The following is a 57,671-nucleotide window of genomic DNA, read 5'->3' as shown; positions in this document are numbered from 1 at the left end:
CGCACAATGTGCGCTGACCAGACATCGGTTTGCCGTAGGGGCGGGTTCGGTAGGGGCGGGTTTAGAACCCGCCCCTACTTCCTTGTTCGCCATATCCCGCGTGATGACCACCGCCAGGTGTGAATGACGCCACCGCTGACGGCATCGCCACATTCATCCGCTCACCCTGCGGCCATTCCGAGTCGTGGCGGTAATCCCCACAGACTGTCACCATGGGGACAGATAATCACCGATCACAGCATATTTGCTGTCAGGCAGTGATGTACACGCCTCACGCACAATGTGCGCTGACCGGACATCAGTTTGCCGTAGGGGCGGGTTTGGTAGGGCGGGTTTGGTAGAGGCGGGTTTGGTAGGGGCGGGTTTGGAACCCGCCCCTACCCCCTCGTGCGCCACATCCCGCGTGATGGACACCGCCAGGTGTGAATGACGCCACCGCTGAGGGCATCGTCACATTCATCCGCTCACCTTGCGGCCATCCGAGTCGTGGCGGTAATCCCCACCGACTGTCACTACAGCAACAGATAATCACCGATCACAGCATATTCGCTGTCAGGCAGTGATGTACACGCCTCACGCACAATGTGCGCTGACCGGACATCAGTTTGCCGTAGGGGCGGGTTTAGTAGGGGCGGGTTTGGTAGAGGCGGGTTTGGTAGGGGCGGGTTTAGAACCCGCCCCTACCCCCTCGTGCGCCATATCCCGCGTGATGACCACCGCCAGGTGCATATGGCGCCACCGCTGACGGCATCGCTACGTTCGGTCGGATCGTATCGCTGATCCCCATGGATTGTCGCGTTTAAGGGTGGACAGAAAATACAAACTAACATAGCGTCTACGTCATCAGGAAGACCTGAATCAAACCTCAGTCCTCCCCTCTCCCGCGATACGCTATGCATTACCCACAACTGGTGTCAACCATGGGTGTATCAGCGGTATGATCGCCATGTATGCTGTTTTGGTCGACTGACCAGGTGACAGGGCACCGCTCCAGCCGTGCCGGCACGTGCTGGATGGATTGCCGTACCCGCTCGTTATGCGCGTGTCGCGCAGTTTGGAGTGCGGCAGCCATGCTGCCGCGCCAGCCGTACTCATGATCCGACGCGAATTGCAGCGGACTCCCGTGCCGGTACGTGACTCTGATAATGGGGATGGCTGAACGCAGGCCGGCAGCCTGCCCCTCAGCGTGCTGGTGCCGGTGGTGCATAGGGGCGGGTTCGGTAGGGGCGGGTTGATAACCCGCCCCTACGGACGGTACCTGTACCGTTCACCTGACTATCCAAGGGATAAGGACAATCACCGATCACCGCATAGCCGATGGCAGGCAGTAATGCACAATCACGCAAGATTTGATACAACGCCCTTGTCGTCTTACCCACACTGTTGAGAACGTGATCAAGCCTGAGAACAGCCACACGGAAACCTCAATACCTTGAGGTGAAGGATTTTACAACCACCGACACACCAGCCCGCCCGGCCAAACGAGTGAAAGACCGCAACACACAGGAAGGGGAGAACTCCACCACTGCACCCTGCCATAACATCAGTTGCCCATCCCGCGTAGCTATGGTATACTCGCGTCGGCCTCGTAGAACTGCAAGTGAACCGGCCATCAATGGGGCAGGCAAGTTGCGAAATTTTGCGAGGTGCGTTATACTGATTGTGAAAGATCGAACAAGGAAGTTGTTGTTCGTCCATCGGGCAGCAGCGCACAGAGAGCAATACCCGGGCGCTGCATAGTTCCGACGTTGTCGAGCAGGAGGTAGGCGTTGTCAACGCGGACTCGAAACATTCTCATTATTGTAGGAGCGCTCATCATTTCGATTGCCAGTCGCTTCTTCCTCTACACCGGCCCACCGCACGTAGAAGTCGCCGCTGAGGTCATTTTCGACGGTATTCCCGGCTTTCCAATCACCAATTCATTCGTTGTTGCGATTATTATTGACATCTTCGTGATCGCTCTGGCTGTGGCTGCTACCCGCAACTTGCAAATGGTGCCACGCGGGTTGCAGAACGTCATGGAGTTCATCCTCGAGTCACTCTACAATCTCTTCCGCAACATTAACGCCAAATATGTTGCCACTGCTTTTCCGCTGGTAGCAACGATCTTCCTCTTCGTGCTCTTCGGCAACTGGTTTGGTTTGCTGCCCGGAGTAGGCTCAATTGGCGTTTGCCACGAGAAGAAAGAAGAGCACGCGGTTGTCGATGAGCGTCTGGCGCTGGCAGCACCGGCTGCTCCGCTGAGCAGTGTTGCAGCCGCCGAGGGTGAGGAGATTCACGATACCTGTGCTGCTCAGGGCAAGAAGCTGGTTCCGCTCTTCCGGGCACCGGCAGCCGATCTCAATTTTACCTTCGCAATTGCTGTTATCTCGTTCGTCTTCATCGAGTACTGGGGCTTCCGGGCGCTTGGCCCAGGGTATTTGAAGAAGTTCTTCAACACAAATGGCATCATGTCGTTTGTCGGGATCATTGAGTTTATCTCAGAGCTAGTCAAGCCCTTCGCGTTGGCCTTCCGTCTTTTCGGCAATATCTTTGCCGGTGAAGTGTTGCTGGTCGTGATGGCATTCCTGGTGCCACTCCTGTTACCACTGCCCTTCTACGGCTTTGAAGTGTTCGTTGGCTTCATCCAGGCGCTGATCTTTGCGCTGTTAACCTATGCGTTCCTGAATATTGCCGTCACCGGCCACGATGAGGAGCACGCACATTGATGAGTTCGGGCGGAATTATCCGCTAGAATGTTTGATATTGGGTTCGTCGCAGAGTCTGCTTTTAAGGAGGCATCTCAATCATGGAGGGTTTGAATCTCGTCGCTACCGCGCTCGCTGTGGGTTTGGGCGCAATTGGGCCAGGTGTCGGCATCGGTATCATTGTATCGGGTGCGGTGCAGGCGATTGGCCGCAATCCTGAGATCGAAAACCGTGTCGTGACGTACATGTTCATCGGTATCGCCTTTACTGAAGCACTGGCAATCTTCGGTTTGGTGATTGCATTCTTGATCGGTTTCGGCGTGTTGCAGTAAGCGATTGCGCGTTACAGGAGGTTTGAAGGGTGGAAGCATTAGGTATTAATCCGACCCTGTTTATTGCGCAACTGATCAACTTCCTGTTGCTCATCTTCATTCTGCGCGCGCTGCTATACCGGCCGGTGATGAACCTGCTGAATGAGCGCACCCGGCGGATTGAAGAGAGTGTACGGGATGCCGAGAAGGTGCGCGAACAATTGGCAAATGCCAGGCGTGACTACGAGGCAGAAATTGCCCGGGCACGCCAGGAGGCCGCTAAAATCGTGGCCCAGGCGCAGGAGCGAGCCAAGCAGCAGGAGGCTGAGATCATTGCCCAGGCGCGTCGTGAGGCTGAGCGTCTGAAGGAAGAGGCTCGCGCCCAGGCCGAGCAAGAGCGCATTCGGATGTTGAGCGAGGCCAAGAGCCAGATTGCCGATCTGGTTACCTTGACCGCCAGCCGTGTGCTCGGTGCAGAGCTGCAAGCGCGTGGTCACGATGCTCTGATTGCTGAGTCGCTGGCAGCACTGGATCGCCGCAACTAACGTCGCAGACTGGCAGGTGCCTGGTTTGCGTGAGGAAACGAGAGTATGGCAACGACCATTGACGCACGAGCGCTGGCTGCGCCGCTGGTAGAGGCGCTCTTAACAACGGCCGCTGAACAGATACGCGCTGCTGCTCCACGCATTGCCGGTCTTTCAGCCAGCGAGGCAGCCGCCGTCTTGCCGGCCGACCTGCTGCCACAGGTGCGCAATTTCTTGCTCACCATGGCTAAAGAGGGGCTGACCGGTGAACTTAATGCGGTGGCCGCTGCTCTGCCGGGGTATCTTGAAACCGGTAGCCGCGCAGTTGATGCCAGTGTCACCAGCGCGATTGAGCTGAGCGCCGAGCAGAAAGAGCGGATTACCCGCGAATTGCAGCAGCGCTACGGCGATGTCCATGTCACATATCATGTCGATCCAACGTTGATTGGTGGTTTGATTATTCGGGTTGGCGATCAGGTGCTTGATAATAGCCTGCGTGCCCGCCTGAGCGCCATTCAGCGTGTGTTACAGGCAAGTTAGAGTCCAGCTCGCTGGCCCGGTATCGCCGGCTACCAGCGCGACGGAGTAGAGCATGACGACGATTACTGAGGAATTGATCGCCCGGCTGAAGCAGGGGATCACGAGCGGCGTCGACCTTCAGCCGCGCCAGGTCAATGTCGGTACGGTGATTGCCGTCGGAGACGGCGTCGCGCGGCTGTCCGGCCTTGATCAGGTCGTCGCCTCTGAGATTGTTGAATTTCCCCCGAAAGCCGGTCGCAATGAGTCGATTTACGGTATTGCCCTGAACCTCGAACAGGATAGCGTCGCCGCCATTATCCTTGGTGACGATGAGACGATTGAGGAAGGGGATATGGTTACCTCAACCGGCCGGGTGATTTCGGTGCCGGTTGGGCAGGGGTTGTTGGGACGAGTGGTGAATCCACTTGGGCAACCAATCGATGGTAAGGGGCCAATCGTCTACGAGAAGACCCGCCCCATCGAGCGCATTGCCCCTGGTGTGATTACCCGTAAGTCGGTTGATACACCGGTGCAAACCGGTATCATTGCCATTGACGCGCTGATTCCGATTGGACGCGGTCAGCGTGAGCTGATTATCGGTGACCGCCAGACCGGTAAGACGGCGGTGGCCATTGATACCATCCTCAACCAGAAGGGCCAGGGGATGGTATGTATCTACGTTGCCATTGGTCAGCGCCGGGCACAGGTTGCCCAGGTGGTCGGAACGCTCGAACGATTTGGCGCGATGGAGTACACCATCGTCGTGTCGGCAACCGCCTCCGAGAGCGCTGCGTTGCAGTACATCGCCCCCTACGCCGGTTGTGCGATGGGCGAAGAGATTATGGAAAACGGCGTTATGCTCAATGGGCAACTGGTCAAGGATGCCCTGATCGTCTACGACGACCTGAGCAAGCACGCTGTTGCCTATCGCCAGGTATCTCTCTTGCTCCGCCGCCCACCCGGCCGCGAAGCCTATCCCGGTGATGTCTTCTACCTGCACTCGCGTCTGCTTGAACGCGCCGCTCGTCTGAATGAAGAGTACGGTGGTGGTTCGCTGACCGCGTTGCCGGTCATCGAGACGCAGGCAAACGACGTGTCGGCCTACATTCCGACGAACGTCATCTCGATCACCGACGGCCAGATTTATCTGGAGTCCGACCTGTTCAATGCCGGTCAACGTCCGGCGCTCAACGTCGGTATCTCGGTGTCGCGTGTCGGTGGTGCTGCACAGACCCGGGCAATGCGGGCAGTTGCCGGTAAGCTGAAAGGTGAGCTGGCACAGTTCCGTGACCTGGCTGCATTCGCCCAGTTTGCCAGCGATCTCGATGCGACGACCAAAGCGCAAATCGAGCGCGGTCAGCGTCTGCAAGAATTGCTGAAGCAACCACAGTATCAGCCGCTTCCGGTCGAAGACCAGGTAGCCGTGCTGTACGCAGCAACCAACAACTATCTCGATGATGTACCGGTGCCGTTGATCACCAAGTGGCGCGATGACTTTCTGGCCTTCCTGCGCACCGCTCACCCCGAGGTGCGGAAGCTGATCTACGACAATCGCCTTGATCGCAAGTTCCCGACGCCTGAAGTGAAAGAGGCGCTGGAAGCGGCGATTAAGGAATTTAAGGCAACCAGCAACTATAGCTAGCAGAAGGCTACCGGCGAGCGTCCCTCTGAAGCGCTCGCCGGAATCCAGACTGCAAAGGGTTCGATATGCCGAGTAGTCGCGAGATTAAGCGCCGCATCCGCTCTGTGAAGAATGTTGCTCAGATTACGCGAGCGATGGAGATGGTGTCAGCATCGAAGATGCGGCGCGCCCAACGGAATGTGTTAGCTACCCGGCCATATGCCGACCGGATGCGGGAGGTTATGGCCAATCTTACTGCTCGAGTCGTGGGAGCGGCACGTCGCGGTACGTTGCTTGAAAAGCGCGAGACGGTGAAAAGTGTTGCACTGCTAGTTGTAACGCCTGATCGAGGGCTTTGCGGGAGCCTGGTGGCGAATGTGCTACGTCGCGCCGGTCGCTTTATCACCGAGCAACGCGCTATGGGACGCACCGTTGATGTGTATACGTTCGGTCGTAAGGGGCGCGATTTCTTCTTACGAACCGGTTTTGCCCCGGCAGGTGAAGCAACCCGTCTCGGCGATGCACCAAAGCTCGAAGCAATCCTGGGTGTCGCAATTAGCGCCATTAATGGGTTTCAGTCGGGCAAGTATGATGAACTCTACATTATTTATAGTGAGTTCATCAATACGTTGGTGCAACGTCCGGCTATCAAGCAATTGTTACCGGTAGAGAGTCCTGACATCTCGACCACGACGAATGTTGATTATACCTACGAGCCGGGAGAAGAAGAAGTTCTCAATAGCATTCTGCCGCGTTATGTCGAAACCCAGATTTATCAGGCAGTTCTTGAAAGCATCGCCAGTGAACACAGTGCACGAATGGTTGCGATGCGTAATGCAACGAACAACGCCAAAGATCTGGTCCGCGATTTGACCCTGTCGTTTAACAAAGCGCGGCAGGCCGCCATTACTAAAGAGGTCAGCGAAATCGCTTCGGGCGCCGCTGCTCTCACCAGTTAATGACAAGAGGAGGAGCCGATGCCGGCCAAGGGGGTTATTCAAGAGATTATCGGTGTGGTCATCCGGGCCAAATTCCCGGAAGACGAGGTACCGGAAATCTATAATGCAATCGAAATTCCATTAGGGAATGGCGACCGTCTCGTCTGCGAGGTGCAACAGCAGCTCGGCAATGGCGTGGTAAAGGCGGTTGCAATGGGTTCGACCGATGGTCTGCGCCGTGGTCTTGAGGTCATTGATACCGGTCGGCCTATCGCGGTGCCGGTCGGCCCGGCTACACTTGGGCGCGTGTTCAATGTGTTGGGAGACCCAATCGATGGTATGGGACCTATCGGTCCAGAGGTTGAGCGCCGCCCAATTCACCGTGATCCGCCCAGCTTTGAAGAGCAGAATACCCAGGCTCAGATTTTTGAAACCGGGATTAAGGTGATCGACCTGATTGCGCCGTTTACCCGTGGTGGCAAGACCGCCATCTTCGGTGGTGCTGGTGTGGGTAAGACGGTGGTGATCCAGGAGTTGATTGCCAATATCGCTAAAGAGCAGTCGGGGTTCTCAGTCTTCGCCGGCGTAGGTGAGCGATCCCGCGAGGGAAATGACCTCATCCACGAAATGAAGGAAGCCCGGATCGACGAAAACACCACCGTGTTCGACAAGACGGTGATGGTGTTCGGTCAGATGAATGAACCACCAGGTGCTCGCTTGCGGGTCGGTCTGACTGCCCTGACCATGGCCGAGTACTTCCGCGATGAGGGTCGCGATATTCTGCTCTTTATTGACAATATCTTCCGCTTCGTACAGGCCGGTTCAGAGGTTTCATCACTCCTCGGTCGTATGCCGTCCCAGGTAGGTTATCAGCCAACGCTGGGCACCGAAATGGGTGAATTGCAAGAGCGGATTACGTCAACCAAGCGTGGTTCGATCACCTCGATGCAAGCGGTATACGTGCCGGCTGACGACTACACAGACCCGGCACCAGCAACGGTGTTTAGCCACCTTGACGCAACGATCTCGCTCGAACGCAGCATTGCCGAGCGAGCAATCTTCCCGGCGGTCGATCCGTTGGCTTCAACGTCACGGATTCTCGATCCCAACATCGTCGGCGAGGAGCACTACCGGGTGGCCCAAGAGGTGAAGCGTGTTTTGCAGCGCTACAAAGACCTCAAGGATATCATTGCCATTCTCGGTATGGAAGAGCTGAGTGACGAAGACAAGCTGACGGTGCAGCGCGCCCGCAAGATCGAGCTGTTCTTCTCGCAACCGTTTACGGTGGCCCAGCAGTTTACCGGTCGCCCCGGTAAGTATGTGCCGGTGAAGAAGACGGTCGAGAGTTTTGCCCGTCTCCTGAATGGTGAAGGCGATCACATTCCTGAGTCGTTCTTCTACATGCAGGGCGATTTCGATGACGTACTGGCCGCTTACGAGGCCAGCCAGAAGTAGGGTTAAACCGGCGACGGCCAGTCTGTGTTGTCGCCGGTTCACATCTACGGCAGGCAGAAGGAGCAGTCCATGCCCATCCATCTGGAGATTGTCACCGCCGAGCGCGTTATCCTCTCGGATGACGTTGATATGATTAGTGCACCAACGAAAGATGGCCGCGTTGGTATTCTGCCGCGCCACGCTCCGCTCATGACGATTCTCGAACCAGGCGAGCTAGACATTATTAAGAATGGCGAGCGCACACCGTTTGCTGTATCCGGCGGCTTTATGGAGGTACTTCCCCATCGGGTTACCATCCTGGCCGATACGGTCGAGCGGGCCGACGAGATTGATGAAGCACGAGCTGAACAGGCGCGGGCAGAAGCTGAAGCCCGCCGGCGCGAAGCTCAGAGCGAACGCGATATGGCGCTGGCCGAAGCCAAGTTGCGCAAAGAGATGGTGCGCCTGCGGGTTGCGCAGCTCCATAAAATCAAGCGGCGACAGTCGTAGCAGGTATCTACCACGCTTTTCCAGTCTGGTGACCCCTTCCCGATCTTCGGGGAAGGGGTTTTGTTGTGTAAGTGGAGCAGGAGTAACTCGCAGACATCACACGCCGGAGTGAATACCATTCACGTCAGAGCTGCCCGTGTCGCAGATTTGGTGTGCGGAAGCCAGGTTTATATCAAACTGGTGTCGTAGCATGACTGCCGGTCACCGTCAGGCATATCCTGGGAGCGCTGGGAGCGCGCGCCGCTGACCCGCGTCCCTGGGACACTGAGCGCGCCCAACTGGGAGCGCGCGCCTCCGGCGCGCTGCTCGCTCACCACCTGCAACATACCGGTGCCTTCGTCCAACGAGGTATCGCAGGCTGGAACCAGCTTGCGGCAGCGGGAGTCATCCGGTACCGCTAGTTCCCGCCCCCGCTGGGGGCGGGTGAGGGTGGGGGCGTGTCGCAACGCACTGCTGGCATCAGCCCCAATATCAATGCTTGCTATCCATACGGACGGTCACCGTCTGGCATCGCCTGGGAGCGCTGGGAGCGCGCGCCTCCGGCGCGCTGCTCGTTCACCACCTGCAACATATCGGTGACTTCGTCCAACGAGGTATCGCAAGCTGGAACCAGCTTGCGGCAGCGGGAGTCATCCGGTACCGCTAGTTCCCGCCCCCAGCGGGGGCGGGTGAGGGTGGGGGCGTGTCGCAACGCACTGCTGGCATCAGCCCCAATATCAATGCTTGCTATCCATACGGACGGTCACCGTCAGGCATCGCCTGGGAGTACCGGGAGCGCGCGCCGCTGACCCGCGTCCCTGGGACACTGAGCGCGCCCAACTGAGCGCACGCCTCCGGCGCGCTGCTCGCTCACCACCTGCAACATATCGGTGACTTCGTCCAACGAGGTATTGCAAGCTGGAACCAGCTTGCGGCAGCGGGAGTCATCCGGTACCGGTAGTCCCCGCCCCCAGCGAGCTTTTCATCACCCATATGCTCAACACAAACTGACGTAAATTTGCTATAATACGGCGCGATTATATACGCTGCCTTATTCTGTCGAGGTGTAGCGTCCGTAACCAAACACATCACAGCAGGAATATTACGTATGGCCCGCAAAATCGGGATTGATCTTGGCACTGCCAATGTCTTAGTCTATGTCAAAGGTAAAGGGATCGTTCTCTCGGAACCATCGGTGGTCGCACTGAGCACCCGCGATGGCCGGGTTCGCGCCGTTGGCGCAGAGGCGATGGCGATGTTGGGCCGTGAGCCGGAGAGTATCGAAGTAGTGCGTCCGATGCGCAACGGCGTGATCGCCGATTACGTTGTTACCGAAGAGATGTTACGTCACTTCATTGGCCGCGCCGCAGGGCGCTTCCGCTTTTCACGGCCTGAAGTGATGATCTGTATTCCCGCCGGCGTGACCAGTGTTGAGATGCGAGCAGTACGCTATGCCGCACTCGAAGCAGGTGCCGGCAAGGCCTATCTCATCCGCGAACCACTGGCCGCCGCCATTGGGGCGAACATTCCCATCGCCCAGCCGTCAGGCAACCTGGTGATTGACATCGGCGGTGGCACCACTGAAGTAGCGGTGATTTCATTGAACGATATTGTAGTCAGCACCTCGGTGCGTGTCGGTGGCAACCGGTTCGATGAAGCGATTGCTGCGTATATCAAGCGCAAATACAATCTTTTGATCGGTGAGCGGACTGCCGAAGCGGTTAAAATTGAGATTGGCTCGGCGCTGCCACTTGATAAGCCGCTGGTGACGCAGGTACGTGGCCGTGATCAGGTCACCGGTCTGCCGCGCACAATCCAGGTTGATAGCAACGAGATTACTGAGGCGATTCAGGAACCGTTGGAAGCTATTATCAATGCTGTGCGAGCAGTACTGGTCGAAACCCCACCTGAATTAAGCTCGGACATTATCGATAAGGGCATGGTGATGACCGGCGGTGGATCGATGCTGCGGCGCATTAACGATCTCCTGACCGATGTCACCGGTGTGCCCTGCTATGTCGCCGATCAGCCGGCTTCGTGCGTTGCCATCGGTACCGGGCTGGCGCTGGAAAATCTTGATGTGCTCTACGATAGTCTGAGTGGGTTAGATTTAACGTAAGCGCAACTGAAACACTCTCATGCATGACGGGGCGACTGGAAGGTCGCCCCGTTACTATTTCTGACAATTGCCGGTGCCGGCTATGGATGCAGCACTTCCTGCGCAATCTCGATCATCTGATTGCCGCCATGCAACAAATTGTGCCGCATTTGCGCCAGTTCAATCAGATGCCCCTGTTCGTGTGTGACCACCCAGTTTCCTTGATGCAGCAGGGGGACCGGGCCGAATATCGCGTGGTAGCCGATGCGCTGCCAGGCAGCCTGGGTCAAACCGCGAAGCAGGTTGAGTGTCTGTTGTCGGCTTGAGGTGTACTGTTCGAGGAGATCAGCAATTGGTACCGTGCGATACTTCACGGCGTGCTGCAAGGTTGGCGGATGGGCTGAGGGCAGCCTGGGCTGGTTCGTCTCAAGAATCATCCATGCCCGCTCGCGAAAGACGATGTCCATGTCGGTCAGATGGCCGATCAGGTCTTTACAGGCAGGAAAGCCATTCACCGGGGTTGAAAGCTGCTCTTCAGTCAGATCGACAACCAGATCCTGCACAGTGCGGAGGCCCTGTTCGAGGCGACGTACAATTGTAGAGGGGCCTAATGTCCCCATACAATCGACAATCCGAAAATCCAGAAACCCCTCACGCACCGTGCCACAGATGGAGCAGAATGGAAGTGGATCACCTTCCATCAACTGACCACACATACTGCATACAAAGAGATCACCTAACTCGGTGTAGATCAGATCGCGTCCCGCGGCCAGTGCTCGTGCTGCACGCTCCAGTAACTCGCGTTGAAATGCGCTGGTACCGGTGACAGGGCCGGTGACAACGGCTTCTGGTTCGAGACCGGCAAGTGCCCGCTCAATGTTGGTCGTCGTCTTCGCGACTTCACCCAGACGCCGCAACGACTGCTCGGCACGAACCCGTTTAACCGCTGCCGACGCATCAAGCAAACGGGCGATGTTAAACAGTCGTTCACGGCGAGCCTGCCGTGCCCAGGCAGTGTACGCCGTATACCCGATACTCGTGCTTACCAGCAAGCGACGATGTTCTTCGTCATTCCATGTCATACATGCTGCTCCAAATCTGTTTTCTTGACTTACCTGTGATGTGGGGAACGATGTTGCACTAGCTCAACCAATACACCCTGTCCGCCGGCTTTCGGATGGACAAACGCAACCAGTGTGTCGTGGATACCAGGGCGAGGTTCACGGTCAATCAATGGTAAACCACGCGCCTGCAATGTAGCTAACGCCGCATAAATATCATCAACCCGATAGGCAATATGATGCATACCCGGCCCTTTTTCGCGCAGGAAGCGGGCAAAGCTGGCCTGATCGCTGGTTGGGGCAATTAATTCGATCAAGACATCACCAAAACGAGCAACACCGATCAGCGCATGGCGTTCAGGGAGTTCAATCCGCTCCCATTCGGTCACATCGTATGCAGTGCGATAAAAATCGATGGCAGCGTCGAGATCGGCTACCACCAACCCGATATGATCGATTGCCGTAAACATAGTTTGCTCCTTGTGTTCCACCGTAATACCGATGGATGTAGCATATCATAGCACAGAGTTATTACGAGATAATTGACAGCTACTCACGGTTAGCTACAATACACGACAATGACACACGAACCAGAAGACATCACAACCGGCTACTTGAGTGTACTGAGTGCGGCTTCCCGTTTATTGCAGGAGGAATTGCCGCTGGTACAACGTATCCATCGGCTCTTCGGGCTTTTGCGTCTCGCAATCCGCTACCGGGATGCACGCCTGACCTGCTGGTTACAATCCGCACGACCCGGTGCGCATCGCCAGCAGATTTTTTCGCCGGAGTCGTGGGCTTATCCGTGGGACGATACCCTGACTCGTTCGGTAGCACTTGGCGGGAAGACGGTTATCAAGACGATTGCGCTCGGTAGTGCCGGTCAGCCAGATAAAAACTTGCCCGTGATCCCTGCCGGTTATCTGGGAGCACCGATCTTTTGGGGCGGCAGATTGTGGGGGGTTCTCGAACTACGCAACGACGATCTACGACGATTTACCGGCAGAATCAGCGAGCTTATCGAGGCACTGAAGCCGCTGCTGGCGGCTGCTATTGCCCAAGAGGGTGCCCGGCTCCCCCAGTTACCGACACCACGCTTTGCCGGTGAAACACCGATTGGCCTGACGCTCACCCCTTCACTACGCCAAAAGATGATCGCTCTTAATGAACAGCTCGACCGTACTATTGACCTGCACGAGCTGACCGGAGTCATCTTGCGTCGGGCATTAGAGGGGAGCGGTGCTGAAGCAGGAGCAGTTGCACTGGTCGATTATGACAAACGTGAACTGGTGCTGCACCTGTACGAAGGGTACGAAGCCGAGCGTTCCAGACGCGCACTGCCCGCTCTACCGCGGCAGCGTTGGAGTTGGGAGATAGGCCTGGCCGGTCAGGCAGTTCAGATGCGACGACCTTTGCTGGTTCGTGATGCAGGACGCGAGCCGGGATTGCCGAACGCGATGCCATTTCTGGCCGAGCTGGCAGCCCCGATTATCGTCGATGATCGGGTATTGGCAGTGCTCATCCTGCATAGTCGTCGGTCGACAACCTTTACCGAAGAGGTGCTGGCGTTCATTACCACCCTCTGCGAGCGCGCTGCCCACCCGCTGGCCCGTGCGATGTCTTATCAGGCCGCTTACGAAACATCGTACCATCTCGGTCAGGTCTTCAGCAGTCTACCGATAGGGCTGGCGCTCCTCGATTTGAATGGACGAGTTATTCGGGCCAATCCGGCCTGGAATCAGGTCTGGCGCTTAGATGCGCAGCCACAACGGCCGTCGTTCTACGTCGGGATTGATCTGGTTGAGCATTTGCTGGCGCGGCTCAACGATCCATTCCGGCTCAGCGAATTTTGTGATCTCGGTCAGCGCACCCCTGATCAGACGTTTGAAACGAGCCTCCAGCTCCGCAACCCATACCAGGAATTACACGTGCTCTCAGTACCAACCCGCGATAGTCAGCAACAGCTTACCGGACGATTGTGGGTGGTCAGTGATCGTACACGCGAGCGCGAGTCTGACCGGCTCAAAGATGAGTTTATCGGCATTGTGTCGCACGAACTGCGCACACCACTGACCTCAATTCTCGGTTATACCGAGATTCTGCTGAACCGGCAAGACCTCGACTACGAGAGCCAGCGCGAGTTTTTGCAGACGGTCTCTAATGAGGCAGAGCGATTGTTTAAGATGGTCAAAGATTTGCTGGATGTGTCACGGCTGGAGGCCGGTGTCGTAAAGCTGAACCGCTGGGCAGTTGGTCTGTGGCAGGTGATTGAAGAGCTGACCCTCCAGTTGCATACTCAATTGATCCATCACAAACTCTTGATCGATGCCCGAACGCCGTTACCACCGGTCTTTGCCGACCGTGACAAGGTCAAACAGATTATCTTCAATCTGCTGAGCAACGCCATCAAGTATAGCCCGGAAGGAAGTGAAATTCAGCTCACCGTGCGCAGAGCCAACGCAGACGACTTGCCGGCGACGCATCCGCCCGGTCAGTGGATGTTAATTGTGGTGCGCGATGAAGGAATCGGTATCAAACCTGAAGATCAGGCCCGGTTGTTTGAGCGGTTTCAGCGCGTTGATAACAGCAATACCCGCCAGAAGAGTGGGGTTGGTTTGGGATTGTATATCTCTCGTTTGCTGGTCGAACTCCACGGTGGTCGAATCTGGGTGAAGAGTGTTGAGGGGAGTGGCAGCAGCTTCTCGTTCACGCTGCCAATCTGGACAGCACCAGCCAATGAACAGGGTCAGGAACCATGAGGGAGGGGCACCACGTGGGCTGCCCCTCCCGGGTTGGCTCAAGCGTGAATGGCAGAACGTCGATATTTAGAACCTGTTTCAAAAACATTTACGAGAAGTTATCTCATTCATTCTTGACCGTCTCTATGATTGTAACGAGCACATCCAGCATCTCCGTGACCAGTAGGGTCAACGACGTGCCACGCGCCGGATCATGAGCACGGCTGTTGCGGCAGCATGGCTGCCGCACTCCAAACGCTACGACACAGGCATAACGAGCGGGTAAGGCAACCAATTCAGCACGTGATGATACGACCGGAGCTGCGCTCTGCCAACAGGCCAGGAGCCGGGTAGACTGTTGTTGACGATTGGCAAGCATTCAGACGCCTGGGCAACTGTCTGGACGCACGACAGCACAGCTTTTTTGAAATGAGTTCTACACATGCGCCGGTGCCTGATTACCGGCTTCGGCAGCCGCCCGCCGTACATTCACGAACAAGAGCAGGATAAACCCACTGATGAAAAAGATAATCAGTGAGACAATGGCGATCCGGTAGCTACCGGTCATCTGGTAGGCAACCCCGAACAAGAGTGGCGCCAGCCAGCTCGTGCCGCGCTCACCCACTTCGTACAGGCTAAAGTACTCTGCCTCCTGACCATCAGGGATCATGAGCGAAAACAGCGACCTACTGATTGCCTGACTCCCCCCCAACACCAGGGCAATTGCCGCACCGAGTGCAAAGAATTGCACATCGTTGTTGGCCGGCATAATGTAGGCATAACTGACGACCAGTGTCCAAATGACCAGACTACCCAGCAACACTCGTTTTGAACCCAACCGTGTTGCCAGAGCACCGAAGATCAGGGCGCCGAAGAAAGCGACGAACTGTACCATCAAGATAGTGGCAATCCGGGTTGACTCGCCGATGCCAAGCTCTTCGGCCCCGAATTGCGCAGCCAGCGCAATGACCGCCTGAATACCGTCGTTGTAGAGTAGATACGCCGCCAGGAAGAGCAGGGTTTGTGGATAACCGCGCATCTGCCGAAATGTGTGGGCTAACTGACGGAAGCCGACCGTCAAATAGTTCTCGCCAGGCGGTAAGCGCCGAACTGCACCACGGTTCCGTAGCGTCCACATTGGAATGAGCGTAAAAATGGCCCACCACATGCCGGCGGACACCAGGCTGATTCGCACCGCCATCCCACTCTCAACCCCGAACGAGCCGGCATTTAAAAAGAAGACCAGGTTGGCCGCCAGTAATAAGCCGCCGCCCAGATATCCAAGCGCCCATCCCTGTGAAGAAACGGCGTCTCGCCGATCAGGACTGGCAATATCCGGCAAGAAAGCGTTGTAAAAGACTATCGAGGCGCCAAAGGTGAGGTTGGCGATCAGGAACAGGATTCCACCCAGCAGATAGTTGGTGCCTTCAAGAAAGTAGAGGCCCATAGTGGCAAATGCCCCTACATACGCAAAGATCGCCAGCATTTGCTTGCGAGCGTTGGAGTAATCGGCAATGGCACCAAGGATGGGTAAAAAGAAGACCTGTAACAAGACCGAGAGCGAAACCATGTAAGGAAAAAAAGAACCGGCTGCCACCGGTATCCCAAACGGATAGACAAATCCATTCGCATCAGCCGCATTACGGGTAATTGAGGTGAGGTATGGCCCTAAGAAAACGGTCACTACTGTGGTCGAAAATGCCGAATTGGCCCAGTCGTAAAAATACCAGCCAACCTGTTCGCGACGATTATCGGTCGAGGCAGCAAGCGTGGTCATGCAAACTCCTTCGTAGTCAGCACTCACGTACCGATGGACAAAGCCAGTACCGGGAGAAGGGATTTAGATATAAACCTGCACGGCGTGGCTATTGTACCACGTCTGTATTCACCACAGAGACATGGATGTATTCACCACAGAGACACAGAGGAGACAAAGGATTTTATGTCAACTTTTACCCGACATAATTGTAGTTTGGATATGTTCCCCACCGCAACACGGATGTATTCACCACAGAGACACGGAGAGCACAGAGGTTTTAGGAGGTATTTATGTCAACTTTGCTCGACAAAATTGTGGTTTGGGTATGTTCACCACCGAGACACAGAAGACACAGAGGGATTGATTCAATCATCCTCTCTGTGCCTCTGTGGTGATAATAAACCAGCTCTCTTTTGCCGGTGATTATCGTTCCCGAACCACCCGTAAACCTGCCGCCAGCGCCACAATCATGGCCACCAGTACTGCCAGATGCGGAGCAATATCGTTCAGGGTGGCACCGCGCTGGACAATCGCAATCACCGGATCGACCATGTAGTACGTCGGGAAGATTTGGGCGATCCACTGCGGAATTACCGGAAAGAGTGCGATCAACGCCGGAGCGTAGAGCAGTAGACCCAGCGCTTTCACGGTGGCAAAGAGCGAGTTGATATCTTTCACCAACACGCCTAACAGCACCCCAAACTCTGCCGATAAGATTGCCCCCAGCAAGAGCACCAGTAACACCAGGCCAATCTGATCACTCCAGGCACCATTCAGCGCCAGTACTAGCAACGCTATCACCGTACTCAGGGCAACTCCCAGCATACCCTTGGCAACATAGATTTCAGCGCGGGTCACCGGTGTTACCAGCAAGGCAGTCAGTGTGCGACGTTGTTTTTCGCTCACCAATGAGGAGGCCGGCAACATTAACGCGCCAAACACGACTGTCATCAGCACGAGTAGCGGTAGCAAACGCTGCTGCCAGGTCAGATCACTGTTAGCGCCCAGGACGGAGGTGGTGATGACCACCGGCGACTCGTGACCGGCCAGCGCACGTAGCCAGTCGGCAAGTGCGGTACCGATCAAGACTCGGTCGCGTAACAAACTCTCGCCCCACACGTAGACGGTCAGGCTGCCCCGTTGGCCGCTAAGGAGACGTTGATCAAATCCGTCCTGCAACACAATACCAACATCCACCGCACCTCTGGCAGTCGCTGTCCGCAGTTCAGCCTCGCTCGTATAGCGCTGAACAATCAATCCGGGCATGGCCTCGGCAAATTGCGTGATCTGCGACGAGCCGTTGTCGAAGATGCCCAGCCGCGGTTTGCCGCTGAAGAAGGTGCCAAAGATCAGGCCGAGGGCGAGACTTAAGCCCAACGGAACCACAATCGTGAAAATGAAGATAAAGTTCTTTGGCCCCTGGACCGCTTCGCGGTAGAGGAGAGCCAGAATGCGGCGCAGACTCATACGAACCTCCGTTGCAAAATGGCCATGCCCAGAGCCAGGAACAAGAGGGCGGAAGCCGTTAGTGGCAGCAGGTTTCCGCCGACCTCACTCCAGCCGGCACCGAAGTTGAGTGAGCGGTAGATGGTGTCTACCAGATAGTGGGTGGGAATGAATTGCACCCAGTCCGCCGCTAAGCCGGGCAGGAGAACGGTAAAGGTCGGCAACGCCATGATCAGCAGGGCCAGCATGCCCCAGCCCATCACCGACATCAGGTCACGGCCAAGCGAGGCGATGAGAAAGGCAGTGCCGGTCATCAGCACCGATCCGATGAACAGTGCGGTCAGGTTGAGCAGCGGTTCGCGCACCAGGCCACCGGTAACCGCCAGTAGCAGGACTGCCTGGACAAAGGCAAAGAGTGAGCCGAAGAGTGTTTTGGCGACGAAGAGGCCGCGCAATGAGAGAGGGGTCACCAGCAGGGCGCGGATCGTGCCCTGTTCGACCTCGGCGGCGATCAGGCTGGCCAGGCCAAGGCATTCGACCATCAACACCAGCACTGCGAAGAGTGGCAACATCCGCTGCCGGGGGGCAATCTGCGCACCGGCCATATCGGGGCCGAGAATCTCTTCGCTGATGACGACCGGCAATTCTTGCCCGACCAGGTTGAAACTCAATTCGCGGGCCGCAGCCTCGTAGACGGACACAAAATCCGGCGGTACTTCAGGTGCCAGGAACAGTTCAACTGTTGGGCGTGATCCCTGGCGAAGCTGATCGAAGAGATCGGCGGGAAAGGCAATGCCAACGGTCACTTCACCGCTGGCTACAGCAGCACGTAAGGCCGTCGCATCGGTGAAGCGCTCGATCTGGACGGCATCGTCGGTCAGGGCTTCAGCCAGGGCTGGTGGCAATTCGGGAATCACCATACCCAGCCGCAGTGTCTCATCAACCGTTGCCGGCAACAGAAAATAGATCGCGATGTACGCCACCAGGCCCAGCACCGTCACCAGGGCGAAGAGCCGATTCGCGAAGTAGAGGCGGGCGTCTTTCGTTATCAATGCCCAGAGCGCAGCGATATTCATAGCGGGTATTCCTTCACTCGAAGCGGACAATAATCAAGCCAGCCCGCGTCCGGTAAGCTGAATGAAAATATCTTCCAGCGTAGCCTCTTCGCTGTGCAACGTAATCACCTTTTCGTGCTGAAGCAGGTTCGCCATCTCGGCGGCAGTCTCCGGTTGGTCAAGAATAATCTCGCGGGTCAGCAGCGAACCATCGGGGCCAACCACTTCGGCCCGCACCATCCGCTTACCGTACTGCTGCTTGAGGTTGTGAGGCGTATCGAGGGCCACAATCCGTCCACTGTTGATAAAGGCAACCCGATGACAGAGCCGATCCGCTTCGTACATGTCGTGGGTGGTGAGGAAGATGGTCGCGCCGCGCTCCTGTTCTTCGCGAATCACACGGCGGATCGCCTCGGCAGATGTTGGATCGAGACCTTCGGTAGGTTCATCCAGAAAGAGAATATCAGGCCGATTGACCAGCGCGCGGGCGATCATCAAGCGCTGTTTCATGCCTTTGGAATAGTGACTGACCAGATCATTCCCACGTCCATCGAGACCGACGCGCCGCAGCAAGGCCGTCAGATCAAGATCGCGGACATTGAAGAGACGGGCAAAGAGGCGCAGATTATCGGCGGCGCTCAACTCCTCGTAGAGATTTGGTTGCTCGAAGCAGACGCCAATCCGGGCCTGGACCTGCTTGGGATGGCGGGACACGTCAATTCCCAACAAGAGGGCCCGCCCGCTCAACGGGCGGAGCTGGCCGGTCAGCATCTTCACCGTGGTTGATTTACCGGCTCCGTTTGGTCCCAGAAACCCAAGGATTTCGCCTCGTTCTACCGTGAAGCTGATGTGATCGACAGCGAGCAGATCACCGTAACGGTAGGTCAATGAATCGGCAACAATGGCAGGTTCAGACATCGCATCCTCACGCAAGACAAAAACCGCCGACACGATGCCGGCGATTAGTGGTGACGCGAGTCATTATAATACCGTCTTTGCTGACTGCAAGATGGTGTAAGGATATTTCTGCGAGAAATTATCTTAATCCATCGGTAGCAAAGCGTATAACACTGCATGCATCTCATTGACAGAGATGCCTCTACCACGGCGTTGACAGGCTAGGCGACAGTGACCAGCGTTTTGGCGCAGTGCCGCACGGTCGGCGCAGAGTACGGCAGGTGCGGAAGCATGGCTGCCTTACTCCAAACCATGCGTTACGGACAACCCAACCGGGAAACCGTCTCCACATCGGTGGGTGATACCACGTCGTTCTCCTACCCGCACTCAGGTCACCGCCGTGATAATGCGATCACAAGCGATGACTGACACCAGATTTGAATAGAACACCAAACACTTCGCAATCTTGTCAGAGATGCTGCGACCACGATGTTGACAGGCCAGGCGACAGTGACCAGCGTTTTGGCGCAGTGCCGCACGGTCGGCGCAGAGTACGGCAGGTGCGGAAGCCAAGCTGCCGCACTCCGCAGATGCGATCTGTGAGATTATTCGAGCAAACGCTCACGAATTGATGAAACCGGCTTATCATCCCCCTCCCGACCACGTTCAAGGTCAAGCATCAGCAAAACTGCCGTTATCAGATACGGTGGCATACTGGCGTTAAAGTACGAACCGGCACTGATATTCACCAGCAAAAACAGGGCCAGTGCTGCACTCTGCCGCACCCCAATCCCGGTCAGCATACTGAAAGCCACAATGATTTGACCGATGGTCAGCACCCATGCAATCGGTCGGTAGAACGGAATGGCAAAAAAGCGCAGATAAGCGGCACTGAAACTGTGTGGGTCAATCTCGGACAGCCGTTGTTCAAAATGTTCGCGCAGAACTGTAGAGGTCATCCATCGGCGGGTAAGTTTGTGGTACGCCCCATACGCAAAGGTTGCCCCGAATACATAACGTAATATCAGTAATGTGATGCGGCCTATCCGTTGCCACGGGATTGAGCGTCTCATTGTTCACCTCCGTGCGAAGCGCGTTGCCCAGAAAGTATAACACTTTTTGACACAAATTGTGTTTATATGTCACAACATAAAAATTAAGTATTTGATGAGAAACCTGCCATTGCCATCACTGATCCGGTATGATAATTGGTGGAACGCTACACAGATACTGAGCTAACAAGAGGTGTTATCGTTATGTCTATTCGGCGCATTGCATTAATTGTCGGAGCTATCATTGTACTGATTGCCGGCGGCTTGATCGCGTATGTCTTTCGACCGCCAGAGGCGGCAAGCGGGCCACTGGAAGCGGTACCGCTGGCTCTGCCAACCACAGCTCCTACGTTAGCTGCTCCTACCGCCGTTCCCACCGCTGCGCAGGATGTACCTACCGTCGCTCCGGCGGCTACAGAAACTGCGGCACCGGAGGCCACTGCAACGACACCTGCTGCAAGCAGCGGACCGGTCCTCCAGCTCTTTGCGATTGATCAGAACCGCTCTGAAGCACGTTTTCTGATCGATGAAGTTCTGCGCGGTAGTCCGATCACTGTGGTCGGCGTAACCGATCAGGTTGCCGGCCAGATTGCGCTCGATCCCAATTATCCGCAAGCGGCTCAGGTTGGTGTGATCCAGATTAATGCCCGAACCCTGACCACCGATAACGAACTTCGTAACCGGGCCATCAAGAATGCCATTTTGCGTACCAATCAGTTTGAGCTGATCACATTTACGCCACGAGTGATTACCGGTTTGCCCGACACGGTAACAATTGGCGTACCGTTCGAGTTTACCATTGAGGGTGATCTTACGATTACCGATGTAACCCGTCCGGTAACGTTTACCGTCACCGTGACTCCGGTGAGTCAGAGCGAGATCAGTGGCCTGGCCACAACCACCATTCTTTATCGCGACTTCAACCTGACCATTCCCGATTCACCGTCGGTGGATACCGTAGCCGATGAGGTACGGCTGGAGTTAGAATTTGTAGCAACCCTGATCGGGTAATTGACGAGTGATCAGGCAGTCGCTATAATAACGCGAGTTTTATAAGGCATCAGATCAGGAGCCGATTATGAGCGTGCAGAGCACCCGCGGTCGTCGTGTGAAGACGGCAAAGCAGAACAACCTTCTCTACTTGTATATTGCAGTTGGCGTCGTTGCAGTGATTGCCATTACGGGTCTGGTCGTCCTGCTGACTCGCAACAACACCGAGGTGAAGGCGCCGACAGCGCCGGTTGGACGGACGGAAGAGGGATTTTACTATAAAGGTGATCCAAACGCAGCGGTCAAGGTAATCGCTTTCGAGGATTACCAGTGTCCGGGATGTGCCTACTTCAGCCGTAATCTGGCCCCTATCCTTGAGCGCGACTACATCAATACCGGTCGGGTACAGTTTATCTATCACGAACTTCCGCTCACCAATATTCACCCCAACGCCGTTGCCGCCGCCGAAGCCGCCCGCTGTGCCGGCGATCAGGGTAAGTATTGGGAAATGCACGATCAGCTTTTTGCCAACCAGAGCCTGTGGGCCCAGCTAAGCTCGCCGCTGAATGTGTTTAGTGGCTACGCAGGACGTATCGGTATCGACCGGGCGGCATTTGACGCCTGTATGCAGGCCGGCACGCACCGCGAAGCAATTCTGGCCGCCGCCCAAGAGGCCGCAGCCCTCGGTGTGCAGGCGACGCCGTCATTCAGCGTCAATGGTCAGATTGTCGACTCGGGTCGCCTGTTTACCGCTATCGACGCAGCGTTACGAGCGGCGGGACGATAAACAACACGCCACTTCCTGACAGAGGTGAAGAGTCTGTGAGATCCCGCTGTCAGGAATGTGGCGACGATCTTCAGGCAGAGCAGAGAGAAGTTATCTCATACCTGTGCGAGTGCTGTACAGAGATAACTTTGTCATTCTTTGCCGGGATTATCTTGACGCGCTGTCGCTGTCGGCCTATAATGGGCCGGCTTTTTCGATACGAGTGAGGAGCACGCAACCGTGCAGAACCGTAACATTCTAGCGCTTATCATCACGATCATTGCGACTGGTCTGGCACTGGCGATTAATTTCGCACCCAACAACACCTTCCTGGGCCGCGATGTCAGTGTGCGGCTTGGGCTTGACTTACAGGGTGGGATTCAGGTGCTGTTGCGCTCAGCCGATCCCGATGCCACTGCCGACGAGATTGCCACGGCGGCGCGTGTTATCGAGCAGCGGGTTAATGGTCTCGGTGTTGGCGAAACGGTTGTTCAGCAAGCGGGAAATAACCGCATTATTGTTGAGCTGCCAGGGGTAGCCAATCCCGAACAGGCTATCGAGACCCTGCGCGGCACCGGCCGGCTCGAGTTCATCGACTCGCAAGGGGAATTCCTGGCCGACGGCGCCATTGTGCGGACATCGAGTAGCCCCATTCCGCCACCTCAGTTGCTCGAAAGCAGAAACATTACCGATCCTACCACCCTCGGCCCTATCTACCAGAGCATTACTGATGGTGCCGATCTGGACACCAGTGCCGTACAACCGACCTTCTCGCAGGGTGGCACCCTCGGCAGTCGTCCGGCCGTCTCGTTTGCCTTCCGGGGTGAGTCAGCACAGCGGCTGGCATCCTTTACCGCAGCGAATGTTGGCCGGCCAATGTGTATTGTGCTCGACAACACAGTTGTGAGTTGCCCGGTGATTAATGCTGCGCTGACGGACGGTTCTGGAATCATTGAAGTGAGCAACGAGGACGAGCGAACCCGTATCTTCAATCAGTTGAAATACGGTGCCCTGCCGGTACCCCTGGTAGTCGAGACAAGTCGTACTGTGACGGCAACCCTCGGTCAGGAGAGTGTACAGGCCAGTATCACTGCAGGAATTATTGGGCTGGCAGTAGTCGCTATCTTCATGATCTTGTTCTACCGCGGCCCAGGATTGATTGCAACGGTGGCGCTGCTGATTTACACGATTATCAGCTTCGCGATTTACCGTCTGATCCCAGTCACCCTGACTCTGCCGGGCATTGCCGGTTTCATCCTTTCGATTGGATTGGCGGTTGATGCCAACGTCTTGATCTTCGCCCGTCTACGCGAAGAGTACCGTCGCGGTCGTGACATTCGCAGTGCGCTCGAACTAGGGTTTGTCGAGTCGTGGCCAGCCATCCGGGACTCGAGTGTTTCAACGCTGATTACCAGCATTGTCCTGTTTATGTTTGGCAACAGCTTCGGCGTCAGCCTGATTAAGGGCTTTGCCCTGACCCTGGGACTTGGCATCGTCGTTAGTCTGTTTACGGCGCTTGTTGTGTCGCGAACCTTCCTGCGGCTGGTACTGCCTCTGTTCAGCGATGAACGAGCCTGGTGGTTTGGTGTAGATCGCCGCGAGCCATCACCAACGGTACAGACCGCCGCGTAACAGGAAACGAATTCGGTCGATCACACGGACACCGCGCAATACTGGAGTAACGCCTGTATGGAACATCTCGTCCGCCGTCGTTATTGGTGGTTTGCCTTTTCACTGCTGATTATCTTGCCCGGCCTGTATATGCTCTTCCTGCACCCGTTGCTGACGACGGGACGACCGGGAATTGGCTTACGACCGAGCATTGACTTCGCCGGTGGCGCATTGTGGGAATTGCGCTTTCCCGATGTTACGCCTGAGACATTAAGCACCGACCGGATCGCGCAGGCTTTTGCGGAGGCCGGCTTCGAGAGCGCACAGGTTCAGCTCAGCCCAACGGTGATTGACGGCCAACCGGTAGCTGCCGCGCTGGTGCGAACACGACCATTGAGCGAGTCTGACCCAAATGCCGAAATCGATGCCGTTACGAAAGCCCTGACCGACGCTTTTGGCACAGTCAGTCGTGAGCGGCTAGAGAGCGTTGGGCCAACAGTCAGTGCCGAGTCAACGCGCAGCGCTATCATTGCCGTGCTCGGGGCTTCGTTGATCATTCTGCTCTACCTGACATGGGCGTTTCGCAAGGCGCCACATCCTTTTCGTTACGGTGTCTGTGCCCTGATTGCGATGCTGCACGATGTGTTAGTCGTGCTAGGCATTGCTGCTATCCTGGGAGCTACCATCGGGTTAGAGGTTGATGCTCTCTTCCTGACGGCCTTGCTCACCACACTGAGCTTCTCGGTACACGATACGATTGTGGTGTTTGATCGCATCCGTGAAAATCTAATCAATCGTCATCCCGCCGAGACGTTCGATGACATCGTGAACCACAGTCTGGTGCAAACCCTGCCACGGTCGATCAATGCGCAGTTGACGACCTTCTTCACCCTGACAGCGCTGCTGCTGTTTGGCGGCGATACCATCCGCAATTTTGTCTTAATCCTGCTTATCGGGTTGGTCAGCGGAACGTACTCGTCGATCTTCAACGCGGCGCAATTGCTGGTGGTGTGGGAGCATCGCGAGTGGCGCAACTGGTTTAAGCGTGGCCGCCAGGATGAAGTAGAGGTTCGCTCAGGAGCATAGAACAGAGTATAAAAGTTACCTTCAGTACGGGGCAGGTTCGCGACCTGCCCCTTTTCTGTCACCGGCAACAACGACGTGAGTGAAAACCTGGCTTCTGTACGCCAAAATACCCCGACACACTGATCGTATCGGAGGAATGGCCCAGCCGCGTGCAGTATAGATTGAGGTGTGAGGCGATACTACTTGCTGCAAACCCGCAATCATGCTATAATCGCAGACAACGTTCGCGTGCGGCGCCATGGTGCGTCGGCGAACTTCAGATGCTCATCGAGATGGGCTGAGGGACTGGCCCGATGACGCCCGGCAACCCCCGCCAGGGAAGGTGCCAAATCCAGCGGCAATGGATATCATTGGCCGAAAGATGAGAGGAACGAAGTCTATCGGAGCCTCTCGCCGTGCGAGTGGCTCCATCTTATTGCGACGCCTATGGAACTCCGCACAGTCTGGTGGGAAAATGACGCAGTCTGCCTGATCGATCAGCGCAAGTTACCACACACGATGGAGGTTGTGCGCTGCACCGATCTGGCAGCAGTTGCATACGCGATTCGGAGTATGCAAGTACGTGGTGCACCAGCCATTGGCTGCACTGCCGCATACGGTATGGCCCTCGTCGCGCAGCAAAGTGTTGCGCTTACCCCTTCAGCACTCCTGACCGAACTCGTCCAGGCCAAAGCAACGCTCGATTCGCAACGCCCAACCGCCGTCAATCTGGCGTGGGCCACCAGCCGCATGCTCCGCCGGGCGGAGGCGGTGGCAAGCGAAGGAGTGGAAGCGATCAAACACGCGCTGCACGCTGAGGCAGAAGCGATCTTTGCTGAAGACCTGGCAATGTGTCACGCCATTGGTGAGCATGGGGCGTCATTGATCCCGCCACGAGGTCACGTCCTCACCCACTGTAACGCTGGTGGGCTGGCAACAGCCGGTTATGGTACTGCCCTGGCCCCGATCCGCACCGCCTTTGCCCAGGGGCGGCCTGTCCATGTCTTTGTTGATGAGACGCGGCCATTCCTGCAAGGTGCCCGATTGACGGCGTGGGAACTCTTGCAAGCCGGCATTCCGCAGACGTTGATCACCGATAATATGGCTGCCTTTATGATGCAGCGTGGGCAGATAGATTGCGTGATTGTCGGTGCGGATCGCATTGCAGCTAATGGGGATGTCGCAAACAAAATTGGTACATATGGCCTGGCAGTACTCGCACGCTACCACAATATTCCCTTCTACGTCGCTGCACCCTCTTCAACCATCGATCTCGCGACAGCAAGCGGCGCCGATATTCCGATTGAAGAGCGTGATCCTGCCGAAGTCACCCACATTGCCGGCGTAGCAATTGCGCCCCAGGGTGTGCGAGCTGCGCATCCGGCTTTTGATGTGACACCAAACGAATTGGTGACAGCGATTATTACGGAACGGGGCATCGTGCGACCGCCATATCTGGCCGCATTGCGTCAGCTTGAGAGTGGGCGATGAGCAGGTTCGGAGCACTGTTACCGGCCTGTCAGCCACTCTTGCGCGGTGGTCTCCCTCACCAGAGCCTGGCGCAGGCTGCACAATTGATCTGTCGCTATCAACCGCAAACGCCGGCATGGCCACTCCCGCCTCCCCGGACACTGGCCGATACCCCATTCGCTCTGGCAGCGCAGGGCTTGCCGGGCATTCAGATTGATATTGAGCGTGACCGTTTGATGGTCGATCAGGCTATCCTGGAGCAGGAAGCAACAAAGGTGAGTCTGGCATACCTGCGCGGCGATACACAGCCGGCTGCCCTGACCGGTTCGGCCTACACCGCGTTGGAAGAGATCTTGCGTCGATTGAACGCAGAAGACCGCCAACCCCTACTGTTGAAATATGAGACCATTGGCCCGGTGAGCCTGAGTCTGGCTTTAACCGATGATCACGAGCGACCACTGGCTTACGATCCGGGATGGCGCGAGATCATTCTCCAATTCTGTAGCCTGCGCGTCATCTGGCAACACGAACAAGTCCAGGGCTATGCAGATCATCGTCTGGCAATGATTGAGGAGCCATTCCTTGATGCGCTCTCCACACCGTTATGTCCATTGACCTGGGAGGATGGCCTCGACATGCTTAACCGCTTTCTGGCCGACTTACCTTCCTGGCGTGGCATCTTTCTGAGCGGTCACGTGCGTTGGTCAGAGATACTGCATTTGCCGGTTGATGTCATCGGTCTGCATGTAACAGAGCAGCTCGACTCATTATTGAAAGCTACGTCGGCGCTCACCGAATTCCTGACCGATGGTGGCTGTCTGGCCTGGGGCATTATTCCAACTGAACATCGGCAGATCGACACCGCAACGGCAACCGATTTGCGCGATCAGGTGTTAAAGGGAATGCAGCAGGTGGCAGAGACAACCGGTGTCGCCTTGCACATTGTGCAGCAACAATCATTTCTCTCATTTACCGGTAGCTTGAGCTATATGAGTCCAGCCTATGCTGAGCAGGCGTTGCAGCTTTGTAGCGAAACAGCGCACTTGATGCAGCAGGCAATAAGTGTTAGCAATCAATAAAATATCGAAATTCCGCCTGGTGCGGGCTGAGCATGAGGAGCAGACGCTGTGAAAATTGTAGTCACCGGTTCCCTGGCCTTTGATTACATTATGGACTTTCCCGGTTATTTTAAAGATTTTATGCTAACCGATAAGGCACATATCATTTCGGTTAGTTTTCTTGTAGATTCGATGCGCAAGTTGCGCGGTGGAGTAGCCGGAAATATTGCATATAATTTAGCGCTTCTCGGTGAACGCCCACTCATCGTTGGTACCGCCGGCCATGATTTTGGTGCTTACCGCGAACTCTTAGAAGAACACGGGGTTGACACCAGCGGAATTACAATTATTGAACATGAGTTTACCTCCTCGTGTTTTATTAATACCGATCAGGCAAATAATCAGATTGTGGCATTTTATGCCGGCGCCATGGGGCACGATCACCATAACACCCTGATCAATCGTGGTCTGACTGCTGATGATCTGGTGCTCATCTCGCCGACCAATCCAGACGCTATGCGTCGCTTTGCGCTTGAATGCCAGCAGATGGGGGTACCGTACATCTTCGATCCGGGCAAGCAAACACCCCGCCTCGATGCTGATTTGCTGACGGTGGGCCTGAAAGGGGCGCGCGTCCTGATCAGCAACGACTATGAGTTTGGGATGATGGCAAAATGTCTCGGCATCAGTGAAGCGGAGTTGATCGCCCAGGCCCCAATCACTGTGGTCACTCGTGGTGTCGAAGGATCGCACATCTACGTGGATGGACAACTGGCTGCCACTATTCCGGTTGCACCGGTCGCTGAAGTGCGCGATCCAACCGGTGCCGGTGATGCCTATCTGGCCGGGATTGCCTTTGGTCTGGCCCGACAATTGCCACTTGACGTCACCGGACGGATTGCGGCCCTCTGTGCAGCGTATGCGATTGAAGAGCGTGGCTGCCAGGAACATCGCTTTACCCCCACCCAATTCGCGCAGCGTTATCGAGAGGCATTTGGTCACGATCTGCCGCACGACCTCTTTTCACTACGGGAGGCAGCATGAAGTGGGGGATATTGAGTGCAGGTCGGATTGCCCGTCGCTTTGCTTCCGCTGTGGCAGTATCAGCGACCGAGCAGGTTGTTGCCGTTGCAGCCCGTGATGCCGAACGTGCGACCGCCTTCGCCGGCGAATTTGGGATCGCTCGCGCCTATAGCGACTATGAAGCCTTGCTGAACGATCCCGACGTTGAGGCGGTGTACAATGCGCTGCCCAACAGCCTGCATGCACGCTGGTCGATTGCGGCGTTGCAGGCCGGCAAACACGTGCTGTGTGAAAAGCCGCTGGCGACGACCCTGGCCGATGGCCTGGCGATGGCTGCCGCAGCGCAGGCGCACCGACGTTTGTTGATGGAAGCCTTTATGTACCGCTTCCATCCGCAAACCATCACCGTTCAACGCTTACTGGCTGATGGCGTTATCGGTGATGTGAAACAGGTGAGAGGCAATTTTGCCTTTTTGCTCGATGATACGACAAACATCCGGCTCAACCCTGAATTGGGCGGCGGTGCGCTGTACGACATCGGATGCTACCCGCTGAGCTATGCCCGTATGGCTTTTGGCAGTGCGCCCCAAAAAGCCAGTGCCTTTGTTACCGGCGAACCGGTTGATCTGAGTCTGAGCGGCCTGCTCTGGTTTGCTGAAGATCGGGTGGCCACCATTACTTGCAGCTTTCAGAGTGCATGGAATCAGCGCATCGAAATCATCGGCAGCGCAGGATGGATTCATCTTGAACGACCGTTCAATCCGACACCTGATCTGGCAACCACAATCGCGATTGCCCGCGGTGGTCGTCACGTGACGGTAGAGACAGTGACGATCCCGGCTGCCGATCACTTTCGGCTCGAAGCCGAGGGCTTTGCTGCGCTGGCAAGCGGTGGCGCTCCGGTACCGGCAATCGGGGCAATGCCGTTGACCGAGTCGCTCGACAACCTGGCTGCAATGGAGGCACTCTTTCGTAGTGCTGCTACTGCCACACATACTGTTGTCCACCAGCCGACACTCACACCGGAATGGCCGGTCGGCACGTCGCCTGGTTATTAGTAAAGGAGAGTCTACCAGCTATGACCGTAAGCTACGACATCAAAGATATCAATCTGGCCGAGCAAGGCCGCAAGCGCATTGAGTGGGCCGAAAAAGAGATGCCCGTGCTGCGCCTGATCCGCGAGCGCTTTGCCCGCGAGCGCCCACTGGCCGGTCTGCGCATCAGCGCCTGTCTGCACGTTACCACCGAGACTGCCAACCTCATGCGGACTTTGGCTGCTGGCGGTGCCGACGTGGTGCTGGTTGCATCCAACCCTCTGAGCACGCAGGATGACGTTGCTGCTGCTCTGGTGGCCTATGAAGAGATTCCGGTTTTCGCAATCAAAGGCGAAAGCAACGAGGTGTATTACAGCCACATCCGGGCTGCGCTCGATCACAATCCGCAGTTAACCATGGACGACGGCGCCGATCTGGTGACCGGTGTGCTGAGGGATCGCCCCGATCTGATCCCACACATGGTCGGTAGCACCGAAGAGACTACAACCGGCGTCATTCGCCTGAAGGCGATGGCCAAAGAGGGTGTCCTGCCGTTCCCGGTCATCGCTGTGAACGACAGTGACACCAAGCACATGTTCGATAACCGGTACGGCACCGGTCAAAGCACGCTCGACGGGATTATTCGCGCTACCAATATTCTGCTGGCCGGCAAGACCTTTGTGGTTGCCGGTTATGGCTGGTGCTCACGCGGGATTGCCGAGCGCGCACGCGGCCTGGGGGCGAATGTGATTGTGACCGAAGTTGATCCCATCAAGGCGCTTGAAGCAGTGATGGACGGCTTCCGGGTGATGCCAATGGAAGAGGCTGCATCTCAGGCCGATTTCATCGTCACTGCAACCGGCAACAAGCACGTGATCGACAGCAATGCCTTTGCCGTTATGAAAGACGGTTGTGTGATCGCGAATAGTGGTCACTTCAACGTCGAGATCAATATTCCTGCGCTCGAGGCACTGAGTGTTGAAAAGCGGCAGCCGCGTGCGTTTGTTGACCAGTACATTCTGCGCGATGGCCGGGCGATCAACCTGCTCGGTGAAGGACGGCTGATTAATCTGGCCAGTGCAGAAGGCCATCCGAGCGCGGTGATGGATATGAGCTTCGCCAATCAGGCGCTGGCCAGCGAGTTTTTGTTGCGCAACCAGGGCAAACTACCGGTTGGTGTGCATGCCCTGCCCAAAGAGCTGGATCGCGAGATTGCAGCGCTGAAGTTGGCGGCGATGGGCATCAAGATCGACACCCTCACCGCCGAACAAGAGGCGTATCTCAATTCCTGGCAAGAGGGCACGTAATTCGTTGTTCTTCTACAGCGGCGTGACGGTGTGATCGGTGCATCACATCGCCACGCCGCAAGCAACCATCATTGCCTCGTTGCAGCCTTCCATTAACAAGTGACGTACAGCGCAGTAGGGCGCTGAAGAAATAAGCTCCAGAACGACAACAGAGGTTACCTATGGCAAACACATTTATGAACTCGCCTCGCTTCTACTTCACCAGTGAGAGTGTCAGCGAGGGCCATCCCGACAAAATGTGTGATCAGATCAGCGACGCAATTCTCGATGCGTTCCTGAGTCACGACCCGAAGGCACGGGTGGCAGTGGAAACGGCGACAACCACCGGTCTGATCGTGGTGCTGGGTGAAGTAACTTACGAACGCGGCTACATTCCGATTGAAGAGATCGTCCGCCGCACGGTGAAAGAGATTGGCTATACCAGCGCCGAATATGGCTTCGACGCCGACACCTGTGGCGTGATGGTCGCCATTCACGGTCAATCGCCCGATATTGCGATGGGTGTTGATAAAGCGCTTGAAGCCAAGATCGGCGCTATGGCCGATGACGTGGAAGCGGTTGGGGCCGGCGATCAAGGGATGATGTTCGGCTTCGCCTGTGATGAGACGCCGGAACTGATGCCGGCCAGCATCGCCCTGGCCCATCGCCTGATCCGTCGGCTGGAGCGGGTACGCAAAGATGGCACACTACCCTATCTGCGTCCCGACGCCAAATCGCAAGTGACGGTTGAGTACAGCTTTGGCAAACCGGTGCGGGTTGATACTGTGCTGATCAGCAGCCAGCATGCACCGGACATCACTCAGGATCAAATCCGCGCCGATTTGATCGAGCACGTCATCAAGACAGAAATTCCCGAAGCATGGCTGGATAGCCAGACCAAAATTTTCATCAATCCAACCGGTCGCTTCGTGATCGGTGGGCCAATGGGTGACAGCGGCCTCACCGGGCGCAAGATCATTGTGGACACTTACGGTGGCGTTGCCCGCCATGGTGGTGGTGCCTTCAGCGGCAAAGACCCCTCAAAAGTTGATCGCAGTGCTGCCTACGCCTGCCGCTGGGTTGCGAAGAACATTGTCGCCGCTGGACTGGCCCGTCGGGTCGAACTGCAAGTGAGCTACGCTATCGGCGTCGCCCGCCCGCTCTCGCTCAGCGTCGAAACCTTCGGTACCGCTGCCGTTCCCGATGAAGTCATCCTCAAAGCGGTGAATGAGGTCTTTGATCTGCGGCCAGGTGCGATTATCCGCGATCTTGATCTGCGGCGTCCGATCTACCGCAAGACGGCGGCTGGTGGACATTTCGGGCGGACTGACATCGATCTGCCATGGGAGCGCACGAATCGGGTGGAAGAGCTGCGCCGCGCTGCCGGCTTGTAGGCTTCTACCCCACCCGGCAGGATGTTTCGGGTAGTTCCTGAAGAGGATGATGTAAACCGGAACGTACCGGCACGCCGAAAGGTGTGATGTATCTGTCAATCAGAGATGCATCACACCTTTTTCCTGTGTTATACAGAATAGTCCTGTAGTATCCATTTGCCAGGTAACCATTCCATCTGGAGCCAGATTATGACAACATCGCCACGCTGGCGACATATCGCCCGTACCCTCACCGACTATGCCCTGCTCACGGTTGGTGCCTTGCTAAGTGCCACGGCAGTACGCTTTTTTCTGGTTCCTAATCAGGTAGTCACCGGTGGTCTGACCGGTGTCGCGCAACTACTGAACACCTTTATTGGAACCCCGGTTGGCGTGGTCGTTTTGATATTGAACATTCCGCTGCTGATTGCCGGCTGGCGCTATCTGGGTGGAGCAGTGTTTGGCGTCCGTACCTTCTACACCGTAGTTGTCATGTCGCTGGCAATCGATGGTCTGGCGCCATTTGCGCGTCCGATCACGAATGATCCCCTGCTCTACAGTCTTTACGGCGGCGTGATTGACGGCATTGGTATTGGCCTGGTCTTGCGGGCGCGAGGCACCACCGGCGGCAGCGACATTCTGGCCCGGCTCATTGAGCGGCGCTTTGGCGTGCAACCGGGGCGTAGCCTGCTCGGCTTCGACACCATGGTGTTCACGGCTGCACTGTTCAGTTACGGGCCGGAGAAGATTCTGTACGCCCTGCTGGTCGCGTTCACGGCCAGTCGTGCCATCGACACCGTCCTGGCAGCAGGCAAAGGTGCTCGCCAGGCGCTCATCATCACCTCGTCGCCTGAACCGATTCGCCAGGCGGTATTGCACCGCATCGGACGCGGAGTCACGCAGCTTGAAGCAATTGGTGGTTATACCGGCGCAACCAGAGCGGTGTTGCTATGCGTGGTAGCACGCACAGAAATCGGTGCTTTGAAAAACATTGTGAGCAATATAGACCCCGCCGCATTCGTCATTATCGGCGAAGTCGAAGAGGTGTTGGGAGAGGGATTTACACCGGCGAGGTGATGCGCACCGATCCGCGTGTCCTGTTTATAGAACACGGATACACGCGGGTTGACGCGGATACTCACGGATCATCCGCGTCTATCCGCCAAATCCGCGCCGATCCGCGTTCCCTATTCAGATGCCCCCGCACGCTCGATCATCGCTGCCATTGCCGCAGCCAGGGCGTCGGGTGAGCCGCCACCGCCCTGAGCAAGGCGGGCATTGCCACCGCCACGCCCACCGAGGACGGCCATCCCGGCGGCCAGGATTTGCCGGGCGTCGCCGGCACTGTCTTCGGCGCAGGCAACGACGATCTGCGGTCGTTCGCTGCCGCCGGCGACAATGGCAATGCCACCCGGCAGTTCAGCGATAAAGCCGGCAATGGTGCGCAGGCGCTCGGCGTCGGCAGCGGGAAGGGTGGCGGTCACGATACGCCGCCCGTTGACGGGTGGGGTCTGCGCATACCACTGCGCTGCCCGCAGTGCATCGAGTTCGCGCTGGGTCTGGCGCAGTTCGCGTTGAAGCGATTGCTGGGTCTCTTGCAAGCGATTGACGGTCTGCGGAAGTTCTGCCCAGCCCACGCTCAACGCTGCGGCAGCCGTCCGCACAGCGGTATCCCGTTCGTGAAGGGCGGTAATGACGCGGTTCCCACACACAAACTCGACCCGGATCAGGCCACGTTGTCGCCCCCACCCCAGAACGGCAATCGCGCCGACTTCACCACTGCGGGCCGGATGGGTGCCGCCACACGCTGAGTGATCGATGTCACCAATGCTGACTACGCGCACTGCGTCACTGACGGTCGGTGGTTTGCGCAGCGGGATCTGAGCCAGTTCGGTCGGCGATACAAAGCGGGCATGGATCGGTAGGTTTGCCCACACGGCACGATTGGCCCAGGCTTCGGCAGCCTGGACCTGATCCAGGCTGAGTTCGCCGATGCTGAGATCAATGGTGACGCTGCGCTCGCTCAGATGGAAGGAGACGGTTGGTGCATTGCACGTCGCGATGAAGGCTGCGGTGAGGATGTGCTGACCACAGTGTTGTTGCATGTGGTCGAAGCGGCGTTCCCAGTTGATCTGACCGGTGACGATAGTTCCCGGTTCGGGAAGCTGAACGCCGGTCGCCAGGATATGCCAGACAACGCCGTTGTCACTCTGCACGTCAATCACCGGCCAGCGCCGGTCAGGATCGGTGGCGGCAGATAGCCAGCCCTGATCGGCGGGTTGACCACCACCCTCTGGGTAGAAGGCGCTCTGATCGAGGGCGACCGCAGGCAGCCCTTGACGTTCGGTCGTGGCGATCACCTGCGCGTTGAACGTTGTCAGGTAGGAGTCGTCGTAGTAGAGGCGCGTAGTGGCGTTCATAGGCTTTGGCTTGTATCAGTTGCAGGTACCTTGCAGGATAGGCGTTCGCGCTTATGGATTGTTTCGGATATTCACCCCAACACCTTTACCGGTCGCCAGTTGTCACCATCACGTTTGAGGAGTGCGATGAGCTTACCGGCTGGATCGTGTGCCCGTGCATGCGGTGCGTCGGGTTCGGTTGCCGTAATGGCCATTCCATGACGTAGTCGGTTGGCATCGTCGGCATCAACCTGGACGAGGGGCCAGTCTTGCAGAACCGTTTCCGGCGGCAGGAGATGGTTGAGTAAGCACGACTGATCGGTCAAGTTTGCCAGCGGTACCGCCTGTGCGAGACGAAAGGGGCCGACGAAGGTACGCTGTAATGAGACCAGATGCCCACCGCAGCCAAGGGCAGCGCCAATGTCGCGGGCCAGTGCGCGAATGTAGACCCCTTTGCCGCATTCGACCTCGATGGTGAGATCGGGTGAGGCCCAATCAAGCAGCTCCAGACGATCAATCCGCACGAGGCGCGGCGCTAGCGTCACCTGATCACCAGCGCGGGCCAGGGCGTAGGCGCGCTGACCGGCGACATGCAAGGCCGAAAAGGCGGGAGGTTGTTGGAGAATGTCACCCCGAAACTGGGCCAGGACAGCGGCGATTTCCGTGATCGTGAATACTGGTACCGGCAGGGTCGCTACCGGTTCACCCTCGGCATCATCGGTCGTTGTCTGCACACCGAGGCGCACGACGCCACGGTAGCCCTTCCGGGCATCGACCAACTGATCGATCAGTCGCGTCGCACTGCCCAGGGCAACGGGTAATACACCCGTTGCTGCCGGATCGAGGGTACCGGCGTGGCCAACCTTTACCGCCCGCCCTGCCAGTCGGCGCACGCGGGCCACCACATCGTGCGATGTCAGACCAGCCGGTTTATCGACAACCAGAAATCCTGTTAATGCTGTCATTGCTTCCCATGCACAGCTTCGCGTAGGGCGGGAAGGACTGCATCCACTGCCGCAGTGAGGCTCATGGTCAACGTTGCCCCCGCAGCCTGACGGTGACCACCACCACCCCAACGCTGAGCAACTGCCGCCACGTCAACCCCCGGTACCGAACGCAAACTGATCTTTACCGTTCCATCAGGACGTTCGCGAAAGAGGACACAGGCCCGCATGCCGGCCACCCGTTGGAGGCGGGAGACCGTATCATCGGTTGCCGACTCATCAGCATTCGCCGCCTGCAACATCTCTTGGGAAACGACCGTCCAGAAGATACCATCTTCCTGCTGGAGCTGCGCCATTGCCATACCGGTCAAACGCAGGGTAGACGGTGGAATCGAAAAGAAGACAGCATCGATGACCGGTTGTTTGGCAGCACCGGCTTCCAGCAACATTGCAGCGCGACGCATCGTTGCAGGAGCAACATTTGGTGTCTGAAAGCTCTGCGTGTCGGTGAGCATGCCCAGGTAGAGGCATGTTGCTGCGTCAGCCGAGATCGGCCAGGCGAGTGCGGTAAACAGATCGAGTAAAACCTCAGCGCAGGAAGGGATCTGCGGCTGAATGAGACTCACCGTACCACCGCCGTCATTGGTGGCATGGTGATCAACAATGATGAGTGGCCGATTGTTGAGAAACGCTGCGTGCTCATCGTAGATCAGACCGGCGCGCGAGAGATGGGCCACATCTACCATCCAGATCAGATCGCAGGCCGGGAGCTTGGTGCCGGATTGATACACGAGCAAATCGGGAAAACCGGGCAAAACAGCACAGTAGTCAATCGGCGGAGAGGAAGCGACTGCAATCGCTTCTTTACCCAATGCACGCAAGACGTGCATAGTTGCCAACATTGACCCAATCGCATCACCATCAGGATTCACGTGGCTCAGCACCAGAATCCGTTGAGTCTGATCCAGCAGTGACCGGATCGGTTCGACCGCTTGCCGGGGATCGGTGTAGATCATAAGCCTCCTGTTGGTACCGTAGCTGCTGGCGCGATAATGCGGTACACCGAATGACCAGCCCGCTTCTTGATCTCTTTGAGACGCAGATTGTGGCGCGGCCCAAGGCGGGGTATCAGGTGGTTGAGGCCGCTCACAACAACAAACCAGTATTCGCCGCCGGGACGTAAATGGCGCAACGGTTCCAGAATGAACTCATGCTCGATAGCGTAGTCACCAATCTTTGCCGGGATGTTCGAGACAATTAAATCGTATGGGCCGGGAGGCGCCTCGCTCAAACCGACGCTGCCAAGGACGGTTACATTCGTTGTGGCGTTCAATTCGGCATTGTGACGAGCGTAGCGCACGGCAAGCAGGTCTTTATCGACTAGAGTCACATCAGCCTGCGGAAAGCGGCGGGCAAGGCAAATCCCGATGACTCCGCAACCGCAACCCACATCGAGAATACGCTGTGGTTCCGGGAATGCCGGCTCGATCAGACGCAGCAGTAAATCAGTCCCTTCATCGATCTGAAACGAAGAGAAGATCGTATGCGCCACATCGAATGCAAACTGCTGACCACGCCATACATACGTGATCCGCTTCTTGTAATAGGGATCGAACGGAACGAGATTACTGTTCATCGTCAAGTTTGGGCGGATTGACTAACCGCTCGTGTTGAATAGCGCGGAATACTTCGTCCATATGCATCGTGTAGTCGAGAGAGGTGTCCTGAATCAGGTGCAATTCAGGAACAAAGCGCATATAACTCATCTCCTCGGCCACTCGTTTGCGCAAAAAGCCTCGTGCGCGCTGTAACGCAGCCATTGCCGCTTCACGTTCTTCTGGTGAACCCATGACCGAAATGCGCACCTTTGCGTGTTGCAGATCGGCGCTGACCTCAACGCCGGTTACTGTTGCAAAACCGACCCGCGGATCTTTTAGCTCTTTCTGTATGACATCACCAAGCACACGTTGCATGGTATCGGCAACCTGTTGCAAGCGGTGTTTTGCCATATGCTTCTTCTCTTTCTAGCTACCCTGGTAAGTCCGGGCATACAGATCGCCAGGGATTGCCTTGGGTTCGACAGATACTCTTCTCAGGGTATCACGAATGATAGGAGATTACCAGTCATGATTCTGTCGTTATACGCAGCGAGTCACTCTGACGCACACCCCTCGTGAGGTGTGCGTCAGAGGCGGGCGAACATCTTGCCGATTATCGCACCTACAACGAGGCGGCAACCGTCTCCTGGCGGTAGAACTCCAGGGCATCACCGACTTCGATATCGTTGAAGCCCTCGACAATCAGACCGCACTCGTAGCCGGCAGTCACCTCGCGCACATCATCTTTAAACCGTTTGAGTGACGAGATTTTACCGTCGTGGATCACCACGCCTCGCCGTAGCACACGCACATTCTGACCAGTACGGGTGATCTTTCCATCGGAAACGTAGACACCGGCGACGACCTCACGGGTTGGCAAGCGGAAGGTATTGCGTACCTCGGCATAGCCTTCGACCACCTCTTTGACAGTGGGGGCCAGCATACCGGCCATCGCCTTCTTCAGATCATCCTGCAACTGATAGATGATATTGTAGAAGCGAATATCGATCCCGTGCTGCTCGGCGTGGCGACGCGCTGCCGGGTCGGGGCGCGCATTAAAGCCGATGATGATCGCGTGACTGGCCAGGGCCAGGTTGACATCACCCTCAGTAATTGCTCCTACGCCGCGATGGATGATGCGGGTCTGTACGGCCTGCTGCGACTGGTTCAACTGCTCGATCAAATGGGCAATAGCATCGAGCGAACCCTGGACATCGGCTTTCAGGATCAGGTTCAACTCTTTCACCTGGCCCTGTTTCACCTTGCCGAACAACTCTTCGAGGCTGGTACCGCGCGCAGCAGCGGCCATAACCTCTGCCCGTTGCTGGCGTTGACGTTGCAGAGCAATTTCACGGGCTACAACCAGGTCATCCATGACCTGCAAAATATCACCAGCCTGTGGCACACCTTCCAGACCAACAATCTCTACCGGTGTAGACGGTTCGGCATGGCGCAGACGTTTGCCACTATCACTGAACATCGACTTGATCTTACCGGCCACGCATCCCACCAGAACATTATCCTCCAGATGGAGCGTTCCATTCTGGATCAAGACAGTCGCCACCGGGCCGCGGCTCTTATCGAGTTTGGCCTCAATGATGGTGCCCACAGCGGGAGCGTTTGGATTGGCGCGCAGATCTTCGAGATCGGCAACCAGCAAGATCATCTCTAGCAAACCGTCAATATTGATTTTCTGGCGTGCCGAAACGTGAACACAAGGCACATTTCCGCCGTACTCTTCAACAATCACTCCAACGTTTGCCAACTGCTGCTTGATCCGATCAGGGTTGGCCGTGGGCAGATCAATCTTATTAATCGCCACAATCATCGGCACACCGGCAGCCTTCACGTGCGCAATCGCCTCTTCGGTTTGCGGTTTCACACCGTCATCGGCAGCCACCACCAGCACCACAATGTCCGTCACCTGAGCACCACGGGCACGCATTGCGGTAAATGCTTCGTGACCCGGCGTATCCAGGAAGGTGATCTTGCGGTGATTAACCTCAATCTGATACGCGCCAATATGCTGCGTAATGCCACCGGCCTCACCCTCGGCGACACGGGTTGAGCGGATCGCATCGAGCAGCTTGGTCTTACCGTGGTCAACGTGACCCATAATGGTCACCACCGGTGGTCGTGGCCGCATCTCTTCGGGTGGCTGTGCCCGCAAAACCTCTTTGACATCTTCAACGATACCGGCCATCTGCTCAGGCACATCTTCGGTCGTCTCAATGCCAAAGTCGGCCATAATCAGTGCAGCGGTTTCATAATCAATTTGCTGATTGATATTCGCCAGCATCCCCGCTTTCAGCATCGCCTTGAGAATATCTGCCGCGCCAATACCGGTCGCTTCCGAAAGTTCACGCACGGTCATTACCGGAGGCAAGGCAACCGGGCCACGCGGGCGCACCACCGGGCGCGCTGCCGGTTGAGGTGGCGGACGGCGCAAGACGTGCTCGCGCTCGCGTTCTTCAGGTTGCTGGCGGCTGCGTGGCTGATTACGTGCTGCGCGTGGATTGTTCCCACCGCGTCCGGTCGGCGGCGTTACCCCGCCACCACCACCACGCGCAACCGGTGGTGTACCGGTACGCGCATTGGCAGCACCACCCTGCCGGGCGCCAGCAGGAGGTGTATTTCGATTAGGAGCCGGTGTAGTCGCCTGATTACGTCCAGCGGAAGCCGGACGACCACTATTGCCGGCTTGATTCCCAGCCGACCGGTTCCCACCGGTCGAAGCATTTGGACTACGTCCTGTACCAGGGTTAGGCGCGCCAACGGCTCGATTACTGCCAGACTGGCCTGTGCTGCGTCCACTGCCTGTGCCCGTACTGCCTGTATCACGTCGTGGTTTATCGCTCATTATCAACTTCCTTTCTGAGGAGAGCAATGGTAAACCGCCATCGATCTCCTGCATTGTTCAGGCACGTGTACGTCAACGGCGCTTAGAGCAGTTGTCTCTTACAGACTAGCCAATCACACGCAGACGAGCCTCTGAATTCTTCGATGCGTGCAAAAGCGTTTACGCAGACGCCGTTGACTCCGTTTCCTGAAGCAACTGTTGCCCCATTGCTTCGATGACTGCCCGATCATCTGGATGCAGTGTCGCAATCTTCAATGCCCGTTCGAGAGCATTGCGACGCAACGCCTGCGCCCAACATAATGGATTGCGACACAGATACGCACCTCGTCCGGGTTGCTTCCCGGTCGGATCGATCACCACGCGCCCATCAGCATTGCGTACCAGCCGAATCAATGCACGTTTGGCATCACTCTGGCGACAAACAATGCACATACGCTTCGGTACGTGCCGTGGACGTGGTGTAGCGGTCTTAGGGTTGGCCGCCATGACCTTACTCCTCATCGGGCACTACCTGTCCACCTTCCAGCAAAATGTAGGAAGCGAACAGGCGGTCATTGTAATAGATAAAAATCTTCTGCGAGGTCGCTCGCACCTGTACCGTCTTACCGACCAGATCGGAACCAAGAGGGCCATAGCGATGGCCACGGTAGCGAATGGTACCATCCGGTTGCACCACTCGTGTCTCTATCGGAGCCATTGCCAGCTCAGCCTCAATCGCCATCTGTTCAGCTTCCGCCTCCGCACGCGCCTCAGCCGCTGCTCGTTCCTCTTCAAGCAGCACCGAGGCACTCTTGATATCGATTCGCCAACCGGTCAGCTTCTCGGCCAGGCGTACATTTTGCCCTTCTTTACCAATTGCCAGTGACAATTGCTTATCGGGCACAATAACCAGGGCGGTGTGCTCGTGATCATTAAGATGAACTTCGACCACCTGAGCCGGCGAAAGTGCGTTGGCAATGTACTCGCGCGGATCAGACGACCACTGCACAACATCGATCTTCTCGCCGTTCAGCTCGTTCACGATATTCTGAATGCGGATACCGCGCATACCGACACACGAACCAACCGGATCGATCCCCTCTTGACGAGCGGCGACGGCGACCTTCGTGCGCAGCCCCGGCTCGCGAGCGATAGACTTAATCTCAACGGCGCCATTGTAGATTTCAGGCACCTCCATCTCGAAGAGACGGAGGATCAAATTCTTATGCGCACGAGAGGCGATCAGGCGTGGCCCTCGCTCATCCTTCTTGACTTCCATCAAATAGACTTTCAGCCGCTGCCCGTGGTAGTAGCGGTCATTCGCTACCTGCTCTTTCGGTGGAATGATGGCTTCGGCTTTCCCAAGTTCAAGAATCACGTTACCGCGCGGGCCGTTATTGCGCTGAACGGTTGCCGTGAGCAATTCCCCTTCGCGATCCTCAAACTCGCTGTAGATGTAATTGCGCTCAATATCCTTGATGCCCTGCAAGACAACTTGCTTGGCGGTTTGAGCAGCAATCCGCCCGAAATCACGCGGGGTACTCTCGACCAGGACTGCCTCGCCGATCTGCGCATCAGGTTTAATGCGGCGAGCCGCTTCGAGATCGATCTCAAAACGCTCATCGTACACTTCATCAACAACCTGTTTCTCAGCGTACACCCGCGCCACACCACTTACCGGATCGAGCTTGACAACCACATCGATAGCCGGCGGATTCGGGCCTAATAAACGTCGATACGCACTCACCAATGCCCGTTCCATCACATCGATGATGGCCTCTTTTGGAATACCGCGCTCGGATGCAATCTGAGTAATTGCCGCGTAAAAATCGCTTTTCATCGCTGTAACTCGCCTGATAATAAGAAAAGTGGGTTCAACCCACTTTCCACCCGAACAACGCAGACTGCTGCGATAAGCCACTACACAGAGGCAGCGGAAGCGGCTTGTGAATAGCCCTCACAGACGATTCATACGACAACCTTGAACAGCCTGATAAGCTTACCGCCCATACCAACTGCCAGCCAGGTTACAAACCATACGACGGTTGTCTTTGCCTGTAATGGGTTGGTATACCTGTCGCCAGTTTCAACAAAGCATTGACAACCTACTGCTCGTCAGGGTTCGGGCCATGGGCTTAGTACACACTAATACCCTGTGGCTGTACCCTAGCCGTAGACAGTATACAACAGTATCGGCAATTCCGCAAACCTGAATCTGGCCTAAGATGGGGGAGGGAGGAGATAGAAAGTAGGAAATAGGAGATAGGAGATAGATGGGAGAAGGTAGGGGCGAGACGGGAGGAGGTAGGAGAGAGAGGTAGGGGCAAGACGGGGGGAGGTAGGGGCGAGACGGGGGGAGGGAGGAGCGAGAGAGGTAGGAGCGAGACGGGGGGAGGGAGGAGCGAGACGGGAGGAGGGAGGAGCGAGAGAGGGAGGAGCGAGACGGGGGGAGGGAGGAGCGAGAGAGGTAGGGGCGAGACGGGGGGAGGGAGGAGCGAGAGAGGTAGGAGCGAGAGAGGGAGGAGCGAGACGGGGGGAGGGAGGAGCGAGACGGGAGGAGGGAGGAGCGAGAGAGGGAGGAGCGAGACGGGGGGAGGGAGGAGCGAGAGAGGTAGGGGCGAGACAGGAGGAGGGAGGAGCGAGACGGGGGGAGGGAGGAGCGAGAGAGGTAGGGGCGAGACAGGAGGAGGGAGGAGCGAGACGGGGGGAGGTAGGAGCGAGGGAGGTAGGAGCGAGACGGGAGAAGGTAGGAGCGAGACGGTGGGAGGTAGGAGCGAGAGAGGTAGGGGCGAGACAGGAGGAGGGAGGAGCGAGACGGTGGGAGGTAGGAGCGAGAGAGGTAGGGGCGAGACAGGAGGAGGGAGGAGCGAGACGGGAGAAGGTAGGAGCGAGGGAGGTAGGAGCGAGACGGGAGAAGGTAGGAGCGAGACGGTGGGAGGTAGGAGCGAGAGAGGTAGGGGCGAGACGGTGGGAGGTAGGAGCGAGAGAGGTAGGGACGAGACGGTGGGAGGTAGGAGAGAGAAGGTGGGAGGTAAGAGGTAGAATAGAACTTATTTTATAAAAGCTGCTCTGTCGTGCTAGCCGACCACTGTACAGGCGCATGAACGCTTGCCAATCAACAAAGATAAAACTTATTTCATAAAAAGCTGTACTATCGCGCTCTAATAACCATCGCCAGTGCCATCACGTGTTAGATAGGTTGCCTTGTTCGCTCATCATCCGCATGTGGCGTAGTTTGGAGTGCGGCAGCCATGCTGCCGCGCCAGCCGTACACACGATATGGCGCGTGTCACGTCGTTGACCCGGCTGGTTACAATGAGATACCTTCATAGTAGATGTTTTTTGAAACAGGTTCTCGTCGATCCTGCTCCCAGTCTGCCGGTATGGAAGCGAGGATGGTTGCCGACCATCGCCAGTGCCATCACGTGTTAGATAGGTTGCCTTGTTCGCTCATCATCCGCGTGTGGCGTAGTTTGGAGTGCGGCAGCCATGCTGCCGCGCCAGCCGTACACACGATATGGCGCGTGTCACGTCGTTGACCCGGCTGGTTACAATGAGACACCTTCATAGTAGATGTTTTTTGAAACAGGTTCTCGTCGATCCTGCTCCCAGTCTGCCGGTATGGAAGCGAGGATGGTTGCCGGCCATCGCCAGTGCCATCACGTGTTGGATAGGATGCCTTATCCGCCTGGCATGTGCACGGCGTAGCGTGTGGAGTGCGGCAGCCATGCTGCCGCGCCAGCCGTGCTCACAATCTGGCGCGTGTCACGTCGTTGACCCGGCTGGTCACAATGAGACAACTTCATAGTAGATGTTTTTTGAAACAGGTTCTAGTCGATCCTGCTCCCAGTCTGCCGGTATGGAAGCGAGGATGGTTACCGGCCATCGCCAGTGCCATCACGTGTTAGATAGGTTGCCTTGTTCGCTCATCATCCGCGTGTGGCGTCGTTTGGAGTGCGGCAGCCATGCTGCCGCGCCAGCCGTACACACGATATGGCGCGTGTCACGTCGTTGACCTGCTGGTCACGAGGATGCCGGGTGTGATCGTCACGAACATGGAATCGGTCGGTAATGAATAAGATACCTTCTCGTAGATGTTTTTTGAAATAGTTTCTATACTCGCCGGGGCATCAATTGATTGAGGATGGTTTTGAGTTGTCGCCTGATTGATCCTGATAGTAGAACATATGAACTAAAACCATCACCATGAAACACCGAAATGTGGTATAATAAAGCAGAATCGGGCGAGCGAATGAGTACACGCATGCGCCAAACACTTCATATAACCGATGCACTGGCGGTGGGCTATACAGTCATTCACCGTCAGCCTTTTATTCTGCTCTTCTCAATTGGGTTGAGTGTCTATCTCTGGCTTGGCAGTGCAATCACACTGGCGATGCCCTTTTCATACAACCAAAGTGTTGCAGCGCAGTGGATCGGGACATTACACGCCGTTGATGCCCGTACCTTACTGGTTGTAACCAACAGCATTCCCATCCTGGCTCCTGGCCTGGATGCAGTAGTACCACCACCACCCGCTCTGCCGGTGATGGAATTTGCAGGGGTGGTGATGATACTTAACGTGATAACCCTGGCGCTGAGTAGCTGGTTTTTGGTGAGCTTACGCCAGATCATTCTGCGCGAGCGCTTACCCTGGCAGACGGTGTTGCGACGAACGCTTAACGTTGCCCTGCGCCTGAGCATCGTCTTCGTACTGATCGGGTGTGTGATCGCACCAATCGGTGGATTGAGTCTGCTGACAATGCTGCTCATGCCGGCGACGACAACGTTGATCTATTACGGATGGATCGTACTGGTGATCGCCGGCCTGATTGGATTTGGGTTCACGCCAGAAATTATCACCCTGAGTGATGAGCGCCCACTCCAGGCTCTTTACCAAAGCTGGCAATTCGCTCGTCAGCGTTGGTTAGCGATTACCACATTTTTAGCCATCTGTACGGTGATTGAGGTTGGCTTTGCTCAGCTCTGGCGCTCGCTGGCAACCCAACCAGGCTGGCTGGCACCGGCAATCATCGGTAATGCCTGCATTGGCAGTGGCATTCGTGCCGCTCGTTTACAGTTTTATCGCTATCACGCCGCCACGCTATTGCCGGCGTAGGGCGAAACACAATGTGACACTATAAGGAAAACAGACTATGACAAGCGAGACACCGACAACCTACGATGAAAGTCAGATTCAGGTGCTTGAGGGCATGGAAGCCGTGCGCAAGCGCCCCGGTATGTATATTGGCCCAACCGACATCAATGGCCTGCATACGATGGTGCGTGAAGTGGTTGACAATTCGGTCGATGAGGTGATGGCCGGTCGTGCAACCAGCGTGAGCGTTACCATTCATCGTGATGGCTCGGTGACCGTCAGTGATGATGGGTCGGGGATTCCGGTCGGTATTCATCCCAAAGAGGGGATCAGCACGCTGACCCTGGTGATGACGCGCCTGCACGCCGGTGGTAAATTCGGCAGCGGTGGCTATAAGGTTTCGTCTGGCCTGCACGGCGTCGGCGTCTCGGCTGTTAATGCCCTGTCGGCTTATATGCGAGTAGACGTGTATCGCAATGGCCGCCACTACTACCAGGAATATCGGGCCGGTGTGCCGGTCACCGATGTAATCGATCTCGAACCAACCGACCGCCACGGTACGACGACGCGCTTTTTGCCCGACACATCCATCATTCAAACGCTTGACTACAATTTCGATACGCTGGCCCAGCGCTTCCGCGAGATGAGCTATCTCAATAAGGGGTTGCGCTTTAAGTTTGTTGATGAACGGACAAACCGTGAACTCAACTTCTATTTTGAAGGCGGAATCGTTTCCTATGTCCGCCATCTGAACAAGGAAAAGACGGTACTCCATCGTCAACCGTTTTATGTCGAGCGGATTGTTGACGATGTGATGGTTGAGGTGGCGCTCCAGTACACCGATTCGTTCGATACCGATAACGTCTACACTTTTGCCAATAACATCAACAACGCCGATGGTGGATCGCACCTGTCAGGATTTCGCACCGCACTGACCCGTGTCATCAACAATTATGCGCGGGCAAAGGGGCTGTTGAAAGACAACGAAAGCAACCTGACCGGTGATGATGTGCGCGAGGGCTTGACGGCGGTTATCAGCGTTAAGCTGAAAGACCCTCAGTTCTCGTCGCAAACCAAAGAGAAGCTGGTCAGCCCGGAGGCGGCCAGTGCGGTGGCGACGGTGTTCAGCGATGCGTTCAGTGCCTGGCTCGACGAGAATCCCACTGAAGCGCGGCGTATTATCGAAAAAGCTATTTCTGCTGCGCGTACCAGGCTGGCCGTACAGAAGGTACGCGAGACAGCACGCAAGAGCGCAATGGAGGGGTTCTCGCTCCCCGGTAAGCTCGCCGATTGTTCAGACCCCAATCCGGCCCGCTGTGAACTCTACATTGTTGAGGGTGATAGCGCAGGCGGCACGGCGAAACAGGGACGTGACCGGCGCTTTCAGGCGATTTTGCCGTTGCGCGGGAAGATTCTTAATGTCGAAAAGAGTCGGCTTGATCGCATGCTCTCGAATGCCGAGGTGCGTGCGCTAATTACCGCCATCGGTACGTCTATCGGTGATCAGTTTGATCTCAGTAAACTGCGCTATCACCGCATTTTCCTGATGACCGACGCCGATGTTGACGGCAGCCATATCCGCACGCTGCTGTTGACCTTCTTCTTCCGGCATATGCGACCGCTCATTACCAACGGTCATTTGTTCATCGCCCAACCGCCACTCTACCGGATCAAACACGGTCGCGAGCAGGTCTACACCTACTCTGATGCTGAGCGTGATGCGTATCTGAGCAAATTGCCACCCGGTACCAAGGTAGAAATCCAGCGTTACAAAGGGCTGGGTGAAATGAACGCCGAACAGCTCTGGGAGACGACGATGAATCCGCAAAACCGGGTTATTCTTCAGGTGACGCTGGAAGATGCCGCACGCGCCGATGAGACGTTTACGATGTTGATGGGAGACCTGGTGCCACCACGCCGGCGGTTTATTCAAACCCACGCGAACGAGGTGGTTGAGCTGGATATTTGAGAGGATGTTCAGCGGGTACGTGAACGTCGTGTAGGGTTGTTACTGTTGCACCACCGAGCCACAGAGGACCCAGAGGTAGTACACTCTGCCGTGTTCTCTGTGGCTCGGTGGTTTTTGTTGCACTACCAGGGTACGGAGGGCACAGAGGGAACTTTCCAGTACAGGTATTCCATCAAGCGATGGCTGATTGCGTCAATCCCCAACATCTTTTTTGAGGTAGTTTCCAGAGATGAAACTCGCTTCGTGGCTCCTGCGTATATTGCAGCAACAGACCAGGCTTACCCGCAAGTAAGGAGGCAACAGTGACTGCTCCCGACCCATTTTCGTTACCGCCTGCTACACCTGAACCACGCCGACGCAATCTATTACCGATCCTGATCGGTGGTGGCCTGGCAGGCATCTTACTGATTGTGATCGGCGGCGCTGCACTGGCATTTACGCTGTTGACGCAACGGGCCAATAACTTGCCCGAATTATTGCCGGCGGAAACGCAAATATATGCCACGTTCACCCCCAATCTCAGCGATCTCCCCAATATCGAACGCCTGCGGCAGGCATTTCCTGAAACGTTTGACTATCAGGAGAGTGAGACGACTTCGGATCTGCTGGCGGAACGCTTTGGGGTTACATTCGCCGAAGATATTGCCCCATGGATCGGTGCTGAGATGGCACTGGCCCTGTACGGTCTGCCTATCGAAGAGTTGACTAATCTGTCTGGCCTGGAGCCGGCTGATCCGATGAATCCGTTCTCGACACCACTGGATCGGGAAACGAACATTCTCTTGCTGGCAGCGGTACGCGATCAACGGGCTGCGCAGGCTTTTCTCGACAAGCAACGGGCGTTCCGCGAACAGAAAGGCGAACGCTTTACGACAAACACTATCAACAACGTGACGATTTACGCCAGCGAAAGCGATACAACACCGTTTGCAGCGTTTGCCCTGGCCCGGAACACGGTCGTTTTCGCCAATAAGGCCGAGAACATTGCTACGTTGGTGCAACAAGAGAATGACAGTACGCTTGCCCGCAATACATCATTTCAGACAGTAATCCAGGCTCTCCCCGGCGACCGCATGGCAACCATTTATATTTCTGGTGATACTATCGCCCGCCTCACCGATGCGTTGCTTGAGTCGTCCACCGATACGGTACCAACGGCTACCTTAAACGATGCACAGGCTGCGGCCCAGGCTCTGCAAGGAGTAGGGCTAACGATGGCGGTCATTGAGCGGGGTCTGCGCTTCGACGCCGTCTCGGTGTTTGATCAGAATCGGCTGGGGAACGACTTGCGCGAACGGATCGCTCAATTACGGCCTGCCGTTTCGCCAGAACGGGCGGGCGATGTCGATAGTGCGGCACTTGGTGTGTTCAGTTTTCTCATTCCCGAAGACTGGGGGCAGCAATTGCGTGATCAGCTTGCCGCCTCACCCGAAACGGCAAATACGCTCGACGATCTTGAAGCAAGCCTGAACATCGACTTCGAGCGCGATCTGTTTCGCTGGTTCCACGGCGAGGGTGTGATTACTGTGTTACCGCTTGACAGCAACGACCTGCCGGTTGGCGGGTATTTCGCGCTACGAGTTGCCGACCGGTCTGCCGCTGAACAAGGGATGGAGCGGATAAGTGCTTTTGTTGCCGATTCGTTCGGTCTGGTGTTTACCGACACATCACTGGGTCGTACTCAGGTACAGGCGATAGAAGAAGGCGATCTCTTTGTCGGCTACGGCTTCAACGGGAATGATCTGGTGATTGCATTCGGTCGTCAGGCGATGGAGTCGGCATTTGGAGCTGAACAGAAATTGTCAAGCCAGAGCGACTATGCCGACGCGCTGCGGGCATTACCCTCTCCGAACAGCGGTATCCTTCACGTCAACCTCACGGCTGTGCGAGAACTGTACAATCGGGTCGGTACCGATCTGGCCGATCCCGACCTCGAACAACGTCTGGCACCGTTCAAGGCGATCACATCCACCGGTACCGTTGGCCTGGATAATCAGGGCGCTCTTCGCGGAACGTTGTTGTTGAGTATTGGTTCCTGAGCGATCACTATGGAGAAAGACCGGTTCTGAAAACGTCAGTTCGGCACTGCGCTATGTGAAGAAACCACGCATCGGGCCGGCTTATTCCGCGCTGACGGTATGTATGCAGCACAGGCAGCCGCTTGTGCTGCTTCGTTATCCCACACTCACATTATGGTACGATAGACGGGGAGAGGTTCACAGAGGAGTTACAAGCATGACACAACAAGCCCCGCATCGCTACCTTGGCAAAGCGCGTAAATTAGTCGATGGCGTCGAGAAGGTGACCGGTCGTGCCCGTTACGCCGGAGATGTTTCCCTGCCGGGTATGCTGCACGGCAAGCTGGCCCTCAGCCTGTTCGCCCATGCCCGAATTACCCGGATCGATACTGCGGCGGCGCTGAAGATTCCCGGCGTGGTCGCGGTATTGACTGCCGACGATCTACCCACACGCAATCGGCAGCCCTCATCACGACAGACGACAACCCTCGCCAGAGAGGTTGTTCGCTACCGTGGTGAACCGGTTGCGCTGGTTCTGGCCACCAGTCTGGCGGCTGCCGAGGATGGTGTGGCTGCCTTGCAGATCGATTATGAACCGTTGCCGGCACCGGTTACTGCGGAAGCCGCCCTCGATCCGGCGGCACCGGTGATTTGGCCGCAAGGCGCGCCGAAGGCCGACACCGATTTAACTGCGGCCCACGCCGCCGTGGCCCGTGGCGAAGAGCAGAGTGACCACGTCGCCTCGAACATCCATGAACAGAAACGCTTCAGTCGGGGTGATGCCCTGGCGGCGCTCGCCACTGCTGAGGTGGTGGTCGCAGGCACCTATCGAACGGCGATAGTCCACCAGGGCTACCTGGAACCGCACGCCGTAGTCGCCGATATCGAACCGATCCGCAAACACATTACCCTGTACACCAGCACGCAGGGGCAGTTTGGGGTTCGCGATGAAGTCGCTCGTTTGCTTGGACTGCGGACAAGTCAGGTAACGGTGGTACCGATGACGGTCGGCGGTGGGTTTGGCGCCAAATACGGCATTCTCGATCCACTGGCTGCCGCTGCTGCGCTGGCCGTTGGGCGTCCGGTACGGATCGTCCTTGACCGCAGTGAAGACTTTCTGACCACCACCCCCTCACCGGCCAGTACCATCACGATCAAACTGGGGGCAACTCGTGAAGGAGTCCTCACGGCAATAGTGGCCGAGATGGTGATCGACAACGGCGTCTACCCCTTCACGCTGGGCGGCATCATGAGCACGCTACTCGGCGGCTACTACCGCTGCCCCAACGTCCAGATTGATGTGGTTGAAGTCCTCACCCACAAACCCCAGGCCGGCGCATACCGTGCGCCGGGGGCACCGCAAGTTACGTTCGCGCTCGAGTCGAGCATTGACGAGCTGGCTCGCCGTCTGGAGCTTGATCCGCTTGAGCTACGCTTGCGAAACGCAGCGACGACCGGCGACCCGATGGGCAACAACGACCCGTGGCCGTCGATGGGGCTACGGCAGGTGCTGGAAGCCGCGGCCAACCATCCGCTCTGGCGCGAGCGCACACCGGGCAGCGGAGTCGGCCTGGCGATTGGCGGCTGGCCGTGTGGGATGTCACCCGCCGCAGCCGTTTGTCGGGTTGACACCGATGGGATCGTGCGCGTCCACGTCGGCTCGGTTGACATTTCAGGTGTCAACAGCAGCTTCGTGCTGGTGGCGGCGGAGATTCTGGGTGTACCACCCGAACAGGTCGAGATTGTGGCCGGTGATACCCGCAGCGGGCCGTTTGCCGGGCCGAGTGGCGGCAGTCAGATCACGTACAGTGTTGCCGGTGCGGTAGCTGCGGCGGCCCAGGAAGCCCGGCGGCAGCTTCTGGAGGTTGCTGCTGATATGTTGGAAGCCCGCATTGACGATCTCGACCTGCGTGATGGCGCTATCCATGTCCGGGGCTTACCTGGACGCACACTGCCAATTGGCGAGGTTGCCCGGCGTGCTCAGGAACAGCAGGGCGGGCCGGGACCTATTGTCGGTGAAGGACGAACAGCACCCGCCGAAAATGCTCCCGGCTTTGTCGCGCATATTGTGCAGGTCACGGTAGACAACGAAACCGGACGAGTGCAACCGTTGCGGTATGTCGCAATCCAGGATGTCGGGTTTCCGCTCAACCCGCTGATGGTGGAAGGCCAGATTCACGGTGGTGCCGTGCAGGGAATTGGTTGGGGGTTGCACGAAGCACTCCGCTACGACGAAAATGGCGAGCTATTGACGGCCAGTCTTATGGATTACACCCTGCCACGTGCGGCAGATGTGCCGTCGATTGAAACTGTTCTGGTCACCAATCCGGCACCCAACGGGCCGTTTGGCGCACGTGGTGTTGGCGAGCCACCGATCACCGCCGGGGCAGCAGCGCTCGCCAATGCGATTCGCGATGCCACCGGTGCCCGTATCTACGAACTGCCGATGCGCGATGAAGTGGTGTGGCGGGCAATGCAGAAGGGTGTCAACAAGCAATAGTTCCTGAATCTACAAGTGACAAATGATCGGGGTATGGTTGTTCACCATACCCCGATCAATACTTGCGGTAAGACTCATGCAGTGTCAGTAAGCCTACACACTATCACCGTATGTATAGACACCGCATGTGCGTATCCAACTCTCACGAGTAATCATGGGTTATACGCTGTAGATCGCTCTGCCACCGAATCGCGCCTGGCTGTACCCCAGGCCGTGCCCAGGCTGGTGAATTGCCGGCACTATTGGAATATTTCCCATCCCAACCAATTAGAGGCGTTCTCAGGACAACAGGTGTGTGCTACTGCGAAACACCGGTCAGGAATGGGCACTTGCCTTTGCCTGACGCACAATCTCGGCAATCTGGCCGAGATGATCGTAGGCGTGGGCCAGCCCCAATACAAACCGACCACGCGCATCAACCGGCGGCGCGCCCGGCCACGGTTCGACAATGTAGTCGAGATGTGGATGGTCGGGCCACATATTCAATGAGGCATGGAGCATGCGGCGACTCTCGGCGAGACGCTGACGGACCTGAGCCATTGTTGTGACGGTTTCCCAGGGCACTTCATAGCGCGAACGGCCATGAAATGGCACGCCACGCGCCATTTCTGCGGCCAGAAACGCCGACTCTTCGCACGAAGCAGTGAGATGAACGATCACATGGCCGAGTGTCCATGCCTGGTTAACTGCATTGGGATCGCTGGCGAATGGATCGTGCGCTTTGGGATCAACCGGCTGAAAGGTCACATCTGCATCAGTGCAGTCGGCAATCAGCCGTTCCACTGTGTCGTACATTTCGTCGGTCTCGGCGTGGAGATCGGCTATGGTTAAACCATCCACCAGTTGCTGAATGGTACGCTCGCGGCGATACAAAGCAGCGTAATCGAGCATATACTCTCTCCTTTGCAGGCTCACGTCGGGTTACCTATCAGACATCGTCAACACAATCTCTATCCGCAGCTTATGAGTGCGGAAGTGCAGGTTCCGCACTCATGCGATGTAGTCTGCATTCGACTGACCAGACACACAGAATCGTGAGTTACCGGACAGATGCTGACAGCCGGGCTATCCTCACCGTCCCAGCCGCTCAAGCAGCATGCAGTAGGCGGTTTGCCCTTTGCGGAAACTGCTCAAGCGGAAGAATTCATCGGGCGCGTGGAAGCGCTCATCGTCCAGGCCAAAGGCAAAGTTGCTGGTATAGGCACCAAGCTGGCGCTGGAAGAGGGTACACACCGGGATCGAACCACCACTCCGCACGTAATACGGCTCGCGGCCATACAGCTCGATCAGGACTTCACGCACGGCAACATTGCCCGGATCGTCTTCGGGAATGAGGTAGGGGAACGCCTGAAAGGCGAGTGGTGTCACGGTCACGGTTACGCCGGGTGGGGTATGGCGCTTGATGTGCGCCTGCAACAGATCGAGGATCACCTGGGGTTCCTGGTCGGGCACCAGCCGACAGGTAATTTTGGCGTGGGCTTCAGACGGCAAGACGGTCTTGATGCCTTCCTGCTGGAAACCGCCCCAGATACCGTTAACTTCAAGCGTTGGCCGTACCCACTCACGCTCGCGCGGGGTAAAACCGGCTTCACCGAAGAGGGCCGGCACGCCGAGGGATGACTTCAACTTCTCTTCATCGAAGGGAATGGCCGCAATCCGCTCGCGGTCGGCGGGGGTCAGTGGTCGCACCTGATCGTAGAAGCCGGGAACGGTGATCATACCATCGTCCGAGCGCATCGAGGCGAGGATGTGGACCAGCGCATGAATCGGATTTTGGACGACACCGCCATACATGCCCGAATGCAAGTCCATATTTGCAGCACGAACGTCGATCTGCAACCCACAGCCGCCGCGCAGGCCAACCAGAATTTGAGGCTGATCCTCGCTCCACTGTCCACCATCGGCGCTCAAGACGAGATCGCAAGCAAACCGTTCACGCTCGTGTTGCAGGAATGCCGGAATCTGCGGACTGCCAATCTCTTCCTGGCCCTCGAAGAAGAACTTGATATTGACCGGTAGCGATCCGCTGCTCCGCAGCAACGCCTCCACTGCCAGGATTGGAATGAGCATGTTGCCTTTATCATCACTCGCGCCACGGGCATAAATGCGGTCATGTTCGATATGCGGCTCAAAGGGCGGATGGGTCCATAGATCGAGAGGATCAACCGGTTGCACGTCAAAATGGCCGTAGATCAATACCGTTGGCTTACCCGGCGCATGTAGCCAATCGGCATAGACCACCGGATGACCACCGGTAGGCAGGATCGCGACATGCTCCATGCCGGCCTGAGTCAGGCGATTTGCTACCCATTCGGCAGCACGCAGCACGTCTCCAGCGTGGGCCGAGATGGCCGAGATGCTGGGAATGCGCAGAAAATCAACCAACTCGGCAAGAAAACGTTCCTGATGTTCGGCAAGATAGCTCTTCCAGTCTGGCATGGCGACCATTCTCCTCATACAATACAGGTAGGCGAGTCTACGCACTTCGCCTCGGTACCATCATTATAATGGAGATTACGATGAACACATCACTTGCTCGTCCAATATTTCATTTGCAACAGATTGGGGTGGTGATTGGCTTGCTGGCAACTATTGTGACCAACGTTCTGGCGAATACGTTGCCACTCAACGGCCAGACCACCGGTGAGATTTCAGACCGCTACCCTCTTTTTATCACACCGCCCGGCTATGTGTTCTCGATTTGGAGCTTGATTTATATCGGTCTCATTGGTTATGCGATCTATCAGCTTCTCCCGGCGCAGGCAACCAATCCCCGCCTGCGGGCCGCCGCGCCCTGGTTCGGACTGAGCTGTGTCGGCAATATTGCGTGGCTCATCTTCTGGCACTACAATCTGCCCCTGCTCTCACTACCGGCAATGCTGGTCGTGCTGGGTGGGCTGATTGGTGTCTATCTGGCCCTGCGTGGTCCCGGCCAGGCAGAGGTTGGCGAGCAGTGGCTGGTACAGCCAACGTTTAGCCTGTACCTGGGCTGGATTTGCGTCGCCACCCTGGTCAATGGTGGTGTCTTGCTGTACGAGCTGGGCTGGCGCGATACCGGCACCGGTGGGATTGTGAGTACGATGGTGCTGCTGGGACTGGCTGCCGGCCTGAGCTGGTGGTTTGTCCACCGCTGGCAAGATGGGATTTTGCCGCTGGTGGTAGCCTGGGCAGCCAGTGGGATCGCGCTTAAGCAAGCAACTATCGTGCCGCTTGCCACGATGGCGTGGGTGGTAGCGCTGCTTACGGCGGGGATGGCGGTCATGGTGGGAGTGAAGAGGCTCAGGAAATGAGCACTGGCGTGGCAGGCAGTACATGTTGCCGGCCAGCAGCGATTGCCCTTCACCGATTTGCACCCTCTCTGACTACCAAAGCACGCAGGCGAGCGACGCGCACCCTATCCCGGCAGCGCATGCAAACCCTTGACTCATTTTGTCTCAGACCAGCAAAAAAGAGACATCGCTGATCTGCATCGTCGGCCAGCGGGAGGTGTATGTCACGGCCCGATGCGATACCCCTGCCAGATCACGCTGACCGATCAATGGTAGGGGCACGACATCCATGCTCCTACCGTTCAGGTATAGCAACCTCCTGAAGTAAGACTTACCCTGCGTCCGAATTTGCCTGGTCTGCCAGTAGTGCCGCTCGCAGTGGATGGCCCATCACAAACATGCGACGTTTGGTGCGTCCTGCAGCGGGGGGATTCTTTTGCAGTTCCTCTAACAGATCGCAGATTGCCTGACGTACCTTCATGAACTCTTCCTCTGTTGCGTAAAACGTGTATTCCCGGGCAATGATGTTATTCAGGTCAGGTTCGCCACGCTCCAGCACGTAATTCGCCAGGTCTTGGGCTACCGACGAACCGTATAACTGAACATGGTCGGCGAACTGCTCTAACCCGCCGGGCTGAAAAACATCTGCCGGGTCAATCAAGCCTTCCTCGGCGATGAAGAAGCGCTCTTCGATCCCGTGAATGTGGCGTGTACGGGCAACGCGCACCACGCCTGCTTCCAGCATTTTGTGTACGTGTCGGTACAGCGACGGTTTAGGGATGTCGGGTAGGACACGTGATAATTGATTGATGGAGAGTTCAACCCCGGTAAGCGCCTGAAAGATGCGCATGCGCGCCGGGTGATTTACAACGGCAAAGTTTTTGAGTGGCATAGGCAGAACCTTTTTGATATATCAACTTCAACATCGTTATCAAAAACGATAACATAAAGAATGCCAACATGCAATACCCTTTATCTGCCCGCTGCCAGAAGCTGCAACGCGCCGCTTGCTGTCGGGCATCGGTTCTGGCCTGCGATACACCGCTGGTAATGCGCGCCGGAGGCGCGCTCCCAGCTCTCAGGCAGCATGGCTGCCGCTGTCAGGCGCCGGTTCTGGTTGGCGATACACCGCTGGTAATGCGCACCGGAGGCGCGCTCCCGGCTACGCCAGGCGATGCGTCACGGGTCACGAACCGGTACGGGTGTCCGCTGCGACCTGTGTCTGTGCGTGAGCACGGCTGGCGCGGCAGCATGGCTGCCGCACTCCAAACTTCGCGATACGGTCAATGCTGGCTGGCGAACGGTATCCGCTCTAACACTGGCTGGTGATACATTTCTGGTCAAGCACGCTGGAAGCGCGTGCTCCCGGCTACGCCAGGCGATGCGTCACGGGTCACGAACCGGTACGGGTGTCCGCTGCGACCTGTGTCTGTGCGTGAGCACGGCTGGCGCGGCAGCATGGCTGCCGCACTCCACACTTCGCGATACGGTCAATGCTGGCTGGAAATGGTATCCGCTCTAACACTGGCTGGTGATACATTTCTGGTCAAGCACGCTGGAAGCGCGCGCTCCCGGCTACGCCAGGCGATGCGTCACGGGTCACGAACCGGTACGGGTGTCCGCTGCGACCTGTGTCTGTGCGTGAGCATGGCTGGCGCGGCAGCATGGCTGCCGCACTCCACACTTCGCGGTACGGGTAATGCTGGCTGGAAATGGTATCCGCTCTAACACTGGCTGGTGATACATTTCTGGTCAAGCACGCTGGAAGCGCGTGCTCCCGGCTACGCCAGGCGATGCGTCACGGGTCACGAACCGGTACGGGTGTCCGCTGCGACCTGTGTCTGTGCGTGAGCATGGCTGGCGCGGCAGCATGGCTGCCGCACTCCACACTTCGCGGTACGGTCAATGCTGGCTGGCGAACGGTATCCGCTCTAACACTGGCTGGTGATACATTTCTGGTCAAGCACGCTGGAAGCGCGTGCTCCCGGCTACGCCAGGCGATGCGTCACGGGTCACGAACCGGCACGAGAGTCCGCTGCGACCTGTGTCTGTGCGTGAGCACGGCTGGCGCGGCAGCATGGCTGCCGCACTCCACACTTCGCGGTACGGGTAATGCTGGCTGGAAATGGTATCCGCTCTAACACTGGCTGGTGATACATTTCTGGTCAAGCACGCTGGAAGCGCGTGCTCCCGGCTACGCCAGGCGATGCGTCACGGGTCACGAACCGGCACGAGAGTCCGCTGCGACCTGTGTCTGTGCGTGAGCACGGCTGGCGCGGCAGCATGGCTGCCGCACTCCACACTTCGCGATACGGTCAATGCTGGCTGGAAATGGTATCCGCTCTAACACTGGCTGGTGATACATTTCTGGTCAAGCACGCTGGAAGCGCGCGCTCCCGGCTACGCCAGGCGATGCGTCACGGGTCACGAACCGGCACGGGAGTCCGCTGCGACCTGTGTCTGTGCGTGAGCACGGCTGGCGCGGCAGCATGGCTGCCGCACTCCACACTTCGCGATACGGTCAATGCTGGCTGGAAATGGTATCCGCTCTAACACTGGCTGGTGATACATTTCTGGTCAAGCACGCTGGAAGCGCGCGCTCCCGGCTACGCCAGGCGATGCGTCACGGGTCACGAACCGGTACGGGTGTCCGCTGCGACCTGTGTCTGTGCGTGAGCATGGCTGGCGCGGCAGCATGGCTGCCGCACTCCACACTTCGCGGTACGGGTAAT

At 56.9% G+C, this 57,671-nt stretch carries 46 protein-coding genes and 1 riboswitch; of the genes, 26 read left to right on the top strand and 20 right to left on the bottom strand.

Translation table 11 applies throughout. The features are described from left to right. Nucleotides 1-1,769 precede the first annotated feature (1,769 nt). From atpB to mreB, 9 genes are all read left to right on the top strand, one after another. Entirely contained in the window at nt 1,770-2,708 is a 939-nt protein-coding gene (gene atpB / locus CAUR_RS16035; RefSeq protein ID WP_012258899.1) for a F0F1 ATP synthase subunit A, read from the top strand. Between the two features lie 80 nt (nt 2,709-2,788). After that, nucleotides 2,789-3,019, top strand: coding sequence for an ATP synthase F0 subunit C (gene atpE / locus CAUR_RS16030; protein ID WP_012258898.1), 231 nt, complete (start codon nt 2,789-2,791; stop codon nt 3,017-3,019). Nucleotides 3,020-3,048: 29 nt separating this feature from the next. Beyond that, nucleotides 3,049-3,543 (top strand): F0F1 ATP synthase subunit B, encoded by a 495-nt coding sequence (locus CAUR_RS16025; protein ID WP_012258897.1) that lies wholly within the window; start codon nt 3,049-3,051, stop codon nt 3,541-3,543. Nucleotides 3,544-3,588: 45 nt separating this feature from the next. Then, nucleotides 3,589-4,062: an ATP synthase F1 subunit delta gene (atpH, locus tag CAUR_RS16020; RefSeq protein WP_012258896.1), complete on the top strand. Its 474-nt coding sequence runs from the start codon at nt 3,589-3,591 to the stop codon at nt 4,060-4,062. A 52-nt stretch (nt 4,063-4,114) separates the two neighbouring features. After that, nucleotides 4,115-5,683 (top strand): F0F1 ATP synthase subunit alpha, encoded by a 1,569-nt coding sequence (gene atpA, locus CAUR_RS16015; protein WP_012258895.1) that lies wholly within the window; start codon nt 4,115-4,117, stop codon nt 5,681-5,683. A gap of 65 nt (nt 5,684-5,748) precedes the next feature. Continuing rightward, nucleotides 5,749-6,621, top strand: a complete 873-nt coding sequence (locus CAUR_RS16010; RefSeq protein ID WP_012258894.1) for a F0F1 ATP synthase subunit gamma — start codon at nt 5,749-5,751, stop codon at nt 6,619-6,621. Between the two features lie 18 nt (nt 6,622-6,639). Beyond that, nucleotides 6,640-8,055: a F0F1 ATP synthase subunit beta gene (gene atpD / locus CAUR_RS16005; RefSeq protein ID WP_012258893.1), complete on the top strand. Its 1,416-nt coding sequence runs from the start codon at nt 6,640-6,642 to the stop codon at nt 8,053-8,055. A gap of 69 nt (nt 8,056-8,124) precedes the next feature. Further along, nucleotides 8,125-8,544 (top strand): F0F1 ATP synthase subunit epsilon, encoded by a 420-nt coding sequence (locus CAUR_RS16000; RefSeq protein ID WP_012258892.1) that lies wholly within the window; start codon nt 8,125-8,127, stop codon nt 8,542-8,544. Nucleotides 8,545-9,631: 1,087 nt separating this feature from the next. Further along, the gene (mreB, locus tag CAUR_RS15995) at nt 9,632-10,642 is read left to right on the top strand and encodes a rod shape-determining protein (protein ID WP_012258891.1); all 1,011 of its coding nucleotides are present in this window, start codon (nt 9,632-9,634) and stop codon (nt 10,640-10,642) included. A gap of 80 nt (nt 10,643-10,722) precedes the next feature. Here the strand turns inward: mreB and CAUR_RS15990 are convergent, their stop codons facing one another. Together CAUR_RS15990 and CAUR_RS15985 are read right to left on the bottom strand one after the other, a co-directional pair. Then, nucleotides 10,723-11,703, bottom strand: coding sequence for a DinB family protein (locus CAUR_RS15990; RefSeq protein ID WP_012258890.1), 981 nt, complete (start codon nt 11,701-11,703; stop codon nt 10,723-10,725). 29 nt (nt 11,704-11,732) lie between these two features. Then, entirely contained in the window at nt 11,733-12,152 is a 420-nt protein-coding gene (locus CAUR_RS15985; protein ID WP_012258889.1) for a VOC family protein, read from the bottom strand. Between the two features lie 108 nt (nt 12,153-12,260). Here CAUR_RS15985 and CAUR_RS15980 point away from each other — a divergent pair, with 108 nt between their 5' ends. Further along, nucleotides 12,261-14,441 (top strand): ATP-binding protein, encoded by a 2,181-nt coding sequence (locus CAUR_RS15980; protein WP_012258888.1) that lies wholly within the window; start codon nt 12,261-12,263, stop codon nt 14,439-14,441. Nucleotides 14,442-14,544: 103 nt separating this feature from the next. Here the strand turns inward: CAUR_RS15980 and CAUR_RS15975 are convergent, their stop codons facing one another. The 6 genes from CAUR_RS15975 to CAUR_RS15950 form a co-directional block, all read right to left on the bottom strand. After that, entirely contained in the window at nt 14,545-14,799 is a 255-nt protein-coding gene (locus CAUR_RS15975; RefSeq protein WP_012258887.1) for a hypothetical protein, read from the bottom strand. A 57-nt stretch (nt 14,800-14,856) separates the two neighbouring features. Continuing rightward, nucleotides 14,857-16,197 carry an MFS transporter gene (locus CAUR_RS15970; protein WP_012258886.1) on the bottom strand — a complete coding sequence of 447 codons (1,341 nt, stop codon included), beginning with the start codon at nt 16,195-16,197 and terminating at the stop codon, nt 14,857-14,859. Nucleotides 16,198-16,602: 405 nt separating this feature from the next. Continuing rightward, nucleotides 16,603-17,646: an ABC transporter permease gene (locus CAUR_RS15965; protein ID WP_012258885.1), complete on the bottom strand. Its 1,044-nt coding sequence runs from the start codon at nt 17,644-17,646 to the stop codon at nt 16,603-16,605. Next, the gene (locus CAUR_RS15960) at nt 17,643-18,701 is read right to left on the bottom strand and encodes an ABC transporter permease (protein ID WP_012258884.1); all 1,059 of its coding nucleotides are present in this window, start codon (nt 18,699-18,701) and stop codon (nt 17,643-17,645) included. The genes CAUR_RS15965 and CAUR_RS15960 overlap by 4 nt, the downstream gene beginning before the upstream one ends. Before the next feature lie 33 nt (nt 18,702-18,734). Continuing rightward, nucleotides 18,735-19,598, bottom strand: coding sequence for an ABC transporter ATP-binding protein (locus tag CAUR_RS15955; protein ID WP_012258883.1), 864 nt, complete (start codon nt 19,596-19,598; stop codon nt 18,735-18,737). 584 nt (nt 19,599-20,182) lie between these two features. Then, entirely contained in the window at nt 20,183-20,650 is a 468-nt protein-coding gene (locus CAUR_RS15950) for a DoxX family membrane protein (RefSeq protein ID WP_012258882.1), read from the bottom strand. 183 nt (nt 20,651-20,833) lie between these two features. On the opposite strand from CAUR_RS15950, the gene CAUR_RS15945 reads away from it, so the two are divergent. The 11 genes from CAUR_RS15945 (at nt 20,834) to CAUR_RS15895 (ending at nt 33,382) form a co-directional block, all read left to right on the top strand. Further along, nucleotides 20,834-21,640, top strand: a complete 807-nt coding sequence (locus CAUR_RS15945) for a YceI family protein (protein WP_012258881.1) — start codon at nt 20,834-20,836, stop codon at nt 21,638-21,640. A 67-nt stretch (nt 21,641-21,707) separates the two neighbouring features. Further along, complete coding sequence (locus tag CAUR_RS15940; RefSeq protein WP_012258880.1) at nt 21,708-22,406, top strand: DsbA family protein; 699 nt, start codon at nt 21,708-21,710, stop codon at nt 22,404-22,406. 219 nt (nt 22,407-22,625) lie between these two features. After that, complete coding sequence (gene secD / locus CAUR_RS15935; RefSeq protein ID WP_012258879.1) at nt 22,626-24,017, top strand: protein translocase subunit SecD; 1,392 nt, start codon at nt 22,626-22,628, stop codon at nt 24,015-24,017. A gap of 57 nt (nt 24,018-24,074) precedes the next feature. After that, on the top strand, nt 24,075-25,082 hold the full coding sequence (secF, locus tag CAUR_RS15930) for a protein translocase subunit SecF (RefSeq protein ID WP_012258878.1): 1,008 nt from the start codon (nt 24,075-24,077) through the stop codon (nt 25,080-25,082). 261 nt (nt 25,083-25,343) lie between these two features. Next, nucleotides 25,344-25,450: riboswitch (SAM riboswitch) on the top strand. 58 nt (nt 25,451-25,508) lie between these two features. Further along, on the top strand, nt 25,509-26,552 hold the full coding sequence (gene mtnA, locus CAUR_RS15925) for an S-methyl-5-thioribose-1-phosphate isomerase (RefSeq protein ID WP_012258877.1): 1,044 nt from the start codon (nt 25,509-25,511) through the stop codon (nt 26,550-26,552). After that, on the top strand, nt 26,549-27,610 hold the full coding sequence (locus tag CAUR_RS15920; protein WP_012258876.1) for a uroporphyrinogen decarboxylase/cobalamine-independent methonine synthase family protein: 1,062 nt from the start codon (nt 26,549-26,551) through the stop codon (nt 27,608-27,610). The genes mtnA and CAUR_RS15920 overlap by 4 nt, the downstream gene beginning before the upstream one ends. Before the next feature lie 48 nt (nt 27,611-27,658). Further along, nucleotides 27,659-28,633 carry a carbohydrate kinase family protein gene (locus CAUR_RS15915; protein ID WP_012258875.1) on the top strand — a complete coding sequence of 325 codons (975 nt, stop codon included), beginning with the start codon at nt 27,659-27,661 and terminating at the stop codon, nt 28,631-28,633. Next, the gene (locus CAUR_RS15910) at nt 28,630-29,670 is read left to right on the top strand and encodes a Gfo/Idh/MocA family protein (RefSeq protein WP_012258874.1); all 1,041 of its coding nucleotides are present in this window, start codon (nt 28,630-28,632) and stop codon (nt 29,668-29,670) included. The genes CAUR_RS15915 and CAUR_RS15910 overlap by 4 nt, the downstream gene beginning before the upstream one ends. Before the next feature lie 20 nt (nt 29,671-29,690). Beyond that, nucleotides 29,691-30,953, top strand: a complete 1,263-nt coding sequence (ahcY, locus tag CAUR_RS15905) for an adenosylhomocysteinase (protein ID WP_012258873.1) — start codon at nt 29,691-29,693, stop codon at nt 30,951-30,953. Nucleotides 30,954-31,114: 161 nt separating this feature from the next. After that, the gene (gene metK, locus CAUR_RS15900) at nt 31,115-32,326 is read left to right on the top strand and encodes a methionine adenosyltransferase (protein ID WP_012258872.1); all 1,212 of its coding nucleotides are present in this window, start codon (nt 31,115-31,117) and stop codon (nt 32,324-32,326) included. A 189-nt stretch (nt 32,327-32,515) separates the two neighbouring features. Then, complete coding sequence (locus CAUR_RS15895) at nt 32,516-33,382, top strand: YitT family protein (RefSeq protein ID WP_012258871.1); 867 nt, start codon at nt 32,516-32,518, stop codon at nt 33,380-33,382. A 110-nt stretch (nt 33,383-33,492) separates the two neighbouring features. On the opposite strand, the gene CAUR_RS15890 is transcribed toward CAUR_RS15895, so the two are convergent. The 8 genes from CAUR_RS15890 to nusA all read right to left on the bottom strand — a co-directional run bounded on the left by CAUR_RS15890 (nt 33,493) and on the right by nusA (nt 41,925). Beyond that, a complete protein-coding gene (locus CAUR_RS15890; RefSeq protein ID WP_012258870.1) occupies nt 33,493-34,725 on the bottom strand; it encodes an alanyl-tRNA editing protein in 1,233 nt (410 codons plus the stop codon). A gap of 71 nt (nt 34,726-34,796) precedes the next feature. Continuing rightward, complete coding sequence (truB, locus tag CAUR_RS15885) at nt 34,797-35,669, bottom strand: tRNA pseudouridine(55) synthase TruB (RefSeq protein WP_012258869.1); 873 nt, start codon at nt 35,667-35,669, stop codon at nt 34,797-34,799. Next, nucleotides 35,666-36,664, bottom strand: coding sequence for a DHH family phosphoesterase (locus CAUR_RS15880; RefSeq protein ID WP_012258868.1), 999 nt, complete (start codon nt 36,662-36,664; stop codon nt 35,666-35,668). Before CAUR_RS15880 ends, truB begins: the two co-directional genes overlap by 4 nt. Then, the gene (locus CAUR_RS15875) at nt 36,661-37,284 is read right to left on the bottom strand and encodes a class I SAM-dependent methyltransferase (RefSeq protein WP_012258867.1); all 624 of its coding nucleotides are present in this window, start codon (nt 37,282-37,284) and stop codon (nt 36,661-36,663) included. Before CAUR_RS15875 ends, CAUR_RS15880 begins: the two co-directional genes overlap by 4 nt. Further along, nucleotides 37,274-37,657: a 30S ribosome-binding factor RbfA gene (gene rbfA / locus CAUR_RS15870; RefSeq protein ID WP_012258866.1), complete on the bottom strand. Its 384-nt coding sequence runs from the start codon at nt 37,655-37,657 to the stop codon at nt 37,274-37,276. Before rbfA ends, CAUR_RS15875 begins: the two co-directional genes overlap by 11 nt. 211 nt (nt 37,658-37,868) lie before the next feature. Further along, on the bottom strand, nt 37,869-40,106 hold the full coding sequence (gene infB, locus CAUR_RS15865; protein ID WP_012258865.1) for a translation initiation factor IF-2: 2,238 nt from the start codon (nt 40,104-40,106) through the stop codon (nt 37,869-37,871). Between the two features lie 159 nt (nt 40,107-40,265). Further along, nucleotides 40,266-40,592 (bottom strand): RNase P modulator RnpM, encoded by a 327-nt coding sequence (rnpM, locus tag CAUR_RS15860; RefSeq protein WP_012258864.1) that lies wholly within the window; start codon nt 40,590-40,592, stop codon nt 40,266-40,268. A 4-nt stretch (nt 40,593-40,596) separates the two neighbouring features. After that, complete coding sequence (gene nusA / locus CAUR_RS15855; RefSeq protein ID WP_012258863.1) at nt 40,597-41,925, bottom strand: transcription termination factor NusA; 1,329 nt, start codon at nt 41,923-41,925, stop codon at nt 40,597-40,599. A 2,424-nt stretch (nt 41,926-44,349) separates the two neighbouring features. Here nusA and CAUR_RS15850 point away from each other — a divergent pair. The 4 genes from CAUR_RS15850 (at nt 44,350) to CAUR_RS15835 (ending at nt 51,670) form a co-directional block, all read left to right on the top strand. Beyond that, a complete protein-coding gene (locus CAUR_RS15850) occupies nt 44,350-45,204 on the top strand; it encodes a hypothetical protein (protein WP_015909337.1) in 855 nt (284 codons plus the stop codon). Between the two features lie 37 nt (nt 45,205-45,241). Next, nucleotides 45,242-47,152 (top strand): DNA topoisomerase (ATP-hydrolyzing) subunit B, encoded by a 1,911-nt coding sequence (gene gyrB, locus CAUR_RS15845; RefSeq protein WP_012258861.1) that lies wholly within the window; start codon nt 45,242-45,244, stop codon nt 47,150-47,152. 302 nt (nt 47,153-47,454) lie between these two features. Further along, a complete protein-coding gene (locus tag CAUR_RS15840; protein WP_012258860.1) occupies nt 47,455-49,191 on the top strand; it encodes a DUF3352 domain-containing protein in 1,737 nt (578 codons plus the stop codon). A gap of 196 nt (nt 49,192-49,387) precedes the next feature. Further along, a complete protein-coding gene (locus CAUR_RS15835; RefSeq protein ID WP_012258859.1) occupies nt 49,388-51,670 on the top strand; it encodes a xanthine dehydrogenase family protein molybdopterin-binding subunit in 2,283 nt (760 codons plus the stop codon). A gap of 315 nt (nt 51,671-51,985) precedes the next feature. Here the strand turns inward: CAUR_RS15835 and CAUR_RS15830 are convergent, their stop codons facing one another. Together CAUR_RS15830 and CAUR_RS15825 are read right to left on the bottom strand one after the other, a co-directional pair. Next, nucleotides 51,986-52,561: a DinB family protein gene (locus CAUR_RS15830; protein ID WP_012258858.1), complete on the bottom strand. Its 576-nt coding sequence runs from the start codon at nt 52,559-52,561 to the stop codon at nt 51,986-51,988. Nucleotides 52,562-52,741: 180 nt separating this feature from the next. Next, nucleotides 52,742-54,109 carry a dipeptidase gene (locus CAUR_RS15825; RefSeq protein ID WP_012258857.1) on the bottom strand — a complete coding sequence of 456 codons (1,368 nt, stop codon included), beginning with the start codon at nt 54,107-54,109 and terminating at the stop codon, nt 52,742-52,744. 80 nt (nt 54,110-54,189) lie between these two features. Here CAUR_RS15825 and CAUR_RS15820 point away from each other — a divergent pair, with 80 nt between their 5' ends. Further along, on the top strand, nt 54,190-54,960 hold the full coding sequence (locus CAUR_RS15820) for a TspO/MBR family protein (protein WP_012258856.1): 771 nt from the start codon (nt 54,190-54,192) through the stop codon (nt 54,958-54,960). A 144-nt stretch (nt 54,961-55,104) separates the two neighbouring features. Here CAUR_RS15820 and CAUR_RS21780 read toward each other — a convergent pair whose 3' ends face one another. Both CAUR_RS21780 and CAUR_RS15815 read right to left on the bottom strand, forming a co-directional pair. Further along, complete coding sequence (locus CAUR_RS21780) at nt 55,105-55,230, bottom strand: hypothetical protein (protein WP_273067802.1); 126 nt, start codon at nt 55,228-55,230, stop codon at nt 55,105-55,107. 40 nt (nt 55,231-55,270) lie between these two features. Then, on the bottom strand, nt 55,271-55,831 hold the full coding sequence (locus tag CAUR_RS15815) for a helix-turn-helix domain-containing protein (RefSeq protein ID WP_012258855.1): 561 nt from the start codon (nt 55,829-55,831) through the stop codon (nt 55,271-55,273). Between the last annotated feature and the right edge of the window lie 1,840 nt (nt 55,832-57,671).

It is taken from the genome of Chloroflexus aurantiacus J-10-fl (assembly GCF_000018865.1).
In the GTDB taxonomy this organism is placed as follows: domain Bacteria; phylum Chloroflexota; class Chloroflexia; order Chloroflexales; family Chloroflexaceae; genus Chloroflexus; species Chloroflexus aurantiacus.
The sequence above is the reverse complement of the archived record's forward strand: the minus strand, read 5'-3'. Positions and strand labels throughout refer to the sequence as shown.

Bases quoted from the DNA above. Each gene is read 5' to 3' on its own strand.
- CAUR_RS15950 (WP_012258882.1), bottom strand. From the start codon at position 20,650: ATGAGACGCTCAATCCCGTGGCAACGGATAGGCCGCATCACATTACTG.
- CAUR_RS21780 (WP_273067802.1), bottom strand. From the start codon at position 55,230: ATGGATGTCGTGCCCCTACCATTGATCGGTCAGCGTGATCTGGCAGGG.
- CAUR_RS15895 (WP_012258871.1), top strand. From the start codon at position 32,516: ATGACAACATCGCCACGCTGGCGACATATCGCCCGTACCCTCACCGAC.
- CAUR_RS15815 (WP_012258855.1), bottom strand. From the start codon at position 55,831: ATGCCACTCAAAAACTTTGCCGTTGTAAATCACCCGGCGCGCATGCGC.
- CAUR_RS15820 (WP_012258856.1), top strand. From the start codon at position 54,190: ATGAACACATCACTTGCTCGTCCAATATTTCATTTGCAACAGATTGGG.
- CAUR_RS15980 (WP_012258888.1), top strand. From the start codon at position 12,261: ATGACACACGAACCAGAAGACATCACAACCGGCTACTTGAGTGTACTG.
- ahcY (WP_012258873.1), top strand. From the start codon at position 29,691: ATGACCGTAAGCTACGACATCAAAGATATCAATCTGGCCGAGCAAGGC.
- CAUR_RS15850 (WP_015909337.1), top strand. From the start codon at position 44,350: ATGCGCCAAACACTTCATATAACCGATGCACTGGCGGTGGGCTATACA.
- metK (WP_012258872.1), top strand. From the start codon at position 31,115: ATGGCAAACACATTTATGAACTCGCCTCGCTTCTACTTCACCAGTGAG.
- CAUR_RS15990 (WP_012258890.1), bottom strand. From the start codon at position 11,703: ATGACATGGAATGACGAAGAACATCGTCGCTTGCTGGTAAGCACGAGT.
- atpA (WP_012258895.1), top strand. From the start codon at position 4,115: ATGACGACGATTACTGAGGAATTGATCGCCCGGCTGAAGCAGGGGATC.
- CAUR_RS15945 (WP_012258881.1), top strand. From the start codon at position 20,834: ATGTCTATTCGGCGCATTGCATTAATTGTCGGAGCTATCATTGTACTG.
- atpD (WP_012258893.1), top strand. From the start codon at position 6,640: ATGCCGGCCAAGGGGGTTATTCAAGAGATTATCGGTGTGGTCATCCGG.
- nusA (WP_012258863.1), bottom strand. From the start codon at position 41,925: ATGAAAAGCGATTTTTACGCGGCAATTACTCAGATTGCATCCGAGCGC.
- CAUR_RS16000 (WP_012258892.1), top strand. From the start codon at position 8,125: ATGCCCATCCATCTGGAGATTGTCACCGCCGAGCGCGTTATCCTCTCG.
- CAUR_RS15920 (WP_012258876.1), top strand. From the start codon at position 26,549: ATGAGCAGGTTCGGAGCACTGTTACCGGCCTGTCAGCCACTCTTGCGC.
- CAUR_RS15955 (WP_012258883.1), bottom strand. From the start codon at position 19,598: ATGTCTGAACCTGCCATTGTTGCCGATTCATTGACCTACCGTTACGGT.
- mtnA (WP_012258877.1), top strand. From the start codon at position 25,509: ATGGAACTCCGCACAGTCTGGTGGGAAAATGACGCAGTCTGCCTGATC.
- CAUR_RS15975 (WP_012258887.1), bottom strand. From the start codon at position 14,799: ATGCTTGCCAATCGTCAACAACAGTCTACCCGGCTCCTGGCCTGTTGG.
- CAUR_RS15830 (WP_012258858.1), bottom strand. From the start codon at position 52,561: ATGCTCGATTACGCTGCTTTGTATCGCCGCGAGCGTACCATTCAGCAA.
- CAUR_RS15960 (WP_012258884.1), bottom strand. From the start codon at position 18,701: ATGAATATCGCTGCGCTCTGGGCATTGATAACGAAAGACGCCCGCCTC.
- CAUR_RS15965 (WP_012258885.1), bottom strand. From the start codon at position 17,646: ATGAGTCTGCGCCGCATTCTGGCTCTCCTCTACCGCGAAGCGGTCCAG.
- atpE (WP_012258898.1), top strand. From the start codon at position 2,789: ATGGAGGGTTTGAATCTCGTCGCTACCGCGCTCGCTGTGGGTTTGGGC.
- mreB (WP_012258891.1), top strand. From the start codon at position 9,632: ATGGCCCGCAAAATCGGGATTGATCTTGGCACTGCCAATGTCTTAGTC.
- rbfA (WP_012258866.1), bottom strand. From the start codon at position 37,657: ATGGCAAAACACCGCTTGCAACAGGTTGCCGATACCATGCAACGTGTG.
- truB (WP_012258869.1), bottom strand. From the start codon at position 35,669: ATGACAGCATTAACAGGATTTCTGGTTGTCGATAAACCGGCTGGTCTG.
- rnpM (WP_012258864.1), bottom strand. From the start codon at position 40,592: ATGGCGGCCAACCCTAAGACCGCTACACCACGTCCACGGCACGTACCG.
- CAUR_RS15825 (WP_012258857.1), bottom strand. From the start codon at position 54,109: ATGCCAGACTGGAAGAGCTATCTTGCCGAACATCAGGAACGTTTTCTT.
- CAUR_RS15880 (WP_012258868.1), bottom strand. From the start codon at position 36,664: ATGATCTACACCGATCCCCGGCAAGCGGTCGAACCGATCCGGTCACTG.
- CAUR_RS15970 (WP_012258886.1), bottom strand. From the start codon at position 16,197: ATGACCACGCTTGCTGCCTCGACCGATAATCGTCGCGAACAGGTTGGC.
- CAUR_RS15835 (WP_012258859.1), top strand. From the start codon at position 49,388: ATGACACAACAAGCCCCGCATCGCTACCTTGGCAAAGCGCGTAAATTA.
- secF (WP_012258878.1), top strand. From the start codon at position 24,075: ATGGAACATCTCGTCCGCCGTCGTTATTGGTGGTTTGCCTTTTCACTG.
- CAUR_RS15890 (WP_012258870.1), bottom strand. From the start codon at position 34,725: ATGAACGCCACTACGCGCCTCTACTACGACGACTCCTACCTGACAACG.
- CAUR_RS15875 (WP_012258867.1), bottom strand. From the start codon at position 37,284: ATGAACAGTAATCTCGTTCCGTTCGATCCCTATTACAAGAAGCGGATC.
- CAUR_RS15985 (WP_012258889.1), bottom strand. From the start codon at position 12,152: ATGTTTACGGCAATCGATCATATCGGGTTGGTGGTAGCCGATCTCGAC.
- CAUR_RS15910 (WP_012258874.1), top strand. From the start codon at position 28,630: ATGAAGTGGGGGATATTGAGTGCAGGTCGGATTGCCCGTCGCTTTGCT.
- CAUR_RS16010 (WP_012258894.1), top strand. From the start codon at position 5,749: ATGCCGAGTAGTCGCGAGATTAAGCGCCGCATCCGCTCTGTGAAGAAT.
- infB (WP_012258865.1), bottom strand. From the start codon at position 40,106: ATGAGCGATAAACCACGACGTGATACAGGCAGTACGGGCACAGGCAGT.
- CAUR_RS15940 (WP_012258880.1), top strand. From the start codon at position 21,708: ATGAGCGTGCAGAGCACCCGCGGTCGTCGTGTGAAGACGGCAAAGCAG.
- gyrB (WP_012258861.1), top strand. From the start codon at position 45,242: ATGACAAGCGAGACACCGACAACCTACGATGAAAGTCAGATTCAGGTG.
- atpH (WP_012258896.1), top strand. From the start codon at position 3,589: ATGGCAACGACCATTGACGCACGAGCGCTGGCTGCGCCGCTGGTAGAG.